This is a genomic window from Xanthomonas sp. 3307, assembly GCF_014199735.1.
Taxonomy (GTDB): Bacteria; Pseudomonadota; Gammaproteobacteria; order Xanthomonadales; family Xanthomonadaceae; genus Xanthomonas_A; species Xanthomonas_A rydalmerensis.
This window is the reverse complement of sequence record NZ_JACHOG010000003.1, coordinates 1-57671: the sequence shown is the minus strand read 5'-3', so window position 1 is coordinate 57671 and position 57671 is coordinate 1. Positions and strand designations below refer to the sequence as shown.

Annotated in this window: 44 protein-coding genes and 1 riboswitch (1 of these 45 running past the window's edge); of the genes, 22 read left to right on the top strand and 22 right to left on the bottom strand. The window is 69.5% G+C overall.

The features are described 5' to 3' along the window. Window positions 1–1284: the 3' portion of a glutamate-1-semialdehyde 2,1-aminomutase gene (gene hemL, locus GGR64_RS08915; protein WP_184645314.1), read on the top strand. 9 nt of this gene lie to the left of the window's left edge; the window shows 1284 of its 1293 coding nt (coding positions 10–1293); its start codon lies off the left edge, out of view; it ends in the stop codon at window positions 1282–1284. 73 nt (window positions 1285–1357) lie between these two features. Here the strand turns inward: hemL and azu are convergent, their stop codons facing one another. After that, window positions 1358–1813 carry an azurin gene (gene azu, locus GGR64_RS08910; RefSeq protein WP_160965332.1) on the bottom strand — a complete coding sequence of 152 codons (456 nt, stop codon included), beginning with the start codon at window positions 1811–1813 and terminating at the stop codon, window positions 1358–1360. 236 nt (window positions 1814–2049) lie between these two features. On the opposite strand from azu, the gene GGR64_RS08905 reads away from it, so the two are divergent. After that, window positions 2050–2667: an HAD-IA family hydrolase gene (locus tag GGR64_RS08905; protein ID WP_160965462.1), complete on the top strand. Its 618-nt coding sequence runs from the start codon at window positions 2050–2052 to the stop codon at window positions 2665–2667. Between the two features lie 7 nt (window positions 2668–2674). Here GGR64_RS08905 and GGR64_RS08900 read toward each other — a convergent pair whose 3' ends face one another. After that, on the bottom strand, window positions 2675–3907 hold the full coding sequence (locus tag GGR64_RS08900; RefSeq protein ID WP_184645312.1) for an acetylornithine transaminase: 1233 nt from the start codon (window positions 3905–3907) through the stop codon (window positions 2675–2677). Between the two features lie 310 nt (window positions 3908–4217). Here GGR64_RS08900 and GGR64_RS08895 point away from each other — a divergent pair, with 310 nt between their 5' ends. Then, on the top strand, window positions 4218–5087 hold the full coding sequence (locus GGR64_RS08895; protein ID WP_184447088.1) for an ion transporter: 870 nt from the start codon (window positions 4218–4220) through the stop codon (window positions 5085–5087). Between the two features lie 4 nt (window positions 5088–5091). Here GGR64_RS08895 and GGR64_RS08890 read toward each other — a convergent pair whose 3' ends face one another. From GGR64_RS08890 to GGR64_RS08875, 4 genes are all read right to left on the bottom strand, one after another. Continuing rightward, window positions 5092–5514 (bottom strand): VOC family protein, encoded by a 423-nt coding sequence (locus tag GGR64_RS08890; RefSeq protein WP_160965328.1) that lies wholly within the window; start codon window positions 5512–5514, stop codon window positions 5092–5094. A 115-nt stretch (window positions 5515–5629) separates the two neighbouring features. Further along, window positions 5630–6790: an ROK family transcriptional regulator gene (locus GGR64_RS08885; RefSeq protein ID WP_184645310.1), complete on the bottom strand. Its 1161-nt coding sequence runs from the start codon at window positions 6788–6790 to the stop codon at window positions 5630–5632. Between the two features lie 188 nt (window positions 6791–6978). Further along, window positions 6979–7794, bottom strand: coding sequence for an NAD(P)-dependent oxidoreductase (locus GGR64_RS08880; protein WP_184645308.1), 816 nt, complete (start codon window positions 7792–7794; stop codon window positions 6979–6981). Between the two features lie 127 nt (window positions 7795–7921). Further along, window positions 7922–8584 carry a serine/threonine-protein kinase gene (locus tag GGR64_RS08875; protein WP_160965326.1) on the bottom strand — a complete coding sequence of 221 codons (663 nt, stop codon included), beginning with the start codon at window positions 8582–8584 and terminating at the stop codon, window positions 7922–7924. A 132-nt stretch (window positions 8585–8716) separates the two neighbouring features. Between GGR64_RS08875 and GGR64_RS08870 the strand changes: the two genes are divergently transcribed. Both GGR64_RS08870 and GGR64_RS08865 read left to right on the top strand, forming a co-directional pair. Continuing rightward, a complete protein-coding gene (locus GGR64_RS08870) occupies window positions 8717–10108 on the top strand; it encodes a gluconate:H+ symporter (RefSeq protein WP_184645306.1) in 1392 nt (463 codons plus the stop codon). Between the two features lie 151 nt (window positions 10109–10259). Then, window positions 10260–12272 (top strand): bifunctional DedA family/phosphatase PAP2 family protein, encoded by a 2013-nt coding sequence (locus GGR64_RS08865; protein ID WP_184645304.1) that lies wholly within the window; start codon window positions 10260–10262, stop codon window positions 12270–12272. A gap of 87 nt (window positions 12273–12359) precedes the next feature. Here the strand turns inward: GGR64_RS08865 and GGR64_RS08860 are convergent, their stop codons facing one another. From GGR64_RS08860 to GGR64_RS08845, 4 genes are all read right to left on the bottom strand, one after another. Beyond that, window positions 12360–12830 carry a protease inhibitor I42 family protein gene (locus GGR64_RS08860; protein ID WP_184645302.1) on the bottom strand — a complete coding sequence of 157 codons (471 nt, stop codon included), beginning with the start codon at window positions 12828–12830 and terminating at the stop codon, window positions 12360–12362. 266 nt (window positions 12831–13096) lie between these two features. Next, entirely contained in the window at window positions 13097–13678 is a 582-nt protein-coding gene (locus tag GGR64_RS08855; protein ID WP_160965322.1) for an LON peptidase substrate-binding domain-containing protein, read from the bottom strand. Window positions 13679–13706: 28 nt separating this feature from the next. Beyond that, window positions 13707–15152, bottom strand: a complete 1446-nt coding sequence (gene mpl, locus GGR64_RS08850) for a UDP-N-acetylmuramate:L-alanyl-gamma-D-glutamyl-meso-diaminopimelate ligase (RefSeq protein ID WP_184645300.1) — start codon at window positions 15150–15152, stop codon at window positions 13707–13709. Window positions 15153–15586: 434 nt separating this feature from the next. Beyond that, on the bottom strand, window positions 15587–16150 hold the full coding sequence (locus GGR64_RS08845) for an adenylate kinase (RefSeq protein WP_160965320.1): 564 nt from the start codon (window positions 16148–16150) through the stop codon (window positions 15587–15589). A gap of 145 nt (window positions 16151–16295) precedes the next feature. On the opposite strand from GGR64_RS08845, the gene GGR64_RS08840 reads away from it, so the two are divergent. Further along, complete coding sequence (locus tag GGR64_RS08840) at window positions 16296–17552, top strand: 6-phosphofructokinase (RefSeq protein WP_160965318.1); 1257 nt, start codon at window positions 16296–16298, stop codon at window positions 17550–17552. Between the two features lie 243 nt (window positions 17553–17795). Here GGR64_RS08840 and GGR64_RS08835 read toward each other — a convergent pair whose 3' ends face one another. Together GGR64_RS08835 and GGR64_RS08830 are read right to left on the bottom strand one after the other, a co-directional pair. After that, window positions 17796–19115, bottom strand: coding sequence for a hypothetical protein (locus GGR64_RS08835; protein WP_184645298.1), 1320 nt, complete (start codon window positions 19113–19115; stop codon window positions 17796–17798). A 581-nt stretch (window positions 19116–19696) separates the two neighbouring features. Next, window positions 19697–20236, bottom strand: a complete 540-nt coding sequence (locus GGR64_RS08830; protein ID WP_260302973.1) for a hypothetical protein — start codon at window positions 20234–20236, stop codon at window positions 19697–19699. Between the two features lie 255 nt (window positions 20237–20491). Here GGR64_RS08830 and GGR64_RS08825 point away from each other — a divergent pair, with 255 nt between their 5' ends. Further along, the gene (locus tag GGR64_RS08825) at window positions 20492–22519 is read left to right on the top strand and encodes a sodium-translocating pyrophosphatase (protein ID WP_160965314.1); all 2028 of its coding nucleotides are present in this window, start codon (window positions 20492–20494) and stop codon (window positions 22517–22519) included. Window positions 22520–22575: 56 nt separating this feature from the next. Here the strand turns inward: GGR64_RS08825 and GGR64_RS08820 are convergent, their stop codons facing one another. Next, window positions 22576–23064 carry a hypothetical protein gene (locus GGR64_RS08820; RefSeq protein ID WP_184645296.1) on the bottom strand — a complete coding sequence of 163 codons (489 nt, stop codon included), beginning with the start codon at window positions 23062–23064 and terminating at the stop codon, window positions 22576–22578. A 195-nt stretch (window positions 23065–23259) separates the two neighbouring features. On the opposite strand from GGR64_RS08820, the gene ppa reads away from it, so the two are divergent. Both ppa and GGR64_RS08810 read left to right on the top strand, forming a co-directional pair. Then, window positions 23260–23793 carry an inorganic diphosphatase gene (gene ppa, locus GGR64_RS08815; RefSeq protein WP_160965310.1) on the top strand — a complete coding sequence of 178 codons (534 nt, stop codon included), beginning with the start codon at window positions 23260–23262 and terminating at the stop codon, window positions 23791–23793. Between the two features lie 158 nt (window positions 23794–23951). Further along, window positions 23952–25067 carry an HDOD domain-containing protein gene (locus GGR64_RS08810; RefSeq protein ID WP_184645294.1) on the top strand — a complete coding sequence of 372 codons (1116 nt, stop codon included), beginning with the start codon at window positions 23952–23954 and terminating at the stop codon, window positions 25065–25067. A 101-nt stretch (window positions 25068–25168) separates the two neighbouring features. Here GGR64_RS08810 and GGR64_RS20830 read toward each other — a convergent pair whose 3' ends face one another. The 7 genes from GGR64_RS20830 to GGR64_RS08775 form a co-directional block, all read right to left on the bottom strand. Then, window positions 25169–26044 carry a hypothetical protein gene (locus tag GGR64_RS20830; RefSeq protein WP_326520323.1) on the bottom strand — a complete coding sequence of 292 codons (876 nt, stop codon included), beginning with the start codon at window positions 26042–26044 and terminating at the stop codon, window positions 25169–25171. Window positions 26045–26109: 65 nt separating this feature from the next. After that, complete coding sequence (locus GGR64_RS08800; RefSeq protein WP_184645292.1) at window positions 26110–28965, bottom strand: TonB-dependent receptor; 2856 nt, start codon at window positions 28963–28965, stop codon at window positions 26110–26112. Window positions 28966–29014: 49 nt separating this feature from the next. Beyond that, window positions 29015–29911: a helix-turn-helix transcriptional regulator gene (locus GGR64_RS08795; RefSeq protein WP_160965304.1), complete on the bottom strand. Its 897-nt coding sequence runs from the start codon at window positions 29909–29911 to the stop codon at window positions 29015–29017. Between the two features lie 120 nt (window positions 29912–30031). Further along, the gene (locus GGR64_RS08790; protein WP_221236155.1) at window positions 30032–32347 is read right to left on the bottom strand and encodes a winged helix-turn-helix domain-containing protein; all 2316 of its coding nucleotides are present in this window, start codon (window positions 32345–32347) and stop codon (window positions 30032–30034) included. A gap of 265 nt (window positions 32348–32612) precedes the next feature. After that, window positions 32613–33278, bottom strand: coding sequence for a two pore domain potassium channel family protein (locus GGR64_RS08785; RefSeq protein ID WP_184645288.1), 666 nt, complete (start codon window positions 33276–33278; stop codon window positions 32613–32615). 198 nt (window positions 33279–33476) lie between these two features. Beyond that, window positions 33477–35354 carry a phosphomethylpyrimidine synthase ThiC gene (gene thiC / locus GGR64_RS08780; RefSeq protein WP_184645286.1) on the bottom strand — a complete coding sequence of 626 codons (1878 nt, stop codon included), beginning with the start codon at window positions 35352–35354 and terminating at the stop codon, window positions 33477–33479. Between the two features lie 111 nt (window positions 35355–35465). Next, window positions 35466–35566, bottom strand: a riboswitch (TPP riboswitch). A gap of 213 nt (window positions 35567–35779) precedes the next feature. Beyond that, complete coding sequence (locus GGR64_RS08775; RefSeq protein WP_184645284.1) at window positions 35780–37636, bottom strand: methyl-accepting chemotaxis protein; 1857 nt, start codon at window positions 37634–37636, stop codon at window positions 35780–35782. 358 nt (window positions 37637–37994) lie between these two features. Here GGR64_RS08775 and GGR64_RS08770 point away from each other — a divergent pair, with 358 nt between their 5' ends. Continuing rightward, window positions 37995–39572: a BCCT family transporter gene (locus GGR64_RS08770; RefSeq protein ID WP_184645283.1), complete on the top strand. Its 1578-nt coding sequence runs from the start codon at window positions 37995–37997 to the stop codon at window positions 39570–39572. Between the two features lie 58 nt (window positions 39573–39630). On the opposite strand, the gene ggt is transcribed toward GGR64_RS08770, so the two are convergent. After that, entirely contained in the window at window positions 39631–41352 is a 1722-nt protein-coding gene (gene ggt / locus GGR64_RS08765) for a gamma-glutamyltransferase (protein ID WP_260302972.1), read from the bottom strand. Between the two features lie 492 nt (window positions 41353–41844). Here ggt and ilvC point away from each other — a divergent pair, with 492 nt between their 5' ends. From ilvC to leuB, 9 genes are all read left to right on the top strand, one after another. Beyond that, window positions 41845–42852: a ketol-acid reductoisomerase gene (gene ilvC, locus GGR64_RS08760; protein ID WP_184447103.1), complete on the top strand. Its 1008-nt coding sequence runs from the start codon at window positions 41845–41847 to the stop codon at window positions 42850–42852. Window positions 42853–42895: 43 nt separating this feature from the next. Further along, entirely contained in the window at window positions 42896–44617 is a 1722-nt protein-coding gene (ilvG, locus tag GGR64_RS08755; RefSeq protein WP_184447104.1) for an acetolactate synthase 2 catalytic subunit, read from the top strand. Further along, complete coding sequence (locus tag GGR64_RS08750; protein ID WP_010343388.1) at window positions 44601–44849, top strand: ACT domain-containing protein; 249 nt, start codon at window positions 44601–44603, stop codon at window positions 44847–44849. The genes ilvG and GGR64_RS08750 overlap by 17 nt, the downstream gene beginning before the upstream one ends. A 195-nt stretch (window positions 44850–45044) precedes the next feature. After that, window positions 45045–46154 (top strand): threonine dehydratase, encoded by a 1110-nt coding sequence (locus GGR64_RS08745; RefSeq protein WP_160965286.1) that lies wholly within the window; start codon window positions 45045–45047, stop codon window positions 46152–46154. After that, the gene (locus GGR64_RS08740) at window positions 46151–47710 is read left to right on the top strand and encodes a 2-isopropylmalate synthase (RefSeq protein ID WP_184645281.1); all 1560 of its coding nucleotides are present in this window, start codon (window positions 46151–46153) and stop codon (window positions 47708–47710) included. Before GGR64_RS08745 ends, GGR64_RS08740 begins: the two co-directional genes overlap by 4 nt. 84 nt (window positions 47711–47794) lie before the next feature. Further along, a complete protein-coding gene (leuC, locus tag GGR64_RS08735; protein ID WP_184645279.1) occupies window positions 47795–49222 on the top strand; it encodes a 3-isopropylmalate dehydratase large subunit in 1428 nt (475 codons plus the stop codon). Continuing rightward, window positions 49219–49401, top strand: a complete 183-nt coding sequence (locus GGR64_RS08730; protein WP_167088034.1) for a hypothetical protein — start codon at window positions 49219–49221, stop codon at window positions 49399–49401. The genes leuC and GGR64_RS08730 overlap by 4 nt, the downstream gene beginning before the upstream one ends. Continuing rightward, window positions 49401–49979 (top strand): 3-isopropylmalate dehydratase small subunit, encoded by a 579-nt coding sequence (gene leuD, locus GGR64_RS08725; RefSeq protein ID WP_184645277.1) that lies wholly within the window; start codon window positions 49401–49403, stop codon window positions 49977–49979. Before GGR64_RS08730 ends, leuD begins: the two co-directional genes overlap by 1 nt. After that, entirely contained in the window at window positions 49969–51030 is a 1062-nt protein-coding gene (gene leuB / locus GGR64_RS08720; protein WP_167088036.1) for a 3-isopropylmalate dehydrogenase, read from the top strand. Before leuD ends, leuB begins: the two co-directional genes overlap by 11 nt. 167 nt (window positions 51031–51197) lie before the next feature. On the opposite strand, the gene GGR64_RS08715 is transcribed toward leuB, so the two are convergent. Continuing rightward, window positions 51198–54137, bottom strand: coding sequence for a ligand-binding sensor domain-containing diguanylate cyclase (locus tag GGR64_RS08715; protein WP_260302971.1), 2940 nt, complete (start codon window positions 54135–54137; stop codon window positions 51198–51200). Window positions 54138–54453: 316 nt separating this feature from the next. On the opposite strand from GGR64_RS08715, the gene GGR64_RS08710 reads away from it, so the two are divergent. From GGR64_RS08710 to GGR64_RS08700, 3 genes are all read left to right on the top strand, one after another. Continuing rightward, entirely contained in the window at window positions 54454–55116 is a 663-nt protein-coding gene (locus GGR64_RS08710; RefSeq protein WP_184645272.1) for a TetR/AcrR family transcriptional regulator, read from the top strand. A 134-nt stretch (window positions 55117–55250) separates the two neighbouring features. Beyond that, window positions 55251–55910 carry a protein-L-isoaspartate O-methyltransferase gene (locus GGR64_RS08705; RefSeq protein ID WP_184645270.1) on the top strand — a complete coding sequence of 220 codons (660 nt, stop codon included), beginning with the start codon at window positions 55251–55253 and terminating at the stop codon, window positions 55908–55910. Between the two features lie 18 nt (window positions 55911–55928). Then, window positions 55929–57296 carry a TolC family outer membrane protein gene (locus GGR64_RS08700; protein WP_184645268.1) on the top strand — a complete coding sequence of 456 codons (1368 nt, stop codon included), beginning with the start codon at window positions 55929–55931 and terminating at the stop codon, window positions 57294–57296. Window positions 57297–57671: the final 375 nt, after the last annotated feature.

Genomic DNA, 57671 nt, shown 5'->3' with positions numbered 1-57671 from the left:
TCCCGCTCGCACGCCCTGTTCACCAAAGCGCAGTCGCTGATTCCCGGCGGCGTCAATTCGCCGGTGCGCGCCTTCAAGTCGGTGGGCGGCGAGCCGTTCTTCGTGCAGCGCGCCGATGGCGCGTACCTGTACGACGTCGACGGCAACCGCTACATCGACTACGTGGGCTCGTGGGGGCCGATGATCGCCGGGCACAACCATCCGGCGGTGCGCGAAACGGTGCAGCGCGCGATCGGCGATGGGCTGTCGTTCGGCGCGCCGTGCCCGGCCGAGGTGACGATGGCGCAGACCATCACCCAACTGGTGCCGTCCTGCGAGATGGTGCGCATGGTCAACTCCGGCACCGAAGCCACGCTGTCCGCGGTGCGGCTGGCGCGCGGCGCCACCGGGCGCAACCGCATCGTCAAGTTCGAAGGCTGCTATCACGGCCACGGCGACTCGTTCCTGGTCAAGGCCGGCAGCGGCATGCTGACCCTGGGCGTGCCGACCTCGCCGGGCGTGCCGGCGGGCCTGAGCGAACTCACCGCCACCCTGGCCTACAACGATGCCGAAGGTGCCACCGAACTGTTCGAGCGGATCGGCCACGAGATCGCCGCGGTCATCATCGAGCCCGTCGTCGGCAACGCCAACTGCATTCCGCCGCGTCCGGGCTATCTGCAGCACCTGCGCGACCTGTGCACGCAGCACGGCGCACTGCTGATCTTCGACGAAGTAATGACCGGTTTCCGCGTCGCCCTGGGCGGTGCGCAAGCGCACTACGGGGTGACGCCGGACCTGACCACCTTCGGCAAGATCATCGGTGGCGGCATGCCGGTGGGCGCCTATGGCGGGCGCGCCGAGCTGATGCGGCAGGTGGCGCCGTCCGGGCCGATCTACCAGGCCGGCACGCTCAGCGGCAATCCGGTGGCGATGGCCGCGGGGCTGGCGATGCTGGAGCTGATCCAGGCGCCGGGCTTCCACCAGCGCCTGGACGCAGCCACCGCGCAGCTGTGCGCCGGTCTGGAAGCCGCCGCGGCGGCGGCCGGCGTGGCGGTCACCACCAACCAGGTCGGGGCCATGTTCGGGCTGTTCTTCACCACCGAGAAAGTCGAGACCTATGCGCAGGCCACCGCCTGCGACACCGCCGCGTTCAACCGCTTCTTCCACGCGATGCTCGAGCGCGGCGTGTTCCTGGCGCCATCGGCCTACGAGGCCGGCTTCGTCTCCAGTGCGCACGACCAGGACGTGCTGGAGGCCACCTTGGCCGCGGCACGCGAGGCGTTCGCGGTGGTCGCCGCCGGCTGAGATGCCGGCGCAGCGGCTATTGCACAACGACAACGCGCTACGCCGATGGCCGGCGCAGCGCCGCTGCGCTGGATCAGCCGAACACGAACTTGCCCTTCATCATCGCCCAGTGCCCCGGGAACGAGCAGAAGAAGGTGTAGTCGCCGCCCTTGCTCAGCTTGGCGGTGGAGAACTTGACCGTGTCCGACTGCCCCGCGCCGATCACCTTGGTGTGGGCGATGATCCGCGGATCGTTCTTGGGCAGGTAGTTGTCGGCCAGGCTGGAACTGGTGCCGGCATTGGCCACCGCCTGGAAATCCGGAGTCTTGGTCAGCACCCAGTTGTGGCCCATCACCGCGGCGGCGAGCTTGCCGCTGTGCTTGAGCGTCACCGCCACCTCGGTGCAATCGGCCGCGACCTTGATCTGGGTCTGGTCGAAGGACATCTGGTCGGTGCCGGTGATGGTCACCGCGCAGGTCTTGGCCCAGGCGGCAGGTGCGAACGCGAGGCCGGCAAGGACGAGCAGCAGGGACGGAAACTTGGTGTTCAAGGTGGATTCCTCGGCAAGAAAAACGACATTGCGCCGCGGCAGGTCGCGCGCGCGGCGGCGTGCCCCGACTGTCCGCCGGCCCGCGATGGCTTGTCAACGACAAGCGATGGCGCGTTGCATCATCGGCACGCACCACGGCGCGCGGCGATGACCGCGAGACGCTGCTCGATCTGCGCAGATGCCGCGCCGCGCCCATGGCGCTTGCCGCCACTCTCGCAGTCCCACTCATGTCCGCCATGATCCGCGCGCAGCCGGCGCTGCTGTTGCTCGACTTCGATGGCGTGCTTGCGAACTACACGCGTGCCGCGCGCATCGCCGCGCTGGCCGCGCACTGTCGCTGCGAGGCCGCGCAGGTGCGCGAGGTCCTGTTCGGTTCCGGGCTGGAGACCGCCTACGACGGTGGCGAACTGGACACTGCGGCCTACCTGCAGCGGCTGAGCGAAGGCCTGGGCGCTGCCGTGGACGTGGACGCCTGGATCGCCGCGCGCGTGGCGGCCAGCCGCGCCGATGCCGGCGTGGTCGCGCAGGTGCTGGCGCTGGCCGAACGCCTGGCCATCGGCGTGCTGACCAACAACGGCGCGCTGATGGCGCAGGCGATGCCACAGATCGTGCCGGCGCTGTTCCCGCTGCTGCACGGGCGCGTGCTGTGCAGCGGCAGCCTGGGCGGGCGCAAGCCGGATGCCGCGGTGTACCGACAGGCGCTGGCGCACTTCGGCGTCGCCCCGCGGCAGGCGTTGTTCATCGACGACCTGTTCGTCAACGTGCGCGGGGCCCGCGCGATCGGCATGGCCGCTGAAACCGCCAGCGGCACGCGTGCCCTGCGCCGCGCGCTGGCGCGGCACGGGCTGGGGTGAACCGGTTTCAGCGTGCGGCGAGGTAGGCGCGCAGCGCGCTGCGCAACCGCGTCAGGCCTTCGCTCAGCTCGGCATCGGTGAGGTTCAAAGAAGGCACGAAGCGCAGCACGTCCGGGCCGGCCTGCAGGGTCAGCAGGCCGTGCGCGGCGGCGTGGTCGAGGATCGTCCCGGCCTGCCCAGCGTGCGCCGGCGCCAGCACCGCACCGAGCATCAGGCCGCGTCCGCGAACCTGCGAGAACAGCGCGAATTCGTCGTTGAGCGCCGCCAGGCCCTTGCGCAGCGCTGCCGACTGCCGCGACACGTTGGCGGCGATCGCCGTCGAAGCCAGCTTGCGCAGCGCCACCCGCGCCACCGCCGCGGCCAGCGGGTTGCCGCCGAAGGTGGTGCCGTGCGCGCCGAACTGCATGGTCTCGGCAACCTTGGGCCCGGCCAGCAGCGCGCCGATCGGGAAACCGCCGCCCAGCGCCTTGGCCAGGGTCACGATGTCCGGCGTCACCTGATCCTGCCAGTGCGCGAACAGGGTGCCGGTGCGGCCCATGCCGCACTGGATCTCGTCCAGCACCAGCAGCGCGCCGTGGTGATCGCACAGCGCCCGCACCTGCGCCAGGAAGCCCGGCGCCGCCGGCATCACCCCGCCCTCGCCCTGCACCGGCTCCAGCATCACCGCGGCCACGTCGCCGCCGGCCATCGCCGTTTCCAGCTGCACGATGTCGTTGAAGTCGACGTAGCGGAAACCGCCGGGCAGCGGCTCGTAGCCTTCCTGGTACTTGGGCTGCGCGGTGGCGGTCACCGCGGCCAGGGTGCGCCCATGGAAGCTGCCGCGGAAGGTGACGATCACCCGCTGCTGCGGCGGACGGCCCTGCGCGGTGGCCCACTTGCGCACCAGCTTGATCGCCGCCTCGTTGGCCTCGCTGCCGGAGTTGCACAGGAACGCCCTCTGCGCGAAGCGCGAGGCCAGCACCAGTTCTTCGACCAGGCGCAGCGGCGGCTCGCTGTAGAACACGTTGCTGGTGTGCCACAGCTTGCCGGCCTGTTCGAGCAGCGCCGCATGCAGATCCGGATCGTTGTGGCCGAGCCCGCACACGGCGATGCCGGCGGACAGATCGATGTAGTCGCGTCCCTCGCTGTCCCACACCCGCGCGCCCTCGCCGCGCTCCAGCACCAGCTGGCGCGGACGGTAGATCGGCAGGGCATAGCGCTGACCGAGGGCGATCAGGTCCGCGGCGGAGGAAGCGGTCATCGGGGGAACATCCTGCGGGAGAGCAGTCGATTATAAGACCGTCGGCAGCGCACGGCCGGCGACTGCCCGCCGCCGCCTGGACCGACGGGGCAGCCACACCGCCGCCGCCCGCGCGCGTGCCGCAGCAACCCCACCTCGCCATTGCTCGACATATGGGAGGGACTTCAGTCCCGACGCTTCAGCGCTACGGCGTCGGGACTGAAGCCCCTCCCACAGGGGTTCTCCAGCAACCGCGTCGCATCCGATCAGGACGCCGCCTGCCGCGGCGTGCGCGCCCGCGGCTGCAATGCGGCTCGGGTAGCATGGGCGCATGCGCTTTTTCCTCGATTCCCAACTCGCCCCGGCGACCGAGCACGGCTGGCGGCGCCGTTGGTTCGACATCATCTATCGGCACGACACCCGGGCGTCGCGCAACTTCGACCTGTTGCTGGTCGCGGCGATCCTGGCCAGCGTCGCGGTGATCCTGGCCGACAGCGTGCCGGCGCTGCACGCCCGCCACGCGGACACCCTGTACGTGCTGGAGTGGGGCTTCACCGCGCTGTTCACCGCCGAGTACGCGTTGCGCCTGGCCACGGTGAAGCGGCCGCTGCGCTACGCGCTGAGCTTCTGGGGCGTGATCGACCTGTTGTCGACCTTGCCCACCTACATCTCGTTTCTGCTGCCCGGCGCGCAGACGCTGCTGGTGGTGCGCGTGCTGCGGGTACTGCGGCTGTTCCGCATCCTCAAGCTGACCCGCTATGTCGAGGAAAGCAGCCTGCTGGTCGACGCGTTGTGGCGCAGCCGGCGCAAGGTGTTCGTGTTCCTGTTCACGGTGATCACCCTGGTGGTGATCTTCGGCGCATTGATGTACGTGGTCGAAGGCCCAGCGAACGGATTCACCAGCATCCCCACCGCGATGTACTGGGCGGTGGTGACGATGGCCACGGTCGGCTTCGGCGACATCGCCCCGCTCACGCCGCTGGGCCGCGCCATCACCTCGGTGCTGATCCTGATCGGCTACAGCATCATCGCCGTGCCCACCGGGATCTACACCGCCGAACTGGCCAACAGCCTGCGCGATGTCGACCGCAGCCGCGCGCCGGATCAGCGCACCTGCGCACACTGCGGCCTGCAAGGCCACGACCGCAACGCCGGCTATTGCCGGGGCTGCGGCCAGGCGTTGCCCGATACCGCGCCCTGAGCCATTACCAGACGCCGGTATTCGGCATCGACGCCCACGGTTCGGCCGGCGCCAGCGCTTCGCCCTTCTGCAGCAATTCGATCGAGATCAGGTCGGGGCTGCGCACGAAGGCCATGCGCCCATCGCGCGGCGGACGGTTGATGGTCACGCCGAGCGACTGCAGGTGCGCGCACAGGGCGTAGATGTCGTCGACCTCGAAGGCCAGGTGGCCGAAGTTGCGGGCGCTGCCGTAGTCCTCGTCCGAGCCCCAGTTGTAGGTCAGTTCGACCTCGGCCTCCGGGTTCTGCGGGGCGCCAAAGTACACCAGGGTGAACTTGCCGGCTTCGTTCTCGATACGGCGGGTTTCGTGCAGGCCCAGGCCTTCGGTGAAGAACTTGCTGGTCTTCTCCAGGTCGTGGACGCGGATCATGGCGTGCAGATATTTCATCGTGACAGCTCCGTGTGGGGGATCAGGCGCGCACCGTGCCGCGATGGCGCGCGAAAAGGGTGCATAGGGTAGCGCCGGCGGCGTGCAGGCATGGCGACGCCGCGGCGGGACCGGTTCAGCGGAAATAGCAGGCCTTCAACGGCAGCGCCGCCGCACCCACCGCGCTGGCATCGGCGGTGGCGGCGGCCGGCAGCAGCAGCGGCAACGGCCGCGCCTGGCCGCGCCGCGGCTGGTTGTCGATGCGCACGTGCGGAATCAGCCGCGTCGCCAGTTCGCGCGGCATGCGCCCGCCGAACACCACCGCCTGCGGATCGAAGATCGCCACGATCGCCGACACGATCAGCGACAGGCCCGGCGCGACCCGTGCGATCCAGCGCTCGATCGCCGGCCACGCCGGATCGTAGGCCGCCAGCAGCGCGCGGATGTCGGGCAGCGCGATGCCGTCCTCGGCCAGCAATTGCCGCAACAGCTCCAGCGTGCCGCGCTCCAGCCCCTGCTGCGGCAGCATGCCGGCGAACTCGCCGGCGTTGCCGTGCGCGCCGCGCAGGCAGGCGCCGTCGATCACCACGCCGCCGCCCAGGCCGTAGTTGAAGTGCAGATAGGCGAAATCGCGGTACTGGCGGCCGATGCCGAGCAGGCTCTCGCCCGCCGCCGCCACCGTGCCGTCGTTGTCCACCCACACCGGCAGCCCCAGCGCCTCGGCCAGCCAGTCGCCGATCGACAGCTCGCCCAGCGCGCGCAGCGGCTCGGGCGGGTTCATGTGCACGCCGTCCTCGACGAAGAAGCCGGTCATCGCCACGCCCGCGCCCAGGCGCGGACCGAGCCCGGCACCGGCAGAGGCCGTCAGCGCGGCATCGGCCTCGCGCAGTTGCGCCAGCAGCGCGGCCGGCTCGGTCGAACGCAGCGCATGCTCGGCGGTGGCGCGGATCTGTCCGCTGAAATCCAGCAGCGCCAGCGACAGCGCGTCGGTCGCGATCGCATAGCCGACGGTGTGGCCGTAACCGGGATTGAGCGCGATGCCCGCGCCCGGTTTGCCGCGGCCTGCGTGCGCCAGCGAGGCGCCGATCGCGACCAGGCCGCGCTCGGCCAGCGCGTCGACCAGGCGCACCGCCGACTGCACGGTCAGCCCGGTGCTGCGGCTGAGATCGGCGCGGGTGGCGGTGCCGGCCAGGCGCAGGCGATCGAGCATGTGCCGCTCGTTGTCGCTGAGATCGGCATGGACGGCGTGGCGGGACTCGGGAAGACGCGGCAAGGCGACGGCGACAGGAGCGGGCATAGGCGGCGGGGGCGTGAAGACCCCGGCAGCATAGCCGCGCCGCACGCCGTCATTGCGGCGCCAACCGCGATTGGGTGGAACAGAGCGTTTTCGCGGCGCGCCGCCGCGCGCCGCGATCGTCCGATCCATGTCGTCCTTGCCCGAAGCGCGCAGCCGCATCGCGGCCGGTCAGCCGACCACGCCGGGCCTCAGTCCAGGAACAGGTCCGGCAGCAATGGCTGCGCCGGATCCAGTGCATAACCGGACAGATCGTGCACGCCGGCCTCCGCCAGCACCGCATCGTCGATCAGGAACTGGCCATGGAACCCGGCGGCCGGCCGGGTCAGCACGGCGTGCGCGGCGTCGGCCATGATCTCCGGGCGGCGGCCATTGCCGGCCTCGACGCCGGGGATCATGTTCAGCGCCTCGGTGGCGATCAGCGTGCGCGGCCACAGCGCATTCACCGCCACGCCCTGCGGACCGAACTCGCCGGCCAGGCCCAGGGTGACCAAGCTCATGCCCATCTTGGCCAGGGTGTAGCCGGTATGCGGCGCCCACCACTTGGGATCGAGCGACGGCGGCGGCGCCAGGGTCAGGATGTGCGGGTTGGCGCTGCGCAGCAGATGCGGCAGGCAGGCCTGCGCGCACAGGAAACTGCCGCGCGCGTTGACCTGCTGCATCAGGTCGAAGCGCTTCATCGGCGTGTCCAGCGCCCCGCGCAGCCAGATCGCGCTGGCGTTGTTGACCAGGATGTCGATGCCGCCGAAGGCCTCCACCGTCGCTGCCACCGCCGCGCGTACCTGTTCCTCTTCGCGAATGTCGCACTTCAGCGCCAGCGCGCGCCCGCCGGCCGCCTCCACCGCCGCCGCGGCGCTGTGGATGGTGCCGGGCAGCTTGGGATTGGGCACCGCCGACTTCGCCGCGATCGCCACGTTGGCACCATCGCGCGCCGCACGCAGCGCGATCGCCAGCCCGATGCCGCGCGAGGCACCGGTGATTAGGAGGGTTTTGCCTTGTAAGGTCACGGGATTGGGGATTCGGGAATGGGGATTCGCCAAAGCTTAGCGCCTTTGCCGTCTGCGCCATGACAGCCTCAGACGGCAGCCATCCGCTCTTGCCAATCCCCAATCCCCAATCCCGAATCCCGGCGCTTCAGGGCTTCGGCCCCTGCCCCTCGTTGTCTTCCCACTTGAGCAGGCGCCGGGTCACGAAGCGGTACACCGGCTTGCCGCTGGCGAACCACAGTTCGCGCACCCAGGAATGGCGCTTGAGCAGGCGCCGCTCGATCGGGGTGAGCGCGTGCGCGCAGTACATGCGCTTGTGCTTGAGCAGGTGGCGCAGATCCTCGCGCGCCAGCAGCCGCATCCAGCGCGAGCGCGGCGCACCGCGCACGGCGAGCTGGAAATCGATCAGCGCCGGGCTGCCGTCCGCCAGCACCAGCCAGTTCGCTTCCTTGGCCAAATCGTTGTGCGCCACGCCGCGCCGGTGCACCTGCTGCAGCAGGCGCCGGGCGGCGCGGAAATAGGCCAGGTCGCCGCGCGGCGGGCGCTGGTACATCGCCGCGCCGTCCAGGTAGCTGCGATCCAGGAAGGTGCCGTCCCAGCCACGCAGTTGCGGCGTCGCGGCCATGCCGTCCAAGTGCCGCAAGGCGAGCGCCTCGCGCCGCGCCAGCCACCACGCCGGCAACCGCAGCCACCACGGCGAGGCGGTGAGATCGCGGCGCACGAAACGCGCCTCGCCCTCGCCCAGCAGCAGGATGCGGCCGAAGCTGTCGGCCTTGAGGATCTGGACGGTGCGGGGAGCGGCGGCGGGCATCCGGCCAGTGTAGAGCGTGCGTTGCCGTTTGCGCGGCGGACCGGTGCCTGCCGTGCCATCGTCATGGGTCATCGACCCAGCCGGGTGAGAGAGCACGCTAAGCTTGCGACCGATCCACGCGGCATCTCCCCCATGAGCTCCAACGACCTGTTCCTGCTGTTCACCGCACTCTTCAGCGTCATCGCCCTGGTCCTGCTGATCGTGGCGCGCCCCAAGCTGCATCCGCTGCTGGCGCTGCTGCTGGTGTCGCTGGCCACCGGCCTGGTCGTCGGCATGCCGATGGACGTGCTGCTGCACGCCGTCGCCACCGGGGCGGGCAAGACGCTGGGGGCGGTGGGCCTGGTGGTGGCGCTGGGCGCGATGCTCGGCAAGCTGTTGGCGCAGGCGGGCGTGACCGACACGCTGGCCAACGCGATCCTGCGCCGCGCCTCGCCACGCGCGCTGCCCTGGGCCATGGCCGGTGTCGCCTTCATCGTCGGCATTCCCATGTTCTTCGAGGTCGGCCTGGTGATCCTGCTGCCGCTGATCTTCGGCGTGGCCCGCAAGCTGCAAGCGCAGCGCCAGGTCAGCGGCTCGGCCTATGCCTACGTGGGCGTCCCGGTCATCGCCGCCCTCGCCGCCATGCACGGCATGGTGCCGCCGCATCCTGGCCCGCTCACCGCCATCGCCACGCTGGGGACCAGCGTGGGCGCCACCATGCTCTACGGCTTCATCGCGGCCATTCCGGCCATCGTCCTGGCCGGACCGCTGTACGGCCGCTACATCGCGCGGCATATCCAGGCCGAGCCGGACGCGGCGCTGCTGGCACAGTACGCGTCGGCCGACGCCGCGGATGGTGACGCATCCGCACAACGCACGCCGCCTGCCTTCGGCCTGGGCGTGCTGGCGGCGCTGGCGCCGGCCCTGCTGATGCTGTGCCACGCCGTGGCCGAGATGCTGTTGCGCAAGGATTCGGCGGTGCTGCATGCCACGGCCTTCGTCGGTCACCCCATCGTCGCGATGCTGCTGGGCGTGCTGTTCGCGCAGGTCGCGTTGCGGCCGGGTGCGCCGGCGGCGCTGCGCAAGACCTTGGGCGACAGCGTCAAGCCCGTCGCCGGCGTGCTGCTGATCATCGCCGGCGGCGGCGCCTTTCAGCAGGTGCTCACCGATGCCCATGTGGGCGATGCGATCGTGCACATGAGCCAGCAATTGGCGGTGTCGCCGCTGCTGCTGGGCTGGCTGATCTCGATGCTGCTGTCGGTGTCCACCGGCTCGGCGACGGTCGGCGTGGTGGGCGCCGCGGGATTGCTGGCGCCGCTCGGCAGCGCCGAACCCACGCTCAATCTGCCGTTGCTGGCGCTGTCCATCGGCTGCGGCTCGCTGTTCTTCAACTACGCCAACCATGCCGGCTTCTGGCTGGTGAAGGAATCCTTCGGCATGAGCATGGGCGAGGCGACCAAGACGATCTCGGTGGTGCAATCCATCGTGGCGCTGGTGGGGCTGGGGATGGTGCTGTTGCTGAACCTGCTGCCGCCGTTGGCATGAGCCGTCGCGACGGCCGTGCGGCGTCGCCCTCGCCTTGCGACGGGCTGCCGCAGCGCGGTGGGACCTGGAGGATCCGAACGGTGCGGGCCGCCGCGGCGGGCGTTGCCGCGGCGTGGACAGACCGTCATCGCCTGCCCTCTATAATCGCCCGATGAATGCCTCATGGACCGATGCCACGCTGGAGTGGATCGCAGCACACCCCATCCTGGCCGGCGCGGTCATCTTCGCCATTGCGTTCTGCGATGCGGTCATCATCCTCGGCACCCTGGTGCCGGCGCTGCCGCTGCTGTTCGCGATCGGCGTGCTGATCGGCCTGGGCCAGATCTCCGGCCCGTATGCGGTGGTCAGCGCCGCGCTCGGCGCGCTGATCGGCGATGCGCTCAGTTACTGGGTCGGTTACCGCTGGGGCGACCGGTTGCGCACCTACTGGCCGTTCCGGCGCTATCCGCAGCTGCTCGACCGCGGCGAGGCGATGTTCCGCCGCAATGCCTTCAAGAGCATCCTGGTGGCGCGCTACGTCGGCGCCATCCGTCCGTTCGTGCCGGCGGTGGCGGGCATGATGAAGATGCCGCTGCGACGCTATCTGCTGCCCAGCAGCGTGGCCGCGGTGACCTGGTCGCTGCTGTTCCTGGGACCGGGCTGGCTGCTGGGCCAGGCCTACGACGCAGTGGCCGCGGTCGCCGGGCGCCTGTTCCTGGTGCTGGGCCTGCTGGCGCTGGCGCTGGGCCTGGTGTGGGCGATCGTGCTGTACGGCTACCGCTGGTCGGCCGGGCACATGGACGCGCTGCTGGCGCGGGCGCTGGACTGGTCGCGCCGGCATCCGGTGCTGGGCCGCTATTCGATCGCGGTGTTCGACCCGCAGCGCCGCGAATCGGTGCCGCTGGCGATGCTGGCGGTGATGCTGCTGGCGCTGGGCTGGGGCTGGTTCGCGCTGCTGATGGTGGTGGTGGCGCACGGCGAGCCGCTGCGCCTGGACCTGGCGGTGCACGACCTGATGCTGGCCCTGCGCAATCCGCTGGCCGACTACCCGATGACCGCCCTGGCCTCGCTCGGCAACTGGCAGGTGCTGGTGCCGCCGACCGCGCTGGGCCTGCTCTACCTGGCCTGGCGCCGGCGCTGGATGGCCGCGGCACATTGGCTGGCGGCGCTGGCGTTCGGCCTGGCCCTGACCAAGCTGCTCGGCGCCACCGTGCACGTGGTGCGCCCGCCGGCGGCCAGCAGCGGTTTCGGCTTCCCCTCGGTGGCGGTGACCATGGCCACCATCAGCTTCGGCTTCTTCGCAGTGCTGATCGCGCGCGAGCTGCCGGGGCGCTCGCGGGTGTGGCCGTACCTGCTGTCGGGCGCGGTGGTGACCCTGATCGGCTTCGCCCGCCTGTACCTGGGCGCGCACTGGCTCAGCGACGTGGTCGGCGGCATGCTGTTCGGCATGTTCTGGCTGCTGGTGCTGGGCATCGCCTACCGCCGCCGCTTCAACCGCGGGTTCTGGATGAAGCCGCTGGCCTGGCTGTTCTACGGTGGCTTCGCGATCGCCGCGCTGTGGTACGCGCCGCGCCAGCTGGAACGCAAGCTGGCCAAGTTCGAACCGCCGCCGCCGCAGGTGACGCAGCTGGCGGACGCGGCCTGGTGGCAGCACGACTGGCGGATGCTGCCGTCGCGGCGTAACGAGTTCGACGACGACCAGCGCTGGCCGCTGGACATCCAGGTGGCCGGGCCGCTGGCGCCGCTGCAGCGCCAGCTCGAAGCGGCCGGCTGGCGCGTGCAGCCGCAGGCCGGCTGGCAGCAGGCGCTGCAGTTGCTCGACTACAAAGCCACGCCCGCGCAGGTGCCGGTGCTGCCGGCGACGCTGGACACGCGGGTGGAATCGCTGCTGATGCTGCGCCCTGGCCCGAATCCGGACGAGCTGTACGCGCTGCGCCTGTGGCCGGCGCCGGCGCGCCTGCAGCCGGGCAACGTGCCGCTGTGGCTGGGCAGCGCGCAGAGCCTGCGCTACGAACGCCACTTCAACCTGATCGGGTTGTGGCGGCCGCTGCGCGGCGCCGATCCCGCGCTCACCGCGGTGACCGAGGCGCTGCACGCGCTGCCCACGCGCAGGGACATGCACCGCCGCAGCGAGATCCCGGTGCTGCTGGTGCGCAGCGATGGCGAGGCGCCGCCGTCGCCCTGAGCGGCAGCGGTACGCCTCAGCCTCGAACCGGTCGGCGCCGCGCCGGTGCAGCGCTGCCCTGCGGACGCCGACGCGCGACGATGGCGGCTATTTCACCTCGACCCGGATCGAACGCGAGTCGGTGGCACGATCCTCCCAATGCCGCGAGTAGATGAGATCGATCGTGCCGCTGCCGTGATCGGTGGCCTTGAAGGTGTAGGTGACATTGCTGGGGCAGCCCATGCGGCCCGTGGCGCAGGCCGTGCCGGGTGCATGCTCGATGTCGAGCAGCGCCAGCGACGCGGGCAGGCTGCGCAAGGCCCAGGCGCTGCCGGTCGACCCATTCTCGGAGAGGGTCACCGCGAACAGTTGCCCGCGCTGCAGGGCGAACGGCTTCATCGATGGCGTCAGGCAGGTCTTCGGCGGCACCTGATCGGCATTGCCGGTGACCAGGGCGATGGAGCCGCGCGGACAGTCGGGCTGGCTGGCGGTGGGATTGGAGGCCGGCTCGACGGCGATGGCCGGCAAGCTCAGACAGCCGCCGGCGGACAGCAACAACAGCAAGAAGGAACGCCTCATACGAAGTCCTCGATCATGCGTGGATAGGACGTCAGGCCGCCGTGGCGGGATGCCGTTGCCGGCAGCCGAGCGCGGCCGCCGATCGCCGCCAAGCGTCGCCTGCGCCTGCTAGCGGCGCGCTGAACGCCGAATGCGAAGAGTGCGTGGGACGCCTGGGTGTAGCCGATCGAGGGCAGCGCGTGGCAATCGTGGCTGATGGCTACGCCGATGCCGCCGCCGTGCTCTACGCGCAGACCAGGACGGCGATGCCGCCCTCGCCGCCTCGCTCAGGGAATCCAGGCCAGCAACTGATCCAGCCGCGCGTGCGGGTCGTCTTCCTGCAGCAGCGACAGGCGTTGGCGTTCGTCCAGCGGCAGCAGTTCGGCCATGCGCCAGCCGACCCAGGCGGCCTGGTCGAGTTGCCGCGGACCGGCCAGCGGGTACACCGCGGCGGCCTGGTCGAGGATGCTGTCGAGCACGGTCGCCAACAGCGCGTGCTGCGGACGCAGTTCGTCGTCGCCATCGGCCTCGCGCCATTCCACGTCGCCGACGACGAGGCCGTTGTCGCGGACCCGGCTGCGCAGCACGTGGAAGCGCCGCGCGCCGCGCAGGCTCAGCACCAGCACGCCATCGGCGCCGACGTCGAAATCGACGATGCGCGCCTCGGTGCCGAACGCCGCCGGCACCGCCGCGGCGCCGGTCTCGCTGCCGTCCAGGATCAGGCAGACGCCGAAGCCGCTGTCGGTACGCCCGCATTCGCGGACCAGGTCCAGATAACGGCGCTCGAACACCCGCAGCTTGATCGAAGCGCCGGGCAGCAGCACCGCGTGCAGCGGGAACAGCGGCAGCGGGGTCCGCTGCGCGCTCATGCGCCGGCTCCGCCGTGCGCGGCGAGACTCATTGCAGCGCCGCCAGGAAGCGCCGCGGTGCGCCGTCGAAACCGCCGTTGGACATGAACACCACATGGTCGCCGGCGCGCGCCTGCGCCTGCAGCGCCGCCAGCAAGGCGTCCACGTCGGCCGCCGCACAGGCGTCGCCGCGCACCGCGGCGATCACCTTGCCGGCATCCCAGGCCAGCTCCGGCCGCTGCAGGAACACCACCGCGTCGGCGGCGTCCAGCGACGGCGCCAGCGCCTGGGCATGCGCGCCCAGCCGCATCGAATTGCTGCGCGGCTCCATCGCCACCACGATGCGCGCCGCGCCGACCTTGGCGCGCAGGCCTTCGAGCGTGGTGCGGATGGCGGTGGGATGATGGGCGAAGTCGTCGTACACGGTGATGCCCTGCGCCTGGCCGAGCACCTCCAGGCGCCGCTTGACGCTGCGGAAGCGCGCCAGCGCCGGCATCACCTGCGCCGGCGCCACGCCCACCGCGTGCGCCGCGGCGAGGGCGGCCAGCGCGTTCATCACGTTGTGGCGGCCGAGCAGCGGCCACTCCACCTCGCCCAGTTCGCGGCCCTGCTGCAGCACCGCGAAGCGGCTGCCGTCGGCGGCGAGCAGGCGCGCGCTCCACTCGAAGGCCGGATCGAAGCCGAAGCGCTCGACCGGGGTCCAGCAGCCCATCGCCAGCACCTCGCGCAGATGCGCATCCTCGCCGTTGACGATCAGCCGGCCGCGGCGCGGCACGGTCCGCACCAGATGGTGGAACTGGCGCTGGATCGCGGCGACGTCGGGGAAGATGTCGGCGTGGTCGTACTCGAGGTTGTTGAGGATCGCCACCAGCGGCCGGTAGTGCACGAACTTGCTGCGCTTGTCGAAGAACGCGGTGTCGTACTCGTCGGCCTCGACCACAAACAGCGGCCGGTCCGTCAGGGCCGGCTCCTGATGTCCTTCTCCCCCCGGGAGAAGGTGGCGCGAAGCGCCGGATGAGGGTTCGGCAGCCCTAGCCCTCTGCCCCAGCCGCGCGGAGACGCCGAAGTCCTCGGCCACGCCGCCGATCAGGAAGCCCGGTTCGCGCCCGGCCGCCTGCAGCAACCAGGTCAGAATGCTGGTGGTGGTGGTCTTGCCGTGGGTGCCGGCCACCGCCAGGGTGTCGCGCCCCGGCAGCACCTGCTCGCTCAGCCACTGCGCGCCGGAGGTGTAGGCGCGCCCGGCATCGAGCACCGCCTCCACCGCGGCATTGCCGCGCGACAGCGCGTTGCCGACGATCACCTGGTCGCAGTCCGCGGCGATGTGCTCGGGCAGGTACCCCTGCTTCAGCGCGATGCCCAGGTGTTCCAGCTGCGTGGACATCGGCGGGTAGATTGCCTGGTCGCTGCCCTCGACCGCATGGCCGAGTTCGCGCGCCAGCGCGGCGACACCGCCCATGAACGTACCGGCGATGCCGAGAATATGGATCTTGCTCATGGTCCGATTGTCGCCGATCCCCCGACGCACGCAAACCGGCGGCGCAGCCGGCCCCTGGCCGTGGGAGGCGCTGCATTGGGCGGCGCGGAGTTGGCTCGCCGCTGCGCAGTCAAGTAGGAAATCCCCCACATCGACTGGGGAAAGTTCCCGATAGGCAAGTCGGGAGCGGACGCTGAAAATGAACGGGCCAGCCTCGACACCCTGTGGTTCTACTCCCCAAGAGACCATCCCCAAGGGAGCTCATGTCGTGGGGCCCTGAGCAAGCCCGTTCGCTGGCACCTTCTTCCGGACCCCGCACCGTGTGTGCGTGGATCGTGCGCGCGTGCCTGTCGCGTTGCTGCGCAAGGCGTGCGCCGCACGTCAGTGGATCGGGCAATGCCCTGGACCGTCTGCACGTCCGGCGCCCGCTGCGGGCGCCGGCGTACTAGGCCGACTCAGCGGCCGATCGCCGCCAGGATGCGGGCGAGCACGTCGTCCTGCGAGCCGACGCCATCCACGCGCGCCAGCGTGCCGCGCTTGTCGTAGAAGCCGATCACCGGTGCGGTCGAATCGGTGTAGACCTGCAGGCGCTTGCGCACCGACTCGGGGTTGTCGTCCTCGCGGCCTTCGGCCTTGGCACGGCCGGCGATGCGCTCGACCAGCAGCTCGTTGGCCACGTCCAGCTGCACCACCGCGTCCAGCGGCTGGCCGAGCTTGGCCAACAGTTCGTCCAGCGCGCCGGCCTGGGCCAGGTTGCGCGGGTAGCCGTCGAGGATGAAACCGTTGCGCACGTCGTCGCGGCCGAGGCGCGATTCGAGCATGCCCAGCAGGATGTCGTCGGAGACCAGATCGCCGCGCGCCATCACTTCCTTGGCCTGCACGCCCAGCGGAGTGCCGGCGGCGACTTCGGCGCGCAGCAGATCGCCGGTGGAGATGTGTGGAATCTGCAGCTTGTCCTTCAGGCGGGCCGCCTGCGTGCCCTTGCCCGATCCGGGCGGTCCCAACAGCACCAATCGCATCAACCTGACTCCTCGAGGAAAGTACCGTGCGCGGCCGGCGGCGTTAGACTCGGGGGCCACGCCTGCGCTGCGCCGCAAGATCCCCAGCTTACCGCATCCAGGCAATGTCCCGGCAATGTCCCCACCCCAGGAGCGAGTCCCGACCATGGCCCAAGGCACCCTGCTGTACGCCCAGTCCGGCGGCGTCACCGCCGTCATCAACGCCAGCGCCGCCGCCGTCATCGGCGAAGCGCGGGCGCGCAAGGTCAAGGTGCTGGCCGCGCGCAACGGCATCCTCGGCGCGCTGCGCGAGGACCTGATCGACACCTCCAAGGAATCGGCGGCGGCGATCGCCGCACTGGCCCACACCCCCGGCGGCGCGTTCGGCTCGTGCCGCTACAAGCTCAAGTCGCTGGAGGCCGACCGCGCCAAGTACGAGCGCCTGCTGCAGGTGCTGCAGGCGCACGACGTGCGCTACTTCCTCTACAACGGCGGCAACGATTCGGCCGACACCGCGTGGAAGGTCTCGCAGCTGGCGCAGGCGTTCGGTTATCCGCTGCACTGCATCGGCGTGCCCAAGACCATCGACAACGACCTGGCGGTCACCGACACCTGCCCGGGCTTCGGCTCGGCCGCCAAGTACACCGCGGTATCGGTGCGCGAGGCGGCGCTGGACGTGGCGGCAATGGCCGAGACCTCGACCAAGGTATTTGTCTACGAAGCCATGGGCCGCCATGCCGGCTGGCTGGCCGCCGCCGCCGGACTGGCCGCGCAATCGCCGGACGACGCGCCGCAGATCATCCTGTTCCCCGAACGCGCCTACGACGAAGCCGCCTTCCTGGCGCAGGTGCGCAAGGTGGTGGACAAGGTCGGCTGGTGCGTGGTGGTGGCCAGCGAAGGCATCCAGACCGCCGACGGGCGCTTCGTTGCCGATGCCGGCGGCGGCACCGACGCGTTCGGCCACAGCCAGCTCGGTGGCGTGGCCGCGTACCTGGCCGGCAAGGTCAAGGCCGAACTCGGCTACAAGGTGCACTGGACCCTGCCCGACTACCTGCAACGTTCGGCCCGCCACATCGCCTCGCGTACCGACTGGGAGCAGGCGCAGGCGGTCGGCAAGGCCGCGGTGCAGTTCGCGCTGAAGGGCATGAACGCGGTGATGCCGGCGATCGTGCGCAGCAGCGACGCGCCGTACCGCTGGAAGATCGAGGCCGCGCCGCTGGCCAAGGTCGCCAACCACGAGAAGAAGATGCCCGCCGGTTTCCTGCGCAAGGACGGCTTCGGCATCACCGAGAAGGCGCGCCGCTACCTGCAGCCGCTGATCCGCGGCGAAGCGCCGCTGCCGTACGGCAGCGATGGCCTGCCCAAGTACGTGGCGCTGAAGAACGTGGCGGTGAAGAAGAAGCTGCCGGCCTGGGAGGGGTGAACCCGGCCTGCGCGCACCTGCCACTGCGACGCAGCGGCGCAAGCCGAGGCGCGCGTGGCGCATGAGGATGGCGCCACCGCCAGCGAACCCGTTGCCGAACGCCGCAGCGAACGCGGCGGCTTCGCTTCATCGCGCTTGCCGTCCCCGCCATGCCGTTCTGGGCGCCCGCGCCGCGCGTCCTGGCGACTGCCTGGCGCCGGTTAACGCGGATGCAGCGGGTCCATTCCCATCGTGGCGTCAGCCCTAGCGCGCGTCGCGTTCCTGGATGGCATAGCGAACCGGCACCGACGGCAGCATCAACGCAGGGGCGGCGGTGCCCGGCGCGACCAGCGCCTGGTCCACCGCGATCGCGTCGTCGCCCTCGCGCTCGACGAAGGCCTGGACCAGGCGCGTGCCGGCCGTCGGCAACAACGCCTGCGGGATCGGACTCGGCTTGCGGCCCATGCCCTCCAGCCATTGCGGACGCCCGGCGACGAGCGTCGTGCGCGGGTGCACCACCTGCAGATCGACCGAACCCGCGAGCAGGCCTACCGTCAGCGGCTTGCCGTGCCGCATCAGCACCACGGATCGGCCATGGGTCTTGGGCTCGGCGATGGCATACAGGTCGGCATCGGGCCGATTCATCGGGATCGGCGACAAGCCCGCCTGGTCGATGGTCAACGGGTCGATTCCCGTGGCGCGCTTGAGCCGCTGCGCCATCATCTCGACCTTTCCGCCCTCGGCCGCGATCGGCCGTTCCGCGACATGGTGTTCGCCGGCATAGATCAGGATCTTGCCGCCGGCGGGAGCTTGCTCGAGCGCGCGCCGGACCAGATTGTCGGCCTGGTCCTGTTCCCGCTGCGCCTGCGCCTGGCCGGGATCGTCGGCATACTCCGTGCGCGTGGTTTCGTACGACACCGGGCGGTAGCCCAGCGCAAGCGACTGGCGCAGGAAATCGGCGAAGACCGGATCGTGCAGGTAATAGCCGCTCGGCTGCCGCACATAGCCGTCTTTCGAGAGCGCCGCCATCTTGTCGCGCGACACGGCATCGTCGGCATCGCGCTTCAACGCCTCCACCGCCAGCGTCGTGTAGCCGAGCGGACGCAAGGCGCGCGCGACCTCCAGCGCGAACGCGCGGCCGCGCGGATCGAGATGGTTCTCGTCGAGGATCACGATGCTGGTCCGGCGCGCGCGGCGGACGATCTCCGCAAGCGCGGAAACGCCGTGCGCGCCACGCAAGTCGGCGAGTTGTTCCTTGGGCACGTGGAAGTCCGCCGTCTTGGCCGGATTGAACGTCGGCATGCCGGTCATGCACGACATCACCTGCGTCCATTGGTCGAACACGTCCGCATCCTTGATGTCGGTCGCCGATGCGACACCGAGATGCGCCAGCAGGCCGAACGAGGCATCCAGATAGCGGCCATGCATGGCATCCTGCACGGATTGGTCGTTGGCGGCTTGAACACGCTTCGCCTCATCGGCCTCATCCGCCGCCGGCGAGGCCGCCGCGGAAGGCATCGCGGCCATACTCGCGGCTGACGCCGTCATCAGGAGCAGGCTACCGACGATCGATTGAAACCGCATAATGGATGCTCAGGCTTCTGGCGCGTTCGTCACTATTGCGGGGAACCTCGCGGAAGGCAAGAGCGAAAACGGCGCACACGATCGGCAGGAAACGAGAAAGCACCAGAATGCGCTTCGATTGGCACAACGGCCCGATCGCCCGCGCAACGCCGGTGGAAGACAGCTATCGCACGACGCAGGCCATGCGCCGCTTCCTGGCGCATGCGTGGCCAACGTCAGGTTCGATCGTGTCTTCATGGCGTGGATCAAGGACGGCGCGTCCAAGAACAGGGGGCGAGGTCGCCGACGAATGGCTGCGCCGGCGGCAAACAGGATCCGAACCGACTCGATCAGTCTGCATGCAACTGCATGCTGCATACGTTCGATGAAAACCAGAGACGGCCCACGGCAACATGCATCAGCGGCTGAGACACCTACGTTCGGCGACGCCGCTACGGCGCCGACGATGGCGACCGATACGAGCGTGCAAGCGATCGAGCCGGTCAGGGAAACTCGCCCGACCAGCCGATGTCACTGCCCCGCATCGGCAACGCGGCATGGGCAGCGGCTGATTCCGCAAGGAATGTCGCTACGCATCCGGCTCAACGGCAGGCATTGCCTTCCAGCGTCATCTGCGCGGTGAACTCCGGGACCTGCGGGACCTTGCCGGCGGCCGCCTGCTGCTTGGCCTCTTCCAGATAGATCCGCGACTGGCCCTGGCCATCGCGCTCGGTGTTCAGCGCGACCGGCTTGCGCCAGACCCGCACCACTGCCTGCTGCGAAGGACAGGCCGCGCTGGGCACGCGGATCAGATCGTTGAACTTCCAGCCGGTGGCCTCGCTGGGCTTGGCCTGATCGAACTCGACCAGCTTGGCGCGCGGCTGGCAGGTGGGGCTGCTGCGCACCGCGGAGAAGCGGTAGGGCTGCGCCGCATCGCCGGTGTACTGGCCCTCGAAGCGCACGCAGGCCTCGGGGATCTGGCGGATGGTGTGCACCACGCCCACCGCCTGCGGCGCACTGGCCGGGCGCTGCAGTTCCGGGGTCGGGTCGGCGGCCGCGGCGACCAGCGGCGCCAGCGTGCACAGGCCGAGGGCCAGGATCGAGGCGCGGCCGCACGGCCGCCGGGAAATCGTCGAGTGCATCGGATGGCTCCTGGGAAGCGATGCGCCACGCTGCCACGCGCAGACTGAACCGGACGCCAAAGTGCGACGCCCTGCCTGGTCGCTGGCGGCATCACGGAGTCAGGCGCATACTCGCCGCGTTCAGGCCAGTCGACATTGCGATACGCACCAGCGGCGCGCGTTGTGGCCGCGGAGTCGTTGCATGCTTCAGCTCCTCCGGTGTGATCCCACGGTATGTCCAGCGCTTGGGCGCCATCCACATCCTTGGGAGGGGTCATGCTGGAACGATATGCAGTCACCGTGGCACTGGCGTGCGCGGCTCTGGCGGTGCTCTACGGCATCGTCTCCACGCGCTGGATCCTGGCGCAGCCCGCCGGCAACGAACGCATGCGGCAGATCGCCGATGCGATCCAGGAAGGCGCCCGCGCCTACCTCAACCGCCAGTACCTGACCATCGCCATCGCCGGCGTGGTCCTGCTGGTGCTGGTCGGGATATTCCTGAGTTGGTACACCGCTGGCGGCTTCGCGATCGGCGCGGTGCTGTCTGGGGTCGCCGGCTACATCGGCATGAACCTGTCGGTGCGCGCCAACGTGCGCACCGCCGAGGCGGCGCGGCGCGGGCTGGCGCCGGCGATGGCGGTGGCGTTCCGCGGCGGCGCGATCACCGGCATGCTGGTGGTGGGGCTGGGCCTGATCGGCGTGGCCGGCTACTACGGCCTGCTGCAATGGCTCGGACACAGCGTGGGCGACAGCCTGCATGCGCTGGTCGGCCTGGCCTTCGGCAGTTCGCTGATCTCGATCTTCGCGCGCCTGGGCGGCGGCATCTTCACCAAGGGCGCCGACGTCGGTGCGGACCTGGTGGGCAAGGTCGAGGCCGGCATCCCCGAGGACGACCCGCGCAACCCGGCGGTGATCGCCGACAATGTGGGCGACAACGTCGGCGACTGCGCCGGAATGGCCGCCGACCTGTTCGAGACCTACGCGGTCACTGTGATCGCCACGATGCTGCTGGGCGGGCTGATGGCCGCCGAGGCCGGGCGCAACGCGGTGCTGTATCCGCTGGTGCTGGGCGGGGTGTCGATCGTCGCCTCGATCGTCGGCACCTTCTTCGTACGCGTGCGCCCGGGCGGCTCGATCATGGGCGCGCTGTACAAGGGCGTGGTGGTCTCGGCGGTACTGGCGGCGCTGGCGTTCTGGCCGGTGACCCAGCAACTGATGGGCGACACCGCCGCCGGCGCCGGCAAGCTCTACGGCTGCGCGCTGATCGGGCTGGTGCTGACCGGCCTGATCGTCTGGATCACCGAGTACTACACCGGCACCCAGTACAAGCCGGTGCAGCACGTGGCCTCGGCCAGCACCACCGGCCACGGCACCAACATCATCGCCGGCCTGGGCATCTCGATGAAGTCCACCGCGCTGCCGGTGATCGCGGTGTGTGCGGCGATCTGGGGCGCGTTCGCACTGTCGGGCCTGTACGGCATCGCCATCGCCGCCACCGCGATGCTGTCGATGGCCGGCATGATCGTGGCACTGGATGCGTACGGCCCGATCACCGACAACGCCGGCGGCATCGCCGAAATGGCGGAGCTGCCGCCGGAGGTACGCGCGGTCACCGACCCGCTGGACGCGGTCGGCAACACCACCAAGGCGGTGACCAAGGGCTATGCGATCGGCTCGGCGGCGCTGGCGGCGCTGGTGCTGTTCGCCGACTACACCCACAACCTGCGCGCCGCGCACCCCACCGAAACCTTCGCCTTCGACCTGTCCGACCACACGGTGATCATCGGCCTGCTGATCGGCGGCCTGATCCCCTACCTGTTCGGCGCGATGGCGATGGAAGCGGTGGGCCGCGCCGCCGGCGCGGTGGTGGAGGAAGTGCGGCGGCAGTTCCGCGAGATCCCCGGGATCATGCAGGGCACCGGCAAGCCGCAGTACGACCGTGCGGTGGACATGCTGACCCGCTCGGCGATCCGCGAAATGATCGTGCCCTCGCTGCTGCCGGTGGCGGTGCCGATCGTGGTCGGCCTGTTGCTGGGCCCGCGCGCGCTCGGCGGCCTGCTGATCGGCACCATCGTCACCGGCCTGTTCGTGGCCATTTCCATGACCACCGGCGGCGGCGCCTGGGACAACGCCAAGAAGTACATCGAGGACGGCCATTTCGGTGGCAAGGGCAGCGAGGCGCACAAGGCCGCGGTGACCGGCGACACCGTCGGCGACCCGTACAAGGACACCGCCGGCCCGGCGATCAACCCGCTGATCAAGATCATCAACATCGTGGCGCTGCTGCTGGTGCCGCTGCTGTAGCCACACGCACAGTCGGCGCCGGCGGCATGCCGGCGCCCACCGCGCAGCTTCCGCCGCTACAGGCAGTCGATCAGCCCATCGTTGATGCTGCGCTCGCTGTGCGGTAGCGGCGCGAACAGCGGCCGCTCGCCCGACAGCGCCGCGTACAGTGCGTGCAGCCGGGTCTGCGGCTGCAACGGCGTACGGCAGTGCCACAGCCGCGCGTCGACCACGACCCGGCCGCTGTCCGGATCGACACTGGCCTCGCTGGCACCGAAGCTCCAGATGCACTCCCCGATCACCCCGTCGCGCTGGCGTACCGAACAGCGATAGCGCAGCGGCCGGTAGTCGCTGTAGTCGCCTTCGCAGAAGGTGTCGCCGCAGAGCTGGTCGAAGTCGTGCGCCAGCCGTCGCTCCAGGTCGGCGAACGCCTCCCAGCCCTCGCCGGGGGCGGGATAGTCCATTGCATCCACGTAGGTCGGTTGCGCCTGTTGCGCCTGCGCAGCGCCGCAGGCCAGGACCAGCACCGCCAGCAGCGGCAGCATCGATCGCCGGATTCCGTTCATCGCCTTGCTCCTTGGGGGACAGTGACCACAGGATCGCCGCCGCCCGGTACCGGCACTATCGGAATGCGCCCCATGCGGGCGGGTATGGAGCCCGAAACCGCTGTAGGAATCCTCCGAACCGGCATGCGCTGCATTGCAACAGCCAAGCGACTAGAATGCCTGCCTCTTTAGAAGCCACTCCACTGGAGCTAGCGCATGGGTCTGGAACTGGTCACCTCCGGCAAGAACCTGCCGGAAGAAATCAACGTCGTCATCGAAATCCCCAAGGATTCGGAGCCGGTCAAGTACGAAGTGGACAAGGCCAGCGGCGCCATCTTCGTCGATCGCATCCTCTCCACCCCGATGCGCTATCCCTGCAACTACGGCTACGTGCCCAACACCCTGTGCGGCGACGGCGACCCGGCCGACGTGCTGGTGGTGCTGCCGCTGCCGCTGGTGCCCGGCTGCGTGGTGCGCTGCCGCCCGGTCGGCGTGCTGAAGATGAGCGACGAGGCCGGAAGCGACGAGAAGATCCTGGCGGTGCCGGTGGCCAAGGTGTTCGAAGGCTACGGCCACATCGAGGACATCGCCCAGGTCTCGGGCCACTGGATGGAGCGCATCGGCCACTTCTTCGAGCACTACAAGGACCTTGAGAAGGGCAAGTGGGTCAAGCTCGATGGCTGGGGCAACGCCGAGGAAGCCAAGCGCATCCTGCGCGAGTCCGTGGCCCGCTACGAAGCCGGCGCCTGAGCCGCGCCGCCGTGGCGGGGCACTGCCCCCGCCACGGCTGATCCGTTTCACGTTTTTGGCGTTGCCGGGCGCCGTCCTTCGGGGTTTGCGGTACATTGCGCCATGGCATCACCGAGCCGGGTCCGTCCGCGACCCGGCTCTTCTTGGGGGACAGTCTCTTGCGCATCCTGTTCGTCGGCGACGAAGCCAGTCTTCCGTCCGAAGTCACTGAATACATTCGCGATCTTGGCGAGGACTGGCAGGTCCAGAGCGTCGCTGACGGCAATGCCGCCATCGCTGCGGCGGCCACGGTGCGCCTGGATGCGGTGATCGCCGCGCCGACGCTGCCGGACCTGACCACGGCCACCCTGCTCGGCCAGATCCGCACCCTGAGCCCGGAAACCATCCGCATCGCGCTGATCGAAGCCGAACAGAGCAACCGCGCGCCGCCGGCGCGGATCATCGGCGTGGCGCATCGGTTCCTGCCGCTGCCGCTGTCCCCGGAAATGCTGCTGGAGGCGGTCACCAGCCTGGAGGAACTGCAGGAACTGCTGGGCAACCCGCGCCTGCGTTCCAGCATCGGCCGCATCGAGAAGCTGCCCTCGCCGCCGCATCTGTACCTGAGCCTGATGCACGCCCTGGAGCAGGACGAAGGCAGCAACGCCGCCGACCTGGCCAAGCTGGTCTCGGCCGATCCGGCGATCGCGGCCAAGGTGCTGCAGTTGTGCAATTCGGCGTTCTTCTCCAATGGCCGCACCATTTCCGACCTGCGCACCGCCGTGACCCGCCTGGGCACCGCCACCCTGCGCGACCTGGTCCTGGCCAGCGAAGTGTTCTCGGTGCAGGCGCTGTCCAACGCCGAGCGCAACGCGCTGCAGCAGCGCTCGCTGCTGGCGTCCAAGCTGGCCGCGAAGATGCTGCCGACCTCCAGCGTCGAGCTGGGTTCGACCGCGGCGCTGCTGGCCGACATCGGCCTGCTGCTGCCGGGCGTGCGCGACGAGCGCGAGCCGCCCACCGACGCCGACGACGTCCGGCCGGGCCACGCCGAAGCCGGTGCCTACCTGCTCGGCCTGTGGGGCCTGCCGATGCCGATCATCGAGGCGGTAGCCTTCCATCGCCAGCCGCAGCGCTCCAGCACCCGCAGCTTCTGGGTCACCGGTGCGGTGCACGTGGCGATGGCGCTGGCCAGCGGCTCGGAGATCGACGAGGAGTACCTGGCCAAGACCGGCATGCTCAACAAGCTGCCGACCTGGCGCGAGCACGCCGAAAACCTGATGGGGCTGACTTCGGCGTAGGGATCCTCAGTGCGCGCGAAAATCTTGACCGCCACGGAAATAAAACGCAAACAAAAAAGACGGGCCCCAAGGCCCGTCTTTTTTAAAGCAGAAGATAAGGCTTACTGCGTTCTGTACTGAACGAGACAAACTTGCTGCACCCCGGATCCGCTGCAGCTAATGGCACGAACCGAGCCACCTTGGGAGCCGACGACTTTGATCGTCGCGCCTAAACTCTGCATGTGTTCGGCCATGCGGTTCAAATTTTCACCGCCATAATCTGTCCAATCCCCCTGGACCTCTTGAATATCACTAGGAATAAGCTGCCCTGCACCGGTACGCGCACTGCCAGGCTCCGTATTTCCATTCTGATTCTCAAGATTGACAATGATTGTCACATAAGACCCATCCTTGAAAACCACCTTGTACATTATCCTCGCCTGATCACGCAACCCGGTGTAGTTGGATGCCAACTGCAACAAGTCGGTCATTGCAGTAAGGACATTAGCACCAACGACTGAGGATATGACATTTACGTTGCCGGTCGCCGACTCGATCATCGCCCTCAAATTGGCATCTCGAACGAATTCGTATGCGGTCTTGCCAGCAGCGTCGGGGTTAAGTCCAAGCATACTGACCGGAACATTGTAAGTAGGGCGTATCGTTCCACCGCCACTAATATAAAGTTCGTGTGCGCGCCTCACTTCTTCGGACGCACCCGGCGGCGGCGTTTGTTTACGAACAACCGGATTCGCAGCCGTTGTCGTGCGGAGCGGAACACCACCACCGCTGCCACCAGATCCTACGTACCACTGCTGGATCTTGTTCCCACTCACGCTGTACACGATGTGTGTGCCCGTGCCGCGATTTACGGCTTCTGAGCGAAAATCGCCATCATCCTGACAGCTTTCACATCGAATCGCGGCAGCTTCGGCTGAAGAGCCATAGAAGGTACCGGCGCCAACAGCAACCACACCAATCAGAAAACTTCTAATCACGGTAAAGTCCTTTTCAGAATAAAAACATGGCGGGCCTTTGGCCCGCCATGCACTGGCTCAGTAAATCAGAAACGCTGGGTGTACTTCATGTACACGTAGCGACCGATGTCGAAGCCGCCGTAGTAGGCGAAGCCACTGCTCGGAGCCGAATACATCAGCGGACCGCGGTGGTCGAACACGTTGTTCGCACCGATGGCGATCGTCGCGTCCCACGGCGCCTTCCAGTTGACCTGCAGGTCGTGGAAGGTGTTGGCGCCGGTGTGACGCAGCGGATCGGCTTCGCCGTTGGCAAAGTGGTCCGGCGCATCGCAGTAATCCGCTGCCCGCGAGATGCACTTCTCCTTCATGCCGGAGTAATAGCGCAGGGTGTAGTTCACCCCGAAGTCGCCCATCGTCCAGTTCACGCCCAGGTTGGAACGCACACGGAAGATGCCCGGCTCGCCGACGCTGCCGATCGTGATGTTGTCGCCCGCCTGATTCTGGCCGGCTTCGTCGTACTTGCTGACGTAGCTGGTCTGCCAGTCGATCATGATCTTGCCGAACGCCATTTCCGGCAGACGGTAGCGGATGCCCAGATCGTAGCCTTCGGTCTCCATCTGGCCGAGGTTGGCCACGCCGTAGGTCATCGCCGAGATATGGCCGTCGGCGGCGCGGGTCACGCCGGCGCAGCGCTCGGCATTGCCCAGCACGTAGCAGTCGCGCAGGATGCGGTCGACGCTATCGGCGATGATCATGTCCTTGATCTCGTAGCGGTACCAATCCAGCGAGATGTCCAGGCCCTGCACCCAGCGCGGACTCCACACCAGACCCGCGGTCTTGCTGGTGGAGGTCTCCGGCTTCAGGTTCGGGTTGGAGCCGCTGATGAACTCGTCCGGGGTCTGGCAGGGAAGGGTCGAACACGGGACATAGCCCTGGCCCACCTGGGTGTAGCCGACCGGCACGCCGGCCGCAGAACACGCCGCATTGCCGTTGACACTGTTCGGCGCGCCCACGCCGCACGGATCGATGTAGGACTCGAAGCTGCTGTTCAGACCGCCGTACAGATCGCTGATGGTCGGCGCGCGGAAGCCCTCGGCGTAGGTGCCGCGGACCAGCAGTTCGTCGATCGGCTTCCAGGTGAAGCCGAACTTGGAGTTCACCGTGTCGCCGAAGTTGCTGTAATCCGAATAGCGGCTGGCCAGGTTCAGGGTCAGCTGCTTGGCGAATGCCATGTCGGCCAGGATCGGCACGTTCAACTCGAGGTAGAACTCATCCAGATCGTAGTTGCCGGCGGTGGTCTTGGCGCCCAGGCCGGTGCTCTCACCCGACTGCGCGAAGGCGTCCGGCGCGAAGCGGCCTTCTTCCTTGCGGTGCTCGTAGCCGACCGCGATGCCGAGGTCGCCCGCCGGCAGCGTCGCCAGCGTGCCGCTCAGGTTGGCGGTGTAGCTGGTGGTCTTGGTCAAGCCGGTATCGGTGAAATCCGGGAACAGGAAGGTCTGGGTGTCCGCATCGGCCAGCGAGCCCGGGCCTGCCACGCCGTACGGCAGCAGCGGGTTCCACGGACGGCAGGCGCTCAGCGGCACCGGCGCGGCGGCGGTGCCGCACTGGGCGACGCCGCTGGCGTTGATGAAGGACGAGCCCAGCGCCTGGCGCGAGGCGATCAGGCTCATGTCGCCGTGACCGGTCTTGGTGCTCTCGTTGCGGTTCCACAGCGCACCGACGTCCCAGTCCCAGGTCTTGTCGGCGAACTCGAAGGAGCCACTGATGGTCGGCGCGAAGCGCGTGGTCTTCAGCTTGCTCTCGGTGGTGCGCGGCACTTCCCACAGGCGGCGGCGGAAGTCGATGTCCTGGCCGATCGGGTTGAACGCGCTGTCGCCGGCCAGCGGCGTGCCGAACGCGGCGGACTGGTACGGATAGCCGGCGATCTGCTGATCGGTGGTGCGCTCGTTGTAGAGCACGTCGGCGTTGAAGACGATGGAATCGGTCAAATCGTAGTTCGCGTTGGCGAACACCGACTTACGCTCGATGCCGGTCTGCACCATCATCTGCTGGTTGGAGTTGGAATACTCGGCAGGGGTCAGCGGATGGTAGTCAGCCGGGTTGTTCGGGTTGCCGCCCTGGTTCAGCGTCTGCCACACCGCGGCTTCCGGATCCGAGCAATCAACAGTCAGCGGGTTGCACCAGCTGCCGTTCTGGCTGATCGGGCTCCAGCCGCTCGGCGTGGAGTTCGGGCCACGGCTGCCATCGCGACTGAACCAACGGTTCTTGGCGAACACCGGATCCTGCTTGGAGTACTCGGCGGTCAGCGCCACGCCACCGCGCTCGCCCTGCGTGCCGATGGTGAAGGAGTACTGCGAGGTCTTGCCGTCGCCTTCGCCGAACTGGCCTAACTCGGCCGAGACTTCGGCGCCGTCGAAGCGCTTGCGGGTGATGACATTGACCACGCCGGCGATGGCGTCGGAGCCGTAGATCGACGAGGCGCCGTCCTTCAGCACTTCGATGCGCTCGATCGCCGCCATCGGCACTTGGCTCAGGTCCTGCAGGCCAGAGGTGGTCGCACCCAGGCGCTTGCCGTTCAGCAGCACCAGCGTGCGCTGCGCGCCGAGGTTGCGCAGGTCGACGTAGTAGCCGCCGACGTTTTCGCCGGACGCCAGCGCGTCGGCGCGCGAGATCGCCGGAGTACCGGCCGAGGTCAGGTTCTGCAGCACGTCGGCGACCGAGGTATAGCCCTGGCGCTCCAGCGCCTGGCGGTCCAGGGTCAGGATCGGCTGCTGGGTTTCGACGTCGGCGCTGCGGATGCGCGAACCGGTGATTTCGATCCGGTCCAGCGTGGTGGTGGACGAGGCGGCGGCTTCTTGCGCGCCGGCAATTGCCGGCGTCAACGCGATCGCGATGCTGGCGGGCAGCAAGCCCAGCCGCACTGCGGAAGTGCGAAGGTTCATCAATCTCTCCAGGGTAACGTTAGGGGCGTGTTAAGACGCCCTGGGCACGTTACGTTCCGGTGAGCGCGGCTGCTTTGCCGCTGTCGCCCGCAGACTTTGCCGATCCTGGCGGCACCGCCCTGCCATGGCGATATTGCGAGGCGGAGACACCGAAGCGCGCGCGGAATGCCCGCGCGAAGCTGCAGCAGTTGTCGAATCCGCTGGCGGCGGCCACCTCACCGATCATCATCGTGGTGTCGCGCAGCAGGTCCGCCGCGCGCTCCAGACGCAGGCGCGCCGACAGCGCCTGCGGACTTTCCTCGTACAGACTCTGGAACGTCTTGGACAGATACCAACCGGAGAAGTTGGTCAGCTCGGCCAGTTCGCTGATCCGCACCACGCGGTCGCGATGGCCGTCCAGGTACAGCCGCGCGCGCTGCATGCGCCCGAACACCTGGCGCTTGCGCATCCGCGAGCGCCCGGGACAGCGTTGCACGCGGCGCGACAACTCGCCCTGCATGGAAGCCAGGTGCAGCAGTACCGGCCGCATCGCCAACGCATCGCCGGGCCGCGCCGCCGCCTGCCGCCACAGGCGCAGGGCGGTGCGCGTCTCGCGCAAGGACAGCTCGCCGCGCCCCGCATACAAGGTCTCGTCGGCCATCCGGCCCAAAGCCTTCAGCGCCTCGCCGTCCAGGCTCAAGCCGATGCACAGCCCATCGCGGTCGGTCTGCAGCAACGGGCGCGAATCGCGTTCGAAGGCCAGCCACTGGCCGCGGCGCAGCACGAACCGCCCCTCCTTGGCCTCGATCCAGGCGCTGCCGCGCAACTGCAGCCAGACCGTGAAGGCGTTGCCCGACGCCTGCACGCTGGCCAGGCGCGCCGCGCCCAGACAGGCGGGCCCCGCCGGCGCGTCGTCGGCGTCCAGCACCAGTTGTTGTCCATGATCGACCAGGAAAGATTGCCGCATCCGAGCACCTGCTTGACGTAAACCGGCGCGCAGTCTTTGCCGAATCTGGCGGCAGGTCAGGAAGGCTCGGCGATATTTGTCCGAAATCGCCACGATGCTCTTACGAACAACTTACGAAACCTATTTCTCTTTTTTGATCAACCAGTTGTGCGAGATCGTCGAGAACCATTCCGGCTGCTCGTGCATGCGGATGAAACCGATTTCACTGCCGTCCTCGACCGCCAGTGCCACATAGGCGTCGCCACTGCGCGGGTCGATGCTGAAACCGTTGATCGCACTGAAATGATCGCGGTCCAGGCACACGCTGACGTCAGGGTCGCCGTCGATCCGCGCCATCCGGCTGGCGCATTCGCCGGTCTGGAACAGGTAATGCACCGCGCCATCGGGGCCCAGCGCCCAGCTGCGGTAGCGCCACAACGACGGCAGGCTGGCGTCCACGGCCCGCACGCTGGCCAGGTCCAGGCTGGCGTCGGCGCGCCACAGGCCGCTGCGCGCGAGCCGGGTGAACAGGATCTGCCCATTGGCCGGATCGGTGCGGACCTGGGACACGTCCGGCAAGGTCGCCAAGGGCCGCCAGGGCACCGCACGCCGGTCATACAACTGCAGGCGGGTACGCCCGTTCTCGCCCAGCAGCACCAGCAACTGCCCGGGATCGGCGGTATACAGCGCCTGCAACGGCTCGCCGGCCGGCACCGGCAGCGCTGCCACACTGCCGGACTGCGGCCGCACCTCATAGATCGCCGAACCGCCCTGCGCGTCGCGGCCGCTGACCAGCAGCGCCTGGCTGTCGGCCGACCACGCCAGCGGTTGCCGGGTCTCCGGCCGCACGCCCTCGATCAGCCGCAGCGAGGCCGGCTGGGTCACGTCGCCCCACCACAGCGCATAGCTGCCGTCGCGATCGGAGGTAAAGGCGAGCTGGCGCCCGTCGGGGGCGATGCTCGGCTGCCCATCGCGGCCGGTGGACGCGAACAGCCGCTGGCGCTCGCGCGGCGCGTCCGCCGCGCCAGCCGGGATGCGGTACACGGCGAATTGGGGACGCCGGTGCACGAACGCCAGGCTACCGCCATCGCGGGCCAGCCGCGGCGCCTGCGCGTCGCTCAGGCCGAGGTCGCGCAGGCGCCGGGTCTGGGTGTCCAGCCGGTACAGCCGGGTCTCGCCATCGACCCGGCGCCCGAACACGATGCCCTGCCCGTCGCGCGCCCAGTCCCAGCCGCGGATCTCGGCGAATTCATGGGTCAGCGGCTCGGCGGTGCCGCCGGCGGCCGGCACCCGCCACAGCCCGCCCATCTGCGGATTGCGCACGAAGGCGATCCATTTGCCGTCCGGCGAGTAGCGCGGTGCGTAATCGAAATCGCCGGCGGCGACCGGATAGTCCAACGCCGTCCAGCGCCCGCTGCCCAGATCCAGCACGCGAATGCCGCGCGCCGCCAGTCGCCCGCTCATGCTGCCGAACACCAGGCCACGGCCGTCCGGCGTCCAGTCGAAGCTGAGCAATTCGCTGTCGTCGCAGCGCGCGACCTCGCGCGCGGGCGCGTGCCCATCCACCTGCACCAGCATGATCCGGCACTGCCGCTCCGCACCGAGCCGGGCGAACGCGATGCGCGTGCCGTCCGGCGACCAGGCCGGCAGGCGGTCGGACTCGCCGCGGGCGGGGACGCCCAGCGAGCGCGGGGCGGTACTGCCGGCGGCGCCGCTGGTCGGCTGCACCAACAATTGCGTGCCGTCGCTGCCGGCGGTGCGTGCGGCATAGGCCACCTGCGCGCCGTCCGGAGACAGCGCCGGCTCCAGCTTGAACCCGGACAGCGCAGTGATCAGCCGATAAGGCCGCTTGGGGCTACCCAGCACGCGCTCCTGTTCGACGCTGTCGGCGGGCGCCGCCGGATCGCGCGCGAACCACCACCAGCAGGCCAGCGCCAGGACCAACATGGCGGCCGCACCGGCGGCGGCGGCCAGCCACGACGGCGGACGCCGCCGCACTGCCGGGACGACGGCCGGGGAGACGATGGCGGCCGTCTCCGCTGCCGCGTCCGTTTCGACGGATGAGGCCAACGCCGCGCCCGCCTCGGCGTCGACATCGGGCAAGGCCTGCACCGGCGCCACCAGGCGGTAGCCGGTCTTGGCCAGGGTCTCGATGTACACCGGCGCCTCGCCGCGCACGCCGGCCGCAAAGGCCTTGCGCAACTGGGTGATGGCCTGGGTCACCACGTCGTTGGTCGGCTGCGTGTCCGGCCAGACCTGCGCCAGCAATGCCTCGCGTTCCACCACTTGGCCCGGTTGCGCCAGCAACACCCGCAGCACGCCCATCGCCTTGGGCGTGAGCCGTTGCGGCCGGCGCGCGCGCGGCGCGTGCACTTCCCGCAAGGACAGCAGTACCAGGCACTCGCCAACCTGCATCCGCTGCGGAAGCGTCGGTGTGGCGGACGATGAAAAAGACATGTTGGACAACGAAGAAAACGCCGTGACGGAAGTGTCGCAGAAGCGGCGGCGACGCAACCGCGTGTGGCCCCGCAGCAGGAGCCAACGAGCAAACTCGGCAAAGCGAGGCAGCGGATGCCGCCAAGCGCTGCATGTCACCTGATTCTACTCTAGTCGTCGCCGCCGCCAACCGCGACGACGCATTCAGGCCCTCTCTCCGCCGACGAAACTCACATAATCGCTTCATGATTGCGCGTCTTCTGGCGCGCTTTTTTTTGAGAGCGCCTCACACTTTCATATTGCGCGTCACGCTGAGCCCAATCAGCCGCGACACCACCAAGGCGATGTACATCACGCCGGCGAACTGTTCGATCATCACCAGCGCGCGCGCGAACGGCTGCACCGGCACCACGTCGCTCAGGCCCACGCCCGAGAGCACGCTGAAGCTCAGGTACAGCAATTCCATCCAGGTCCGCGGCGAGGTCGGGTCCACGGCCGCGGTGAAGCTGCCCGGCAGCCATTGCTGGCACACCGCGAACACGAACGCGAAGGCCCAGGCCAGCAACGTGAAGGTGGCGCCGGCCGCGTAGAGTTCGTCGCGGGTGACCACGTGGTCCTGCAGCATGTAGGCGATCAGGCTGCCGGCGGTATAGAAGTACAGCAGGCTTTCCAGCAGTTGCGCCCAGGCGGTCATCGCCGGATTGCCGAGCAGGGCCGCGGCGATCGACAACGCCACCGACGGCAGCGCCAGGCAACAGGCGACCCATAGCGCCGAGGGTCCGCGATTGACCACCCACAGCGCCAGCGCCAGCACCACGATGCCGAAGGCACCGAACAGCGCACGTCCGGCCGCGGTGTCCTCCATCCAGGGATACAGCAGCACGCCCAGCAGTTGCACCGCAAGCAACAGCGCGGACGGATGGCGACGCAGCGCGAACGCATAGCGCAGCATGAGACATTCCCTGTGGCGACCCAGCGCGCATCATAGACGTGCGTGCGCATGGCGCCGTCGTGATGGCCTCGCACGCCGGCAGCACCTGCGTCGCGTTCGCCCTGGCGGCAGGTGCCGCATCGCACCGCACAAGCGCGCGCGCTGCTAACTCCACGTCGGCAGTGGCGGTCGGCGCCGTGCGCGCCGACCGCCCTCCGCTCACTCGGCGCGGTACACCTGCGCGCCGGCCGCCAGGAACTGCGCCGACTTTTCCTCCATGCCGGCCTGCAAGGCCGTTTCCGCGTCGACCCCATGCTCGGCGGCGTAGTCGCGCACGTCCTGGGTGATCTTCATCGAACAGAAATGCGGTCCGCACATGGAACAGAAGTGCGCCAGCTTGTGCGCATCCTTGGGCAGGGTCTCGTCGTGGAACTCGCGCGCCTTCTCCGGATCCAGGCCCAGATGGAACTGGTCGTCCCAACGGAACTCGAAGCGCGCCTTGGACAGGGCGTTGTCGCGCACCTGCGCGCCGGGGTGGCCCTTGGCCAGGTCCGCGGCGTGCGCAGCGATCTTGTAGGCCATGATGCCGTCGCGCACGTCGGCGCGGTTGGGCAGGCCCAGATGCTCCTTCGGCGTGACGTAGCACAGCATCGCGGTGCCGAACCAGCCGATCATCGCCGCGCCGATCGCCGAGGTGATGTGGTCGTAGCCCGGCGCGATGTCGGTGGTCAGCGGCCCCAGCGTGTAGAACGGCGCCTCGCCGCACTCGCGCAGCTGCTTGTCCATGTTCTCCTTGATCAGGTGCATCGGCACGTGACCGGGACCTTCGATCATGGTCTGCACGTCGTGCTTCCAGGCGATCCTGGTCAACTCGCCCAGCGTCTCCAGTTCGCCGAACTGGGCGGCGTCGTTGGCGTCGGCGATGCAGCCCGGGCGCAGCCCGTCGCCCAGCGAGAAGGCCACGTCGTAGGCCTTCATGATCTCGCAGATGTCCTCGAAGTGGGTGTAGAGGAAGTTCTCGCGATGATGCGCCAGGCACCACTTGGCCAGGATCGAACCGCCGCGCGAGACGATGCCGGTGACGCGCTTGGCGGTCAGCGGCACGTAGCGCAGCAGCACGCCGGCATGGATGGTGAAGTAGTCCACGCCCTGTTCGGCCTGCTCGATCAGGGTGTCGCGGAAGATCTCCCAGGTCAGCTCCTCGGCGCGACCGTCCACCTTCTCCAGCGCCTGGTAGATCGGCACGGTGCCGATGGGCACCGGCGAGTTGCGCACGATCCACTCGCGGGTCTCGTGGATGTGCTTGCCGGTGGACAGGTCCATCACCGTGTCCCCGCCCCAGCGGATCGCCCACACCAGCTTTTCCACTTCCTCGGCGATGCCGGAGCTGACCGCGCTGTTGCCGATGTTGGCGTTGATCTTGGTGAGGAAGTTGCGACCGATGATCATCGGCTCGCTTTCCGGATGGTTGATGTTGCACGGCAGGATGGCGCGGCCGCGGGCAATCTCGTCGCGCACGAACGCCGGCGTGATCACGGACGGAATCGCGGCGCCGAACGCCTCGCCGGGATGCTGCGCGCGCAGTTGCACATCGCGCAGCTCCTGCAGGCGCTGGTTCTCGCGGATCGCCACGAACTCCATCTCCGGCGTGACGATGCCACGCCGCGCGTAATGCATCTGGGTGACGTTGGCGCCATCGCGGGCACGCCGCGGCAGGCGCCGCGCCGGAAAGCGCACCGCCTGCAGGCGTGCGTCGTCCTCGCGCGAACGGCCGAACTGCGAACTGAGCCCGGCCAGCGCCACGCTGTCGCCGCGCTCGGCGATCCAGGCGGCGCGCAGCGGCGCCAGGCCGGCGCCGAGATCGATGCGTGCCTGCGGATCGGTGTACGGCCCAGAGGTGTCGTAGACGGTGATCGGCGCGTTCTCCTCGCCGCCGAACACGGTGGGCGTGCGGGTCAGCGCGATCTCGCGCATCGGCACCTGCAGGTCGGCGCGCGAGCCTTGCACGAAGATCTTGCGCGAGCCGGGGATCGGGCGGGTCACCGCCGCGGACAAGGTATCGGTCTGCTGCTGCAGCGGATTGGGTACGGCGTTCATCGGCGTTCGTCCTGGTTCAAGTGACCCGCGGCAAAGGCGGGACGGGTGCGAGCGGACTCGCATCTCGGACGAAGCGGCGGCGCGGGCCCGCCACGGACGCACAGGCGCCCGCGGCGGACTTGCGAAGCTTCCCTACGCCGGTATCAACCGGATCAGGTTCGAAGGGACTGTCTCAACCGCGGCCTGCGCCAACGGTACCCCCGCTTCTGCGGCTATTAGACCCGTTTCCGCCGCTGGCCGCCAACCGACGCGGCTGAACGCCGGCACAGCCGCCGTGCGCATGTGGCGGCGCCGCCACACGCCGCGCCGCCGGCGACACACCGCGACCACGTGGCCGGCCTAGCCTGGACGCACAAGAATCAGAGCTCTCTCCCTCATCGCCGTCGGCACTGCCGGCGGCATTTTTTTGCCCGCGCCGCGCTCGCTCACTCGAGCACGTAGGCCACGCGCAAGCCGCCCCAGTGGCGTCCGCGCACCTGCACGGGCACCGACAGGTCGAACAGGATCTGCCCGGTATCGCGTCGGTACACCTGCAGCAGGTACGGTTCGGTGTGACGGCCGACATTGCGGCCGACCCGGTCACTGAAGATGCGCTTGGTGCGGTTGCCGACCAGATCGCGTGCGCGGTCGCCGCTCAGCGGCTGGCTGAAGCGCAGGTTGTGGGTCGGCACGTAGCCGTCGACGTTCGCGCAGATCGCGAACACGATCCACGGATGCGCGGCCAGCAGCGGCTCCTGCAACGGCGGCAACAGCTCGTCGCACAACGCGTCGAAGGCGGTGCGGTACTTGGGCGGGTCGATGCCCGGGATCGGGACGTAGTCGGTGGCGAACAGCGCGTCCTCGGCAATGCGCCCGCGCGCGAGCGCGGCCTCGAACACCAGGCCGATGCTGGTCGCGGCGGCCTTGGCCAGATCGCGCACCCGCGCATGCCGCGGCTGCCGCATCGGATCGGCGGGCAAGCGGAACAGGTTCACGCAGTCGTGCAGGGTGTCGCTGCCGGCCGCCAGGTCGGCGCTGCGTTGCACCACGCGCGCGGCGTGCTCAAGATTGCTGCGGCTGAGCCCAACCACGTGCTCGACGGCGCGGTCGATGCCGCCGATCTCCCCGCTCTGGGTGGCGATGCGGCCGGCCACCGCGTCCATCGCCGCACTGGCGCGGCCGAGCAGTTCGCCGATGCCGCCCAATACCTGTTCGGTGCGCTGCGCCGAGGCCGCGCTGTCCTGCAGGGCCGCACCGGTCTCGCCGATGATGCCGCGCACGTCGCGCGCCGCGGTGGCGGCGCGTTCGGCCAGCTGCCGGATTTCGGTGGCGACCACCGCGAAGCCGCGCCCGGCCGGGCCGGCGTGTACCGCCTCGATGCTGGCGTTGATCGAGAGGATATTGGTCTGGAACGCGACCGCATCGATCACCTCGATGACCTGGTTGGCGCGCGCCGAACGTCGCGCCACCTCCTGCATCGCCTGGCCGAGCGTGCGCGCCGCCTCCACGCCCTGGCGGGCGCTGTCGTCGGCGCTGGCCGCCACCGCGATCACCGCGCGCAGGTCGCGATCCATCTCGTGCAGGCCCTGCAACAGTTGCCGGGTGGTGGCGAGCACCGTCTGCAGCGCTTCCAGCTGGGTCTGCGACTGCCGCGCCAGTTCATCGTTCTCGGCGACCACGTGCGGCACGTCGGCGGCGATCTGCAGCGACAGCGCTACCGCCTGGCGGATCGCCTCAGCCAGGTTGCCGAACCCAGCCGACAGGCGTCGCCCCGGCATCGCTTCGGTGTCCTCCACCGACAGCGGCGTATGCAATCCCAGATCCAGATCGCAGCCGGTCAGCCGCTCGCCGACCCGATCCAACAGCGCCTGCGCGGCCGTGCCCTCGTGGACCCGTTGCGCCAGCGCCTGCAGCGCTGGACTGATGGCGCCCTGCGCCTGGCCGGCACTCAGCAGCGCCACATCGCGCAGCAGCGCCGCGGTTTCCGGATGCGGCAGCGACAGCAGCCAGCCCTGGCCGCCGCGATCGCGGTCGCGCTGGTAGCGCACGCGGCGCGAGGGATCGGCACCGGGCGCCTGCCAACTGCCCTCGGCGTCGACCAGGGCGCTCAACGGAAGGCCCCAGACCACCTCGCTGGCGGCGCCGAGCAGGCTCTGCGCCGTCACCCCCAGCAAATCCAGGGCGGCGCGGTTGGCGGCGCTGACGCGGCCATCCTGCTCCAGCCGCAACAAGGCGATCGGGGCATCGGGCAAGCCGGCAGCGGGCGCGGCATCGGCTTCCGGACTGCGTGAGAACAAGGCCATCGTCGTCTCCCTCGGTGCTGCACCCATGGTATCGGCTCCCACCCTGCACTCGCAGTTGCGGCCAACGCAACCGGAATCGCCATCCATCCCGGCGGTGTGTCTGGCAGACACGATCACGACGCGGCCGTGACGCCGCCTTCGCGAAGATGCAGACCATTGCAAGGCGCAACCCGACCCCACATCGGGCGTCTGGGGGCCGGCGTGATGCCACCTCGCGTTGAGCTGGCACGCACGCCGCGGGCCACATTCGCAGCACGCCCGGTGCCGGCCTGATGCGCCGTCTTCCCTGCCCGCTTGCCCTGGATGCGTACCGCGACAGCCGGTGCCCCCTCTGATCCACGACTGGAGACGCTCCCCCATGGTGTTCCGCATTTCCATCGCCCTGGTGGCGCTGCTGGTCCTGATCGCCGGCGTCGCCCCCGGCCCCTTCAATGCGGTGGTGCAGACGGCGCTGACGGACGTGATCCGCAGCGCCGGCTGGCTGTACCTGCTGATCGTGTTCCTCACCCTGACCTTCCTGCTGTACCTGGCGTTCGGTCGCTTCGGCAACCTGCGCATCGGTGGCGAAGACGCCGAACCGGACTTCTCCCGCGCCAGTTGGCTGTCGATGCTGTTCGCCGCGGGCATGGGCATCGGCCTGGTGTTCTGGGGCGCGGCCGAGCCGATCTCGCACTTCCTCAAGCCGCCGGAAGGGCTGGCGCCGGAAAGCATGCAGGCGGCCCGCGCGTCGATGCGCTACGCCTTCTTCCACTGGGGCCTGCACCCGTGGGCGGTGTATGCGCTGATCGGCCTGGCGATGGCCTGGTTCCAGTACAACCGCAATGGACGCGGCCTGATCAGCGACATTCTGCAGCCGGTCATCGGCCGCCATCATCGCGGCTGGATCGGGCAGAGCGTGAACATCGCCGCGGTGGTCGCCACTGCGGTCGGCGTGGCGACGACGCTGGGTTTCGGCACCATCCAGATCGCCGCCGGCATACAGCGCGTGTTCGGCGTGCACGCGGGACTGCCATTGCAGATGACGGTGATCTGCGTGGCCTTCGTGCTGTACATGATCTCCACCAGCACCGGCGTGGAACGCGGCATCAAGTGGCTGTCCAACATCAACCTGGCGCTGGCGGCGCTGTTGCTGGCGACGGTGCTGGTGCTCGGCCCCACCGGCTTCATCTTCGATACCTTCACCACCACGCTGGGCACCTACCTCAACCAGCTGGTGACGATGAGCCTGCGCATGTCGCCGTTCTCCGGCGACCGCTGGGTCGCCGACTGGACCATCTTCTACTGGGCATGGTGGATCGCCTGGGCGCCGTTCGTCGGCGCGTTCATCGCCCGCGTCTCGCGCGGCCGCAGCGTGCGCGAATTCGTGGTCGGCGTGGTGCTGGCGCCGACCCTGCTCGGTTTCCTGTGGTTCTCGGTATTCGGCGGCACCGCGCTGTGGTCGCAGCTGTTCGGCCACGTCGACATGCTCCAGGCACTGCACAACGGCTACGAAACGGTGCTGTTCACCCTGTTCGACAGCCTGCCCGGATCGCTGCTGCTGTCGAGCGTGGCGCTGCTGTTGCTGATGATCTTCTTCGTCAGCTCCGCCGATTCGGCGGTGCTGGTGCTGGCCAGCATGTCCACCGACGAAGCCGGCGACCCGCCGCTGTCACGCAAGCTGGTGTGGGGCGTGGCGGTGGCGCTGATCGCCGCGGTACTGTTGCTGGCCGGTGGCCTGGACGCGCTGCAGGGCGTGATCACCATCGCCGCGCTGCCGTTCGCGCTGCTGATGGTGTTGGTGATCGTGTCGCTGTACCGCGTGCTCGATGCCGAGTCCAACCGCCAACGTCGCCAGGCGCAACGCGCGCGGCACATGATCGAGGCCTGGATCGCGCGCGAACAGGCGGCGCAGGACGCCACCGGCGATGAGGCGGCGAACGCGCAGGAGCCGCGCTGATCCAGCCACCACGGGCGGCCGCAGCAGTGGGCCGCCTGCGGCGGCGGGCCAGCCGGCCTCAGTAACCGGCGGCCTGCCCGTCCTTGCGGCTTTCCGAGGCGCCGTAGTACACGCCGCTGTCCGGGTCGCGCGCGATCGCCTGGTAACCGCCGTAGGGGCCGTCGGCGAAGATCACCCGGTGGCCCTTGCGCATCAGTTCGCGGATGGTGTCGTAGGCAAAGCCGGTTTCCAGGTTCAGCTCGCCGCCGTCGCGCATCGCCGTGGCCTGCCCGGTCGGCTCAGTGGAGCCGTCGTGCTGGATCCGCGGCGCGTCGCCGGCCTCCTGCAGGTTCATGTGGAAGTCGATCAGGTTCATCAGGATCTGCACGTGGCCCTGCGGCTGCATCGCCCCGCCCATCACCCCGAAGCTCAACCACGGCTTGCCGTCCTTGGTCACGAACGCGGGAATGATGGTCTGGAACGGCCGCTTGCCGGGCGCGTAGCCGTTGGGATGGTCCTTCTGCAGTACGAACATCTCGCCGCGGTCCTGCAGGATGAAGCCCAGCCCCGGCGGCGCCATGCCGCTGCCCATGCCGCGGTAGTTGGACTGGATCAGCGACACCATCATGCCGTCGGCATCGGCCACGGTCAGGTAGATGGTGTCGCCCTCCTCCAGTTGCTTCGGCGTGCCCGGCTGCACTTCCTTGAGCGCGCGGTCCATCGAGATCAGCGCGCGCCGCTGTGCGGCGTAGTCCTTGGAGATCAGCCGCGCCAGCGGCGCCGGCTGAAACGCCGGGTCGGCATAGAACCGCGCGCGATCGGCGAACGCCAGCTTCTTGGCCTCGGTGAACAGGTGCACGTGCTCGGCCGAGCCGAACGGAATCTTGGAGAAATCGTAGCCTTCCAGGATGTTGAGCATCTGCAGCGCGGCGATGCCCTGGCTGTTGGGCGGCAGTTCCCACACGTCGTAGCCGCGGTAGTTGGTGGACACCGGCTCGACCCATTCGCCGTGGTGGCTGGCCAGGTCCTCGTAGCGCAGGAAGCCGCCGTTGGCCTTGAAGTAGGCATCGATGGTGCGCGCGATCGGCCCCTTGTAGAACGCGTCGCGGCCGCCGTCGGCGATCTGCTGCAGGGTGTTGGCCAGGTTCGGGTTCTTCCACAGCTCGCCCTTGCGCGGGGCGTGGCCGTCGAGGGTGAACTGCTCCTTGAAGCCGGGGTACTGCGACAGCCGCGGCACCGAGCGGTCCCAGTAGTAGGCGATGGTCTCGGCCACCGGATGGCCGTCGCGGGCGTAGCGAATCGCCGGTGCCAGGTTCTGCGCCATGGTCCTGCGCCCGAAACGCTCGTGCAGCGCGAACCAGCCATCGACCGCACCGGGCACCGACACCGGCAGCGGGCCGGTGGCCGGGATTTCCTTCAGCCCGCGGCGCTGGAATTCGGCCAGGGTCAGCGCCTTCGGCGAGCGCCCGGAGCCGTTGTAGCCGTAGAGCTTGTGCGTCTTCGGATCCCAGACGATGGCGAACAGGTCGCCGCCGACGCCGTTGCCGGTCGGCTCCATCAGTCCCAGCGCGGCGTTGGCGGCGATCGCCGCGTCCACCGCCGAGCCGCCGTCGCGCATCGTCTCCAGCGCGATCTGCGTGGCCAGCGGCTGCGAGGTGGCGGCCATGGCGTGCGGGGCGATCACTTCCGAGCGGGTCGCGAACGGCTGGCCGGTGATGCGGTCGGCGGCCTGCGCCGGCACCGACGTCGCCAGCGCCAGCGCGAGCGCCAGGCGCGCCAGGGAAGGAAGCGAAACGGACATGCGCGACTCTCCGGGGAACAGGGGAGGCCCACCGTACCCGAGTGCGGCCAATGCCGCCGCGCACGCGTGCACATCGCGTCATCGGCAGAGGCCGGATTTCCGCGCAATTGGCGATATTTGCCGCCTGCGCCGCCTCCGTTTCATGCGTAACCATGCAGCGCTGGCGCGGCTTTCGGCATATTCGTCCGTGCAGGCCCGCAACACAGTTGACAGTCGCGCAAAGCCCATGGTTATCTCGCTGCATGTTGCAGCGCCACACCCGCCCGAAGTCGACCTGCCAGCCCGCCGCGTTGCGCGCGGACGCTGCCGCGTCGCTCCTCGTACTCGTGCTTATTACCTCGCCCACAAGTGCGGGACGAACCGGCGTGTAAGCGACAAGCAGCCAGGATTCGATCAGACCCCGCACCGGCAACGGCGCGGGGTTTTTCGTTTCAGTGACCCGCAAATGCAAGAACCCCCTCCACTCCAACACCGTTCAAGGACATCCGCCCCATGACCAGTTCCGCCCAGCCCACCACCAAGATCGCCATCGTCGGTTACGGCAGCCAGGGCCGCGCGCACGCGCTGAACCTGCGCGAGTCCGGCTTCGACGTCACCGTCGGCCTGCGTGCCGGTGGCCCGACCGAAGCCAAGGCGCAGGCCGACGGCTTCGTGGTGAAGAGTCCAGCCGAGGCGGTCAAGGACGCCGACCTGGTCGCGGTGCTGACCCCGGACATGGTGCAGAAGAAGCTGTACGAGGAGGTACTGGCGCCGAACATGAAGCAGGGCGCGTGCCTGCTGTTCGCGCACGGCCTGAACGTGCACTTCGACATGATCAAGCCGCGCGCCGACCTGGACGTGGTGCTGGTCGCGCCGAAGGGACCGGGCGCGCTGGTGCGTCGCGAATACGAGATCGGCCGTGGCGTGCCGTGCATCTGGGCGGTGTACCAGGACAAGAGCGGCAAGGCCGAGCAGTTCGCGCTGGAGTACGCCGCCGGCCTGGGCGGCGCGCGCGCCAACCTGATCAAGACCACCTTCAAGGAAGAGACCGAAACCGACCTGTTCGGCGAGCAGGCCGTGCTGTGCGGCGGCGCCTCGTCGCTGGTGCAAGCCGGCTTCGAAGTGCTGGTGGAAGCCGGTTACCAGCCGGAAATCGCCTACTACGAAGTGCTGCACGAACTGAAGCTGATCGTCGACCTGTTCTACGAAGGCGGTATCACCCGCATGCTCGAGTTCGTCTCCGAGACCGCGCAGTACGGCGACTACGTCAGCGGCCCGCGGGTGATCGACGCGGCGACCAAGGAGCGCATGCGCGACGTGCTGACCGACATCCAGAACGGCACCTTCACCAAGAACTGGGTGGCCGAATACGAAGCCGGCCTGCCGAACTACAAGAAGTTCAAGCAGGCCGACCTGGACCACCCCATCGAAACGGTCGGCAAGCAGCTGCGCGCCAAGATGGTGTGGCTCAACGGCGACGCCGCTGCCGCGCCGGCTGCCGGCGGCACCAAGGCCGCGTAATCCGCGGCTCCCCCACCCGCTTCCACCGAAAGGTCGCCACCGTATGAACACCTCCGCTCACGGCACGCCCCGCAACGGCGCGCGCTGGCTGACGCAGGCCCTGGAAGCCGAAGGCGTGGACACGCTGTTCGGCTATCCGGGCGGCACCATCATGCCGTTCTACGACGCGCTGGTAGACAGCCAGCTCAAGCACATCCTGGTCCGCCACGAGCAGGGCGCGGCGCTGGCCGCCAACGGCTACGCCCGCGCCAGCGGGCGGGTCGGCGTGTGCGTCGCCACGTCCGGCCCGGGCGCGTCCAACCTGGTCACCGGCATCGCCGATGCGATGCTCGACTCGGTGCCGATGATCTGCCTGACCGGGCAGGTCGCCACGCCGCTGCTGGGCACCGACGCGTTCCAGGAACTGGACGTGTTCGGGCTGACCCTGCCGATCGTCAAGCACAGCTTCCTGGTGCGGCACGTGGACGACCTGCCGCAGGTGCTGCGCGACGCGTTCCGCATCGCCCGCGAAGGCCGTCCGGGCCCGGTGCTGATCGACCTGCCCAAGGACGTGCAGCTGGCCGATGCCTCGCATCTGCCCGCGCACGTGCCGGCGGCGGTGCCGACCCCGCCGGCGCCGCAGGATGCGGTGCTGGCCGAGGCGCTGGCGGCGATCGCCGGCGCCGAGAAGCCGGTGATCTACGGTGGCGGCGGCATCGCCCTGGGCGATGCGGTGGACGCGTTCCGCCACTTCGTCGAGGCCACCCGCATCCCCACCGTGCTGACCCTGCGCGGCCTGGGCGCACTGCCGCATGCGCATCCGCATTATCTGGGCATGCTCGGCATGCACGGCACCCGCGCCGCCAACATGGCGGTGCAGGAGTCGGACCTGCTGATCGTGGTCGGCGCCCGCTTCGACGACCGCGCCACCGGCAAGCTGGCCGAGTTCGCGCCGTTCGCGCGGGTCATCCACCTGGACGCCGACGCTTGCGAGATCTCCAAGCTGCGCCAGGCCGACATCGCCGTGCCCGGCGACGTGGCGCAGGCGCTGCGCGCGCTGGCCGCGGCGACCAGCACCTGCGAGGCCTGGCACGCGCGCTGCGTCGGCCACCGCGAGAAGTTCGGCGCGCGCTACGACGCGCCCGGGCAGGACATCTACGCACCCGGCCTGCTGAAGCGGCTGAGCGAACTGGCCCCGGCCGACACCGTGATCGCCTGCGACGTCGGCCAGCACCAGATGTGGGTCGCCCAGCACTGCCGCTTCAACCACCCGCGCAACCACCTGACCAGCGGCGCGCTGGGCACCATGGGCTTCGGCCTGCCGGCGGCGATGGGCGCGCAGTTCGCCTGCCCGGACCGCACCGTGGTGCTGGTCAGCGGCGACGGCAGCTTCATGATGAACGTGCAGGAGTTGGTGACCATCGCCCGCTGCAAGCTGCCGGTGAAGATCGTGCTGCTGGACAACAGTTCGCTGGGCATGGTGCGGCAGTGGCAGGAACTGTTCTTCGCCGAGCGCTACAGCGAGATCGACCTGTCCGACAACCCGGATTTCGCTGCGCTGGCGCAGGTGTTCGGCATCCCGGCCAAGCGCATCACCGCGCGCGGCCAGGTCGAGGACGCGCTGGCGGAACTGCTGGCGCAGCCGGGTCCGGCGCTGCTGCACGTGGCCATCGACGCACGCGCCAACGTGTGGCCGCTGGTGCCGCCGAACACCGCCAACAGCACCATGCTGGAAAGCAATCCCGCTGCCCAGCGCCAGGAGACGACACATGCGTTACCAGCTTGACCTGGTGCTGAAACCGATCGACGGCGCCCTGCTGCGCGCGATCGGCATGGCCGAACGCCGCGGCTTCGCGCCGATCTCGATCAGCGGCGCGCCGGTGGCCGAGGACGCCGGCCGCTGGCACCTGCAACTGGTGGTGGACGGCAACCGTCCCGGCGAGACCCTGCGCCTGCAGATGGAAAAGGTCTACGACTGCGAATCGGTGCGCGTGACCGCGCTGGATGGCGTAGCGTGATGGCGCCGGGATTCGGGAGTGGGGAGTCGGGATTGGGCGCGCATCCCAACGTCCCGGCGTGCGCGGCAGCCCTGCCGCGCCAGCGCCGTACCGCCATGCGGAGGCATCTTCTTCCACGGAGGTCGCTTCTTCGCGTCAGCCCACCGGATTCCCGCCACGAATCCCGACTCCCGAATCCCCACTCCCGGCTCCACCATGTCTGATGCCGGCCGCCCCGCTGCCCCGCAGGAGCCGGATGTAGGCCACGTCGCCGTCAGCGTGGCCGACGTCCTGGCCGCGCAGGCGCGGCTGCGCCGCTATCTCTCGCCGACGCCGGTGCATTACGCCGAGCGCTTCGGCGTCTGGCTGAAGCTGGAAAACCTGCAGCGCACCGGCTCCTACAAGGTCCGCGGCGCGCTCAACGCGCTGCTGGCCGGGCTGGAGCGCGGCGACGAGCGGGCGGTGATCTGCGCCTCCGCCGGCAACCACGCGCAGGGCGTGGCCTGGGCCGCGCACCGCCTGGGCGTGCAGGCGATCACGGTGATGCCGCACGGCGCGCCGCAGACCAAGATCGCCGGCGTCGCCCACTGGGGCGCCACCGTACGCCAGCACGGCAACAGCTACGACGAGGCCTTCGCCTTCGCCCGAGACCTGGCCGAGCAGAACGGCTACCGCTTCCTGTCCGCCTTCGACGACCCGGACGTGATCGCCGGCCAGGGCACCGTCGGCATCGAGCTGGCCGCGCACGCCCCGGACGTGGTGATCGTGCCGATCGGCGGCGGCGGCCTGGCCTCCGGCGTGGCCCTGGCGCTGCGCTCGCAGGGCGTGCGCGTGGTCGGCGCCCAGGTCGAGGGCGTGGATTCGATGGCGCGGGCGATCCGCGGCGACGTCCGCGCCGTGGATCCGGTGCCCACCCTGGCCGACGGCGTCAAGGTTAAAATCCCCGGGTTCATCACCCGCCGGCTGTGCGCCAGCCTGCTCGACGACGTGGTGATCGTGCGCGAGGCGGAACTGCGCGAAACGCTGGTCCGCCTGGCGCTGGAGGAGCACGTCATCGCCGAGGGCGCCGGCGCGCTGGCCCTGGCGGCCGGGCGCCGCGTCGCCGGCAAGCGCAAGTGCGCGGTGGTGTCCGGCGGCAACATCGACGCCGGCGTGCTGGCGACGCTGCTGTCGGAGGTGCGCCCGCGCCCGCCGCGCAAGCCGCGCCGCCGCAGCGCCGAGCGACTTCGCAGCCAACGTCCCGCCCCACCCGCTCCTGCCCGCACCATCTCGCCCACGCATCCCCATCCGCAAGCCACCGCCGCCGTAGAGGAACCCATCTGGTGAACACTTCCGTTTCTTCCCAGACCCCCCGCATCCGCATTTTCGACACCACCCTGCGCGACGGCGAGCAATCCCCCGGCTGCAGCATGACCCCGCCGCAGAAGCTGGTGATGGCGCGCGCTCTGGCCGAGCTGGGCGTGGACATCATCGAGACCGGCTTCCCGGCCAGCTCGCAGTCCGACCGCGAGGCGATGGCGCTGATCGGCCGCGAGCTGCGCACGCCGACCCTGGCGGTGCTGTCGCGCTGCCTGGCCGCCGACATCGAGACCTCGGCCCGGGCGCTGGAAGCGGCGGCCAATCCGCGCCTGCACGTGTTCCTGTCGACCAGCCCGCTGCACCGCGAGCACAAACTGCGGATGAGCCGCGAGCAGGTGCTGGAGTCCGTGCGCAAGCACGTGTCGCTGGCGCGCCAGTACGTGGACGACGTGGAGTTCTCGGCCGAGGACGCCACCCGCACCGAGGAGGATTTCCTGGCCGAGGTCGCCAGCGTGGCGATCGCTGCCGGCGCCACCACCATCAACCTGCCCGACACGGTCGGCTTCACCACCCCGGAAGAAATCCGCGGCATGTTCTCTCGGATCATCGCCAGCGTCCCCGGCGCCGACCGGGTGGTGTTCAGCGCGCACTGCCACAACGACCTGGGCCTGGCCGTGGCCAACTCGCTGGCCGCGGTGGAAGGCGGCGCGCGTCAAGTGGAATGCACCATCAACGGCATCGGCGAGCGCGCCGGCAACTGCGCGCTGGAAGAGATCGCCATGGCACTGAAGGTGCGCAACGCGTTCTACGAACTGGACACCGCGATCAACACGCCGCGCATCGTCGCCACCTCGCAGTTGCTGCAGCGCCTGGTCGGCATGCCGGTACAGCGCAACAAGGCGATCGTCGGCGGCAACGCCTTCGCCCACGAATCGGGCATCCACCAGCACGGCATGCTGCGTCACCGCGGCACCTACGAGATCATGCGCCCGGAAGACGTGGGCTGGGAGTCCTCGCAGATGGTGCTGGGCCGCCACAGCGGCCGCGCCGCGGTCGAGCAGCGCCTGCGCGCACTGGGCTACGTGCTGGACGAGGCCGAACTGAACATCGCCTTCGACGCGTTCAAGGCGCTGTGCGAACAGCAGCGCGTGGTCAACGACGCCGACCTGCAGGCGATGATGCAGGACGCACCGGAGAGCCAGGGCTACCGGCTGTCGTCGATGACCGTCAGCGACCGCGGCCAGCGCGCCAGCGCGCAGGTCGAGTTGTCCGATCCGGACGGCCAGCGGGTCAGCGAGCGCGCCGAGGGCGACGGCCCGGTGGACGCGCTGTTCGCCGCGCTGTCGGCCGCCACCGGCGTGCAGCTGGTGCTGGACAGCTACCAGGTGCACAGCGTCGGCATCGGCGCCGACGCGCGCGGCGAGGCCAATCTCAGCGTGCGCCACGGCGACATCGAATACGACGGCACCGGCACCAGCCGCGACATCATCGAGGCCAGCGCGCTGGCCTGGCTGGACGTGGCCAACCGCGTGCTGCGCCAGCGCCAGGGCGCGCCGGTCGGCGCCGCCGACGCACTGGCCTGAGCCGCCACGCCGCGGTCATCGTCGTCGTGCACGCTCGCCTTCGCTCCCCTTCCCCGCCCAGCTTTCCTGCCAGGTAGTTCCGCAATGTCCGCCACTCCCCGCACCCTGTACGACAAGCTGTGGGACGCGCACGTCGTCGTCCCCGAAAGCGCCGCCGCCCCGGCGGTGCTGTACATCGACCTGCACCTGATCCACGAAGTGACCTCGCCGCAGGCGTTCACCGAGCTCAAGGCGCGCGGCCTGAAACCGCGCCGGCCGGACCGCACCAAGGCGACGATGGACCACTCCACGCCGACCCTGCCGCGCGGCGCCGACGGCAAGCTGCCGTACTACACCCCGGCCTCCGAGGCGCAGGTGGACATGCTCGCGCGCAACTGCGCCGACTACGGCATCGAACTGTTCGACATGGGCTCGGACAACCGCGGCATCGTCCACGTGATCGCGCCAGAGCAGGGCTTCACCCAGCCCGGCATGACCATCGTCTGCGGCGACAGCCACACCTCCACGCATGGCGCGTTCGGCGCGCTGGCGTTCGGCATCGGCACCAGCGAGGTCGGCCACGTGCTGGCCACGCAGTGCCTGCTGCAGCGCAAGGCCAGAACCATGGCGATCACCGTCGACGGGCCGCTGGCGCCGGGCGTCGCCGCCAAGGACGTGATCCTGCACATCATCGGCGTGATCGGGGTCAACGGCGGCACCGGCCACGTGCTGGAATACCGCGGTTCGACCATCGAAGCGATGGACATGGAGCAGCGCATGACCCTGTGCAACATGTCGATCGAGGCCGGCGCGCGCGCCGGCATGGTCGCGCCGGACCAGGTCACTTTCGACTGGGTCGCCAAGACCCCGCGCGGGCCCAAGGGCGCCGACTTCGACGCCGCCGTGCAGCGCTGGTCGCAGCTGCGCAGCGATCCCGGCGCGCGCTTCGACGCCGAGGTGCGCATCGACGCGCGCGACATCCGCCCGACCCTGACCTGGGGCACCCACCCCGGCACCGCGATCGCGGTGGACGTGCCGATCCCGGCCGCGCAGGATCCGGCGGCGCAGAAGGGCCTGAACTACATGCACCTGGAAGCCGGGCACGCGCTGATCGGCACGCCGGTGGACGTGGTGTTCGTCGGTTCCTGCACCAACGGCCGGCTCAGCGACATGCGCGACGTGGCGCAGGTGCTGCGCGGGCGCAAGGTGGCACCGCACGTGCGCATGCTGGTGGTGCCGGGCTCGGAGATCGTCAAGCGCCAGGCCGAGGCCGAGGGCATCCACGAGGTGGTGCGCGCGGCCGGTGCGGAATGGCGCGAGTCCGGCTGCTCGATGTGCATCGCCATGAACGGCGACCTGGTGGCGCCGGGGCAACTGGCGGTGAGCACCAGCAACCGCAATTTCGAAGGCCGCCAGGGCCCGGGCTCGCGCACCCTGCTGGCCTCGCCGCTGACCGCGGCCTGGGCCGCGGTGAACGGCCAGGTCAGCGATCCGCGCGCGCTGTTCGCCGGCGCGGTGGAGAGCGCGGCATGACCTCGCACATCGGCGCGTTCGCCGCCACCCTGACCTTCATCGCCGCCACCACCCGCGCCTTCGCGCACCGCCACAAGCCGCTGCTGCCGCCGCACGCGCCCCCCGCGGCACTGCCGCCGGCGGCCGACGCCGCGGCGGCGCCCGCCCCCGACTCCGTCGCTTCCCAGGAGACCCCGTGATGGCCGGCTTCGCCACCCTCACCTCGCGCAGCGTGGTGCTGCGCCAGACCAACATCGACACCGACCAGATCATCCCGGCGCGGTTCCTGTCCACCACCGAACGCGCCGGCCTCGGCCGCCACGCCTTCAACGACTGGCGCTGGCAGGCCGACGGCACGCCGAACCCGGAGTTCGCCTTCAACCAGGCGCACAATGCCGGCCGCCAGATCCTGCTGGCCGGGCGCAACTTCGGCTGCGGCTCCTCGCGCGAGCACGCGCCGTGGGCGCTGACCGACCTGGGCCTGCGCGCCATCGTCAGCAGCGAGATCGCCGACATCTTCCGCAACAACAGCCTCAAGAACGGCCTGGTGCCGATCGTGCTGGCCGAGGACGACGTGCAGACGCTGATGCAGCGCCCGGACGACGAATTGACCGTGGACGTGGCCGCGCGCGAGTTGCGCACGCCCGACGGCCGCGTTTACCCCTTCCCGCTGGATGCGTTCTCGCAGACCTGCCTGCTCGAGGGCGTGGACGAGATGGGCTATCTGTTGCTGCGTCAACCCGACATCGAACGCTACGAGGCCACCCATGCACGCTGACATCGTCGTCCTGCCCGGCGACGGCATCGGTCCGGAAGTCGCCGCCGCCGCGGTCGCGGTGTTGCGCGCCGTCGCTGCGCGCCACGGCCACGACTTCCAGTTCCACGAACACGACATCGGCGGCATCGCCATCGACCGCCACGGCGAACCGCTGCCGGCAGCCACGCTGACCGCCTGCCAGGGCGCCGACGCGGTGCTGCTGGGCGCGGTCGGCGGGCCGAAGTGGTCCGATCCCAACGCCAAGGTGCGCCCCGAGCAGGGCCTGCTGGCGATCCGCCGCGGCCTGGGCCTGTTCGCCAACCTGCGCCCGGTCAAGCCGCATCCGGCGGCACTGGACGCCTCGCCGATCAAGCCGCACCTGCTGCAGGGCGTGGACATCGTGGTGGTGCGCGAACTGACCGGCGGCATCTATTTCGGCGACAAGACCCGCAGCCCCAGCGACGCCAGCGACCTGTGCCGCTACACCGTCGCGGAGATCGAGCGGGTGCTGCGCAGCGCGTTCCGGCTGGCCCAGCAGCGCCGCAACCACGTCGTCTCGGTGGACAAGGCCAACGTGCTGGAGACCTCGCGGCTGTGGCGCGACGTCGCCGCGCGGATCGGCCGCGAGGAATTCCCGGACGTGCGCCTGGAACACCAACTGGTCGATTCGATGGCCATGCACCTGCTGGCCAAGCCGCGCGAGTACGACGTGATCGTCACCGAGAACATGTTCGGCGACATCCTCACCGACGAAGCGTCGATGCTGGCCGGCTCGCTGGGACTGCTGCCGTCGGCCTCGCTGGGCGAAGGCCGCATCGGCCTGTACGAGCCCATCCACGGCTCGGCGCCGGACATCGCCGGCAAGGGCATCGCCAATCCCTACGCGACCATCCTCAGCGCGGCGCTGCTGCTGCGTCACTCGCTGGGCCTGGAAGCCGAAGCGGCGGCGATCGAGCAGGCCGTCAATGCCGCACTCGACGCAAAGGCGTTCACCGCCGATCTCGCCGCGCCCGGCCAGGGCATCTCCACCGAGGCCGCTACCCAGGCGGTGTTGCAGCACCTGCAAGGCTGATCCGCGGCGGAGCACCGGCGCCGACCGCCTCCTGCCCGCCGCAATGATGCGGCGGGTGCGGAATGCCCCTCTGTTCGCCGCGCCTGCTTGGCGCCTGCGCCTTCACTCCACACGCAGGTCTCCGCAGTCGCGCGGACGACGTGCGGCGTCTGTGCCGCTGCAGCGACCTAGCCGATCACCCGATCGCGCCCCTCGCGCTTGGCCTGGTACAGGCGTTTGTCGGCCTGCACCAGCAGGTCGCGGCGGGTGCGCAGGGTCGGCGACAGGCAGGCGAAGCCGATGCTGGCGGTGAAGCGCACCGCGCTTCCGTCGTCGTCGTGCAGCACCAGCTCGGCCAGGTGCGCGCGCAGCGCGTCCAGGCGCGCGCGTGCCTGTTCCTGATCCAGGCCCGGCAGCACCAGCAGGAACTCCTCGCCGCCGTGGCGCGCGGCAAAGGCCTGCTCGCCGAGGCTGGCGCGCAGTGCCTCGCCGACCCGGCGCAGTACCTCGTCGCCGATCTCGTGGCCGTAGGCGTCGTTGATCTTCTTGAAGTGGTCGATGTCCAGCAGCGCCACGCACAACGGCGAGCGCGTGGCCAACGCCCGCTCCAGCGCCGAGTTGAGATAGGGATCGCCGGTGCGCCGGTTGGGCAGGCCGGTGAGCGCGTCGTGTCCGGCCTGGTAGGCGAGCTTGCGCACCAGGTCCTCGCGTTCGAGGTTGGCCAGCTTCAACGCCAGATTCTTCGCCTTCAGTTCGTGGGTGCGCTCGGCGATGATGGTGTTGAGCCGGCGCTGGCGGCGCCGGTAGCGATAGCTGCGGCCGCGGTACCACCACAGGAGCAGGCCGGTCGCGCACAGCGCCACCAGCATCACGAACGGCCAGCGTTCCCAGAACGGCGGCACCAGTTGCAGGCGCAGCGAGGCGCTGCCGATGCGTTCGCTGCGCGACCAGTCCAGCGGGCTGCTCATCGCCTGCACGTCCAGGCGGTAACTGCCCGAAGGCAGGTTGGTGTAGACCGCTTCCTCGCTGCTGCCGGCGTCGACCCACTGCCGATCGAATCCCTGCAGGCGGTAGCGGTAGCGCACCTTGTCCGGCGAGCGGAAGCTCAGCCCGGCATAGCCGATCGCGAGCCGGGCGACGCCGCCGGGCAGGCGATAATCGCCGCGCAGCGGCTGCGCCACGCCATCCACCTGCACACGGGAGATCACCAGCGGCGGCGCACGCACATTGCGCCGGCTCGGCAGCGCCGGATCGATCAGCGCCAGCCCGGCCGAAGTGGGGATCAACAGCACCCCGTCGCGGCTGCGCCAGCCGGCCGGCGCGCTGCTGCCGTTGCCCTGGCCGCCGGGCATGCCGTCGCTGCGGTCGACCACGTCCACCGCCAGCGTGCTGCGCTGGCCGGCGTCCAGTTCCGCCAGGCGCGCGCGCGCGATGCGCAGCACGCCGCGATTACTGTTCGCCCACAGGTTGCCGTTGCCGTCGTCGAGCAGCCGGAACAGCTTGTCGCGCGGCAAGCCGACGCTGTGGTCGTAGATGCGCCATTGCCCGTCGCGCAGCCGCAGCAGGCCGCGGTCGCTGGCGACCCACAGGGTGCCGTCGGCATCTTCGAGAAAGTCGAAGGCGTTCTGCGCCGGAAAGCCATGCCCGCTCGGCCGCGCCTGCAACGTGCCGTCGGCCGCGAGCGTGGCGATGCCCTGGTTGGTGCCGATCCACAACACGCCGGTGTGATCGCGGTACAGCGTCTGTACCTGCCGCCCTGGCAGGCCCTCGGCAGTGCCGTAGGTCCGCGTGCGATCGCCCTTGCGATACAGCAGTCCTTCGTTGCCGCCGATCCACAGGCCGCCGTCGGCATCGGCCAGCAGCGCGCGCACCATGGTCCGCGGCACGCCCGCAGCCACGCCCAGGCGTTGCCGGATCGTGCCATCCGCCGCCAGCAGCAGCACGCCCTGGTCGTAGGTGCCCACCCACATGCCGCCGTCGCGGGCCGCAGCCAACGCCAGCACCGACGGATCGCGGCCCGGGCGCTCGCTCAGCCGCAGCGGGCGGATGCGGCCGCCCTGCCAGCGATCCAGGCCGGCGGCATGGCCGATCCAGATCGTGCCGTCGGCGTTCTGCTGGACCACGCGCACATAGTCGCTGCCGAGTCCGTCCTGGCGGGTCAGGCCGCCGGCGTCGCCCTTGGCGACGCGGAACAGGCCGTCGGTGCTGCCGGCCCACACCAGGCCCTCGCGGTCCTCGATCAGCGCCGGGCTGACCACGCCGGAGATCGACAGCACCTCCTCGCTGGCGCCGTTGGAGTCGCGCCGCAGCAGTTGCCCGCTGGACAGGCTCATCCACAGCTGGCCGTCCTGGTCCTGCAACGCCGCATCGACGCGCTGGCCGCGCCGCAGCCATTGCAGGCCGCCGTTGCCGCCGAGCCAGAACACGCCCTCGTCGCTGGCCACCAGCAGGCCGCCATGGCGGTCGGGGGTCAGGCGCCGGATCGACGCCGTGCGCATCGCCGCCGCGCCCCAACGCTGCGCCCGCGTGGCGTGCGCGGTCAGCCGGAACAGTCCCTGCGGGGTGCCCACCAACACCGCATCGCGGTAACGCAGCAGCGCGGCGATACGGGTCCTGCCCAGCCCCGCGGCGGCGCCGGCGTCGACCAGGCGGCCGTCGGCCTCGATCCGGAACAGGCCGTCCTCGCTGCCCACCCACAGCCCGCCGTCGGCATCGCGCAGCATCGTGGTGACCCGCAGCCGCTGCGCGCGCGCATCACCCAGATGCTCCCAGCGCCCGGCGGCGTAGCGGAACACGCCGTCGTAGGCGGTGCCGACCAGCATGCCGCCATCGGCTTCGGCGAGCAGCGCGAACACCCCCGACAGCTCCATGCCGGGAGTGTTCTGACGATCGAACACGGTGAAGGCGCGGCCGTCGAAGCGCGCCACGCCCTCCCAGGTGCCGACCCAGATCATGCCGTCGCGGTCCTGCGCCAGCGCGTGCACCAGGTTGTGCGGCAGCCCCTCTTCCATGGTCCAGCGCGCGATCACCGGGCGGTCGAGCACGGTGCGCTCGGTCAGCGGAGCGGCCGGCTCGGCGGCGCGCGTGGCGGTGCTGGCGCAACACAGCGCCAGTAACAGGCACAACATCACACCCACGCGGTGACGCAGCGCATGCGCACCGTCGCGACTACCGTGACGCCGATCCCCCTGTTCCATCCCTTTCCGAATCACACCGGCTACGGCGCGCGGCACCCCCTGTGGGCAGTTGACTAATCTATCACCGCCTGTTCGCTGCCGATGTCAGGGACTTCCTGACGGCTTGGGGTCGTCCAGGCCAGGCGCGCGAGGCCACCGGGCGCATGCATCACCTAGCCCCTGCGCGACGCCGGCCGGACGCACCGTCACAATAATGAACCCATGGGTCTAGTATAAATATCGAACCGACTGGTCTAGTATTGCCACCATGGTCAGCAAATCGCCCGCCGTCTCCGCCAAATCCTCCTCGCGTCCCGCCGGGCCCGGCCGCCCCAAGGACATGGGCAAACGCGCCGCGATCCTGGAGGCGGCACGGGAGATGTTCACCGAACTGGGCTTCGGCGGCGTCAGCATGGACGGCATCGCCGCCCGCGCCGGCGTCTCCAAGCTCACCGTCTACAGCCACTACGGCGACAAGGAAACCCTGTTCGCCGAGGCGGTGCGCGCGCAATGCCAGGCGCTGCTGCCCGACGACCTGTTCGGGCACGCGCTGAAAGGGCCGCTGCGCACGCAGCTGGTGGAGATCGGCCTGGCCTTCTTCGCCATGATCAGCAGCGAGGCGGCGATGGCCACCCACCGCATGATGCTGACCCCCGGCACCGGCGACGACCACGTCCGCGAGATGTTCTGGAACGCCGGCCCCAAGCGCACCCAGCAGGACCTGGCGACGTTGTTGCAGGCCCACGTCGCCGCCGGCGAACTGGACATCGCCGACCTGAACCTGGCCGCCTCGCAGTTCTTCTGCCTGGTCAAGGGCGAGCTGTACTCGCTGATGATGTGCGGCCTGTGCCGCGATGCCGGCCAGGACCGGATCCGCGCCCATGTCGAGGCCAGCATCGACTTCTTCCTGCGCGCCTATGCGCCGCGCTAGCCCGGCCGCGGCGCCGTCCGCCTACCCCGATGACTTCCGGCACTGCGCGCCGGGGCGCCCGGCAGCGATGCTGCGGCATACGCCCGGCCTCCGTGCCGGCTAAAATGCCCGGCCCTCCGCGTTGGATGCCCGAAATGACGATCGACTACTCCCAAGCCCGCGAAAAGATGGTGGAACAGCAGGTCCGTCCCTGGGACGTGCTGGACCTGCGCGTGCTCGACGTGCTGTCGCGGCTGCCGCGCGAGACCTTCGTGCCGCCGGCCCACCGCGCCGTGGCCTACGCCGACCTGGAAATTCCGCTGGGCCACGGCCAGTACATGATGAAGCCGGTCATCGAAGGCCGCATGCTGCAGGCCCTGGACCTGCAGCCGGGCGAGGACGTGCTGGAGATCGGCACCGGCAGCGGCTTCGTCAGCGCCTGCCTGGGCGAGCTCGGCCGCGAAGTGGTCAGCCTGGAGATCGAACCGGCCCTGGCCGCCGCTGCGCGCGCCAACCTGGATGCCGCCGACCTGGGCAGCAACGTTCGCATCGAGACCGCCGACGCCTTCGCCTGGAACAGCGAGCGCCGCTTCGACGTGGTCTGCGTCACCGCCGCGGTCACCGAGATCCCGGCCCAGTTCCTGGCCTGGCTGCGCCCCGGCGGTCGCCTGTTCGCGATCCGCGGCCGCGCGCCGGTCATGGACGCGGTGCTGGTGCATGCCGAGACCGGCGCGCCGCGCACGGAATCGCTGTTCGAAACCGACCTGGCGTACTACCTGCGAGGCGCAGCGCCAGTCCCCCAGTTCACATTCTGATCCATCAAGGAAGCCGCAATGATCCGCCGATCCCTCGTCCTGGCGCTGGCCGCCGCGCTGTCTCCGCTGGCCGCCAACGCCACGGACCTGCTGCAAGTCTACGAAATGGCCCGCAACAGCGACCCGCAGTTGGCCACCGCGGAATCGACCCGGCTGTACGACAAGGAAGGCGAGGTGCAGGCGCGCGCCGCCCTGCTGCCGCAGATCAACGGCAGCGCGTCGCTGCAGCGCAACCATAGCGAAGTCGAGCGCGGCGGCGGCGAACTGGCCGGCACCGGCAAGAGCCGCAGCTACGCCGTGCAGGGCCAGCAGACCCTGGTCAACTTCGCGCAGTTCTCCAACCTGCGTGCGCAGAAGGCGCGCAGCGTGGCCGCCGACTACACCCTGGACTCGGCCAACGACGACCTGATCGTGCGCACCTCGGCGGCCTACTTCAACGTGCTGGTGGCGATCGAATCGCTGGTCGCCGCCGAGACCAACGAAGCGGCCGCCAAGAAGCAGTTCGACTACGCCGACAAGCGCCTGGAAGTGGGCCTGGCGCCGATCACCGACGTGCACGAAGCGCGCGCCGAGTACGACCAGGCCCGCGCCGACACCATCACCGCGCGCAACTCGCTGCAGGACCTGTATCAGGCCTTGACCGAGATCACCGGCCAGCCGGTGCGCGACCTGCGCGGCCTGCCGGAGGACTTCCGCCCGCAGCTGCCGGCCACCGGCGGCGACATCGACAGCCTGATCGCCTCGGCGCTGGACAAGAACCCGTCGCTGCGTTCCTACCAGTACCAGGTGCAGGCAGCCGAAGCCAGCGTGTCGGCGGCGCGCGCCGGGCACCTGCCGACGCTGAGCCTGTCGGCCAGCGCCGGCCGCGACGCGAACTGGGGCGACAGCGTCTCCGGCAGCGGCAGCACGCCGCGCGCCGACAGCAACACCATCGGCCTGACCTTGAACATCCCAATCTTCGCCGGCGGCGCCACCCAGTCGGGCGTGCGCCAGGCCCTGGCGCAACGCGACATTGCCCAGGACACCTACGAACTGCAGAAGCGCGCGCTCGACCGCAACACCCGCAACGCCTACCAGACGGTGGTGGCCGGGATCAGCGAGATCGAGGCACGGCGCCTGGCGGTGGTCTCGGCGCAGGCCGCGTTCGACGCCTCGCAGGTCGGCCTGGAAGTGGGCACCCGCACCGTGCTGGACGTGGTGCAGAACCAGCGCACCCTGTACCAGGCGCAGCTGGCCTACGCACAGGCGCGCTACAACTTCCTGCAGAACCGCCTGCTGCTGAGCCAGGCGCTCGGCTCGCTGGACGTGGCCGAGGTGCAGTCGATCAACGCGCTGCTGACCCAGAGTGCCGAATCCAAGCTCAACTCGGCCAACAGCACGCAGTAAGCGCACGCACACGCGCTTGCCGCCAGAACGGCGGGCCTTCGGGTCCGCCGTTTTTGTTTTGGATAAGGCTTCGCGGAAGCTCCCCTGTGGGAGGGACTTCAGTCCCGACGCGGTTGCGCGGTGGGATGAGAGGGGCGGCGAGTGCCATGCGTCGCAACTTGAAGGGCACCTCGAGTAACGACGGATGTCATTCGTAGGAGCGGCTTCAGCCGCGACGAAGCGCTACCGCTAACGCCTCGTCGTGGCTGAAGCCGCTCCTTGTATCTGGACCTGGCGCCCCTAAACAGGCGTCATGTCTTCCGACTGATCATCGGAGGAGGTGTGGGAAGTCCAGTCGCTCCTGAAGCTTAGAGCTTGCATCGTAGATCGGCTCCC

Bases quoted from the DNA above. Each gene is read 5' to 3' on its own strand.
- GGR64_RS08905 (WP_160965462.1), top strand. From the start codon at position 2,050: ATGATCCGCGCGCAGCCGGCGCTGCTGTTGCTCGACTTCGATGGCGTG.
- GGR64_RS08900 (WP_184645312.1), bottom strand. From the start codon at position 3,907: ATGACCGCTTCCTCCGCCGCGGACCTGATCGCCCTCGGTCAGCGCTAT.
- GGR64_RS08895 (WP_184447088.1), top strand. From the start codon at position 4,218: ATGCGCTTTTTCCTCGATTCCCAACTCGCCCCGGCGACCGAGCACGGC.
- GGR64_RS08890 (WP_160965328.1), bottom strand. From the start codon at position 5,514: ATGAAATATCTGCACGCCATGATCCGCGTCCACGACCTGGAGAAGACC.
- GGR64_RS08885 (WP_184645310.1), bottom strand. From the start codon at position 6,790: ATGCCCGCTCCTGTCGCCGTCGCCTTGCCGCGTCTTCCCGAGTCCCGC.
- GGR64_RS08875 (WP_160965326.1), bottom strand. From the start codon at position 8,584: ATGCCCGCCGCCGCTCCCCGCACCGTCCAGATCCTCAAGGCCGACAGC.
- GGR64_RS08870 (WP_184645306.1), top strand. From the start codon at position 8,717: ATGAGCTCCAACGACCTGTTCCTGCTGTTCACCGCACTCTTCAGCGTC.
- GGR64_RS08865 (WP_184645304.1), top strand. From the start codon at position 10,260: ATGAATGCCTCATGGACCGATGCCACGCTGGAGTGGATCGCAGCACAC.
- GGR64_RS08860 (WP_184645302.1), bottom strand. From the start codon at position 12,830: ATGAGGCGTTCCTTCTTGCTGTTGTTGCTGTCCGCCGGCGGCTGTCTG.
- GGR64_RS08855 (WP_160965322.1), bottom strand. From the start codon at position 13,678: ATGAGCGCGCAGCGGACCCCGCTGCCGCTGTTCCCGCTGCACGCGGTG.
- mpl (WP_184645300.1), bottom strand. From the start codon at position 15,152: ATGAGCAAGATCCATATTCTCGGCATCGCCGGTACGTTCATGGGCGGT.
- GGR64_RS08845 (WP_160965320.1), bottom strand. From the start codon at position 16,150: ATGCGATTGGTGCTGTTGGGACCGCCCGGATCGGGCAAGGGCACGCAG.
- GGR64_RS08840 (WP_160965318.1), top strand. From the start codon at position 16,296: ATGGCCCAAGGCACCCTGCTGTACGCCCAGTCCGGCGGCGTCACCGCC.
- GGR64_RS08835 (WP_184645298.1), bottom strand. From the start codon at position 19,115: ATGCGGTTTCAATCGATCGTCGGTAGCCTGCTCCTGATGACGGCGTCA.
- GGR64_RS08830 (WP_260302973.1), bottom strand. From the start codon at position 20,236: ATGCACTCGACGATTTCCCGGCGGCCGTGCGGCCGCGCCTCGATCCTG.
- GGR64_RS08825 (WP_160965314.1), top strand. From the start codon at position 20,492: ATGCTGGAACGATATGCAGTCACCGTGGCACTGGCGTGCGCGGCTCTG.
- GGR64_RS08820 (WP_184645296.1), bottom strand. From the start codon at position 23,064: ATGAACGGAATCCGGCGATCGATGCTGCCGCTGCTGGCGGTGCTGGTC.
- ppa (WP_160965310.1), top strand. From the start codon at position 23,260: ATGGGTCTGGAACTGGTCACCTCCGGCAAGAACCTGCCGGAAGAAATC.
- GGR64_RS08800 (WP_184645292.1), bottom strand. From the start codon at position 28,965: ATGAACCTTCGCACTTCCGCAGTGCGGCTGGGCTTGCTGCCCGCCAGC.
- GGR64_RS08795 (WP_160965304.1), bottom strand. From the start codon at position 29,911: ATGCGGCAATCTTTCCTGGTCGATCATGGACAACAACTGGTGCTGGAC.
- GGR64_RS08790 (WP_221236155.1), bottom strand. From the start codon at position 32,347: ATGTCTTTTTCATCGTCCGCCACACCGACGCTTCCGCAGCGGATGCAG.
- GGR64_RS08785 (WP_184645288.1), bottom strand. From the start codon at position 33,278: ATGCTGCGCTATGCGTTCGCGCTGCGTCGCCATCCGTCCGCGCTGTTG.
- thiC (WP_184645286.1), bottom strand. From the start codon at position 35,354: ATGAACGCCGTACCCAATCCGCTGCAGCAGCAGACCGATACCTTGTCC.
- GGR64_RS08775 (WP_184645284.1), bottom strand. From the start codon at position 37,636: ATGGCCTTGTTCTCACGCAGTCCGGAAGCCGATGCCGCGCCCGCTGCC.
- GGR64_RS08770 (WP_184645283.1), top strand. From the start codon at position 37,995: ATGGTGTTCCGCATTTCCATCGCCCTGGTGGCGCTGCTGGTCCTGATC.
- ggt (WP_260302972.1), bottom strand. From the start codon at position 41,352: ATGTCCGTTTCGCTTCCTTCCCTGGCGCGCCTGGCGCTCGCGCTGGCG.
- ilvC (WP_184447103.1), top strand. From the start codon at position 41,845: ATGACCAGTTCCGCCCAGCCCACCACCAAGATCGCCATCGTCGGTTAC.
- ilvG (WP_184447104.1), top strand. From the start codon at position 42,896: ATGAACACCTCCGCTCACGGCACGCCCCGCAACGGCGCGCGCTGGCTG.
- GGR64_RS08750 (WP_010343388.1), top strand. From the start codon at position 44,601: ATGCGTTACCAGCTTGACCTGGTGCTGAAACCGATCGACGGCGCCCTG.
- GGR64_RS08745 (WP_160965286.1), top strand. From the start codon at position 45,045: ATGTCTGATGCCGGCCGCCCCGCTGCCCCGCAGGAGCCGGATGTAGGC.
- leuC (WP_184645279.1), top strand. From the start codon at position 47,795: ATGTCCGCCACTCCCCGCACCCTGTACGACAAGCTGTGGGACGCGCAC.
- GGR64_RS08730 (WP_167088034.1), top strand. From the start codon at position 49,219: ATGACCTCGCACATCGGCGCGTTCGCCGCCACCCTGACCTTCATCGCC.
- leuD (WP_184645277.1), top strand. From the start codon at position 49,401: ATGGCCGGCTTCGCCACCCTCACCTCGCGCAGCGTGGTGCTGCGCCAG.
- leuB (WP_167088036.1), top strand. From the start codon at position 49,969: ATGCACGCTGACATCGTCGTCCTGCCCGGCGACGGCATCGGTCCGGAA.
- GGR64_RS08715 (WP_260302971.1), bottom strand. From the start codon at position 54,137: ATGTTGTGCCTGTTACTGGCGCTGTGTTGCGCCAGCACCGCCACGCGC.
- GGR64_RS08710 (WP_184645272.1), top strand. From the start codon at position 54,454: ATGGTCAGCAAATCGCCCGCCGTCTCCGCCAAATCCTCCTCGCGTCCC.
- GGR64_RS08705 (WP_184645270.1), top strand. From the start codon at position 55,251: ATGACGATCGACTACTCCCAAGCCCGCGAAAAGATGGTGGAACAGCAG.
- GGR64_RS08700 (WP_184645268.1), top strand. From the start codon at position 55,929: ATGATCCGCCGATCCCTCGTCCTGGCGCTGGCCGCCGCGCTGTCTCCG.